Annotated in this window: 65 protein-coding genes, 28 tRNA genes and 1 other RNA gene (1 of these 94 only partly in view); 93 read left to right on the top strand and 1 reads right to left on the bottom strand. The window is 53.6% G+C overall.

The annotated features are described in order from the left end of the window. The first annotated feature begins 138 nt into the window (after positions 1-138). The 55 genes from K5880_RS14875 to K5880_RS14615 all read left to right on the top strand — a co-directional run bounded on the left by K5880_RS14875 (position 139) and on the right by K5880_RS14615 (position 24606). The gene (locus tag K5880_RS14875) at positions 139-270 is read left to right on the top strand and encodes a hypothetical protein (RefSeq protein WP_297653762.1); all 132 of its coding nucleotides are present in this window, start codon (positions 139-141) and stop codon (positions 268-270) included. A gap of 46 nt (positions 271-316) precedes the next feature. Next, complete coding sequence (locus K5880_RS14870) at positions 317-523, top strand: hypothetical protein (RefSeq protein ID WP_297653760.1); 207 nt, start codon at positions 317-319, stop codon at positions 521-523. Next, complete coding sequence (locus K5880_RS14865; protein ID WP_297653757.1) at positions 520-732, top strand: hypothetical protein; 213 nt, start codon at positions 520-522, stop codon at positions 730-732. Before K5880_RS14870 ends, K5880_RS14865 begins: the two co-directional genes overlap by 4 nt. Positions 733-794: 62 nt before the next feature. After that, positions 795-1034, top strand: coding sequence for a hypothetical protein (locus K5880_RS14860; RefSeq protein ID WP_297653754.1), 240 nt, complete (start codon positions 795-797; stop codon positions 1032-1034). A gap of 33 nt (positions 1035-1067) precedes the next feature. Continuing rightward, positions 1068-1580, top strand: a complete 513-nt coding sequence (locus tag K5880_RS14855) for a hypothetical protein (protein WP_297653751.1) — start codon at positions 1068-1070, stop codon at positions 1578-1580. Positions 1581-2101: 521 nt separating this feature from the next. Further along, positions 2102-2299 (top strand): hypothetical protein, encoded by a 198-nt coding sequence (locus tag K5880_RS14850; RefSeq protein ID WP_297653749.1) that lies wholly within the window; start codon positions 2102-2104, stop codon positions 2297-2299. Next, positions 2299-2505 (top strand): hypothetical protein, encoded by a 207-nt coding sequence (locus K5880_RS14845; RefSeq protein ID WP_297653746.1) that lies wholly within the window; start codon positions 2299-2301, stop codon positions 2503-2505. The genes K5880_RS14850 and K5880_RS14845 overlap by 1 nt, the downstream gene beginning before the upstream one ends. Positions 2506-2897: 392 nt before the next feature. Then, on the top strand, positions 2898-3254 hold the full coding sequence (locus K5880_RS14840; RefSeq protein WP_297653744.1) for a hypothetical protein: 357 nt from the start codon (positions 2898-2900) through the stop codon (positions 3252-3254). A 393-nt stretch (positions 3255-3647) separates the two neighbouring features. Next, entirely contained in the window at positions 3648-3857 is a 210-nt protein-coding gene (locus K5880_RS23175; protein ID WP_366883039.1) for an FmdB family zinc ribbon protein, read from the top strand. 22 nt (positions 3858-3879) lie between these two features. Then, complete coding sequence (locus K5880_RS14835) at positions 3880-4149, top strand: hypothetical protein (protein WP_297653741.1); 270 nt, start codon at positions 3880-3882, stop codon at positions 4147-4149. Next, on the top strand, positions 4146-4538 hold the full coding sequence (locus K5880_RS14830) for a response regulator (protein WP_297653737.1): 393 nt from the start codon (positions 4146-4148) through the stop codon (positions 4536-4538). Before K5880_RS14835 ends, K5880_RS14830 begins: the two co-directional genes overlap by 4 nt. A gap of 2 nt (positions 4539-4540) precedes the next feature. Continuing rightward, positions 4541-5269, top strand: a complete 729-nt coding sequence (locus K5880_RS14825; RefSeq protein ID WP_297653734.1) for a metallophosphoesterase — start codon at positions 4541-4543, stop codon at positions 5267-5269. Continuing rightward, complete coding sequence (locus K5880_RS14820) at positions 5262-5672, top strand: NUDIX hydrolase (protein ID WP_297653731.1); 411 nt, start codon at positions 5262-5264, stop codon at positions 5670-5672. The genes K5880_RS14825 and K5880_RS14820 overlap by 8 nt, the downstream gene beginning before the upstream one ends. 8 nt (positions 5673-5680) lie before the next feature. After that, positions 5681-5977, top strand: coding sequence for a hypothetical protein (locus K5880_RS14815; RefSeq protein ID WP_297653728.1), 297 nt, complete (start codon positions 5681-5683; stop codon positions 5975-5977). 1 nt (position 5978) lies between these two features. Further along, complete coding sequence (locus tag K5880_RS14810; protein ID WP_297653725.1) at positions 5979-7430, top strand: nicotinate phosphoribosyltransferase; 1452 nt, start codon at positions 5979-5981, stop codon at positions 7428-7430. A 164-nt stretch (positions 7431-7594) separates the two neighbouring features. Next, positions 7595-8593 carry a hypothetical protein gene (locus K5880_RS14805; protein ID WP_297653722.1) on the top strand — a complete coding sequence of 333 codons (999 nt, stop codon included), beginning with the start codon at positions 7595-7597 and terminating at the stop codon, positions 8591-8593. Continuing rightward, complete coding sequence (locus K5880_RS14800; protein WP_297653719.1) at positions 8571-9299, top strand: tRNA(His) guanylyltransferase Thg1 family protein; 729 nt, start codon at positions 8571-8573, stop codon at positions 9297-9299. The genes K5880_RS14805 and K5880_RS14800 overlap by 23 nt, the downstream gene beginning before the upstream one ends. Before the next feature lie 19 nt (positions 9300-9318). Next, positions 9319-9600 (top strand): hypothetical protein, encoded by a 282-nt coding sequence (locus tag K5880_RS14795; RefSeq protein WP_297653717.1) that lies wholly within the window; start codon positions 9319-9321, stop codon positions 9598-9600. A 20-nt stretch (positions 9601-9620) separates the two neighbouring features. Continuing rightward, positions 9621-10046 (top strand): hypothetical protein, encoded by a 426-nt coding sequence (locus K5880_RS14790; RefSeq protein ID WP_297653714.1) that lies wholly within the window; start codon positions 9621-9623, stop codon positions 10044-10046. A 100-nt stretch (positions 10047-10146) separates the two neighbouring features. Beyond that, positions 10147-12111 carry an ATP-binding protein gene (locus tag K5880_RS14785; protein ID WP_297653711.1) on the top strand — a complete coding sequence of 655 codons (1965 nt, stop codon included), beginning with the start codon at positions 10147-10149 and terminating at the stop codon, positions 12109-12111. Further along, positions 12111-13037 carry a hypothetical protein gene (locus K5880_RS14780; protein ID WP_297653708.1) on the top strand — a complete coding sequence of 309 codons (927 nt, stop codon included), beginning with the start codon at positions 12111-12113 and terminating at the stop codon, positions 13035-13037. The genes K5880_RS14785 and K5880_RS14780 overlap by 1 nt, the downstream gene beginning before the upstream one ends. A gap of 1489 nt (positions 13038-14526) precedes the next feature. Beyond that, positions 14527-14648, top strand: a tRNA-OTHER gene (locus K5880_RS14775). 4 nt (positions 14649-14652) lie between these two features. After that, a tRNA-Ile gene (locus K5880_RS14770) sits at positions 14653-14769 on the top strand. Between the two features lie 48 nt (positions 14770-14817). Beyond that, a tRNA-Gly gene (locus K5880_RS14765) sits at positions 14818-14894 on the top strand. A 434-nt stretch (positions 14895-15328) separates the two neighbouring features. Beyond that, a tRNA-Gly gene (locus K5880_RS14760) sits at positions 15329-15403 on the top strand. Between the two features lie 487 nt (positions 15404-15890). Further along, positions 15891-15967, top strand: a tRNA-Ala gene (locus tag K5880_RS14755). Positions 15968-15972: 5 nt separating this feature from the next. Next, positions 15973-16055: a transfer-messenger RNA gene (gene ssrA, locus K5880_RS14750) on the top strand. Between the two features lies 1 nt (position 16056). Next, positions 16057-16134: transfer RNA gene (locus K5880_RS14745), tRNA-Glu, on the top strand. 46 nt (positions 16135-16180) lie between these two features. After that, positions 16181-16768, top strand: a complete 588-nt coding sequence (locus K5880_RS14740; protein WP_297653705.1) for a hypothetical protein — start codon at positions 16181-16183, stop codon at positions 16766-16768. Between the two features lie 2 nt (positions 16769-16770). Next, positions 16771-17076, top strand: coding sequence for a peptidyl-tRNA hydrolase (locus tag K5880_RS14735; RefSeq protein WP_297653702.1), 306 nt, complete (start codon positions 16771-16773; stop codon positions 17074-17076). A gap of 5 nt (positions 17077-17081) precedes the next feature. Next, positions 17082-17157: transfer RNA gene (locus tag K5880_RS14730), tRNA-Thr, on the top strand. A gap of 14 nt (positions 17158-17171) precedes the next feature. Continuing rightward, complete coding sequence (locus K5880_RS23170) at positions 17172-17261, top strand: PCRF domain-containing protein (protein ID WP_366883034.1); 90 nt, start codon at positions 17172-17174, stop codon at positions 17259-17261. Next, on the top strand, positions 17254-17853 hold the full coding sequence (locus tag K5880_RS14725; RefSeq protein WP_366883044.1) for a peptide chain release factor-like protein: 600 nt from the start codon (positions 17254-17256) through the stop codon (positions 17851-17853). The genes K5880_RS23170 and K5880_RS14725 overlap by 8 nt, the downstream gene beginning before the upstream one ends. After that, positions 17854-17927: transfer RNA gene (locus tag K5880_RS14720), tRNA-Val, on the top strand. It begins immediately after the preceding gene. Positions 17928-17929: 2 nt separating this feature from the next. Continuing rightward, entirely contained in the window at positions 17930-18427 is a 498-nt protein-coding gene (locus K5880_RS14715; RefSeq protein ID WP_297653696.1) for an HD domain-containing protein, read from the top strand. Positions 18428-18491: 64 nt separating this feature from the next. Further along, positions 18492-19274, top strand: a complete 783-nt coding sequence (locus K5880_RS14710) for a hypothetical protein (protein ID WP_297653694.1) — start codon at positions 18492-18494, stop codon at positions 19272-19274. A gap of 10 nt (positions 19275-19284) precedes the next feature. Then, positions 19285-19358, top strand: a tRNA-Gln gene (locus tag K5880_RS14705). Positions 19359-19362: 4 nt separating this feature from the next. After that, positions 19363-19437, top strand: a tRNA-Asn gene (locus K5880_RS14700). Between the two features lie 6 nt (positions 19438-19443). Then, positions 19444-19532 (top strand) — tRNA-Asn (locus tag K5880_RS14695). Positions 19533-19537: 5 nt separating this feature from the next. After that, positions 19538-19613: transfer RNA gene (locus tag K5880_RS14690), tRNA-Pro, on the top strand. A 5-nt stretch (positions 19614-19618) separates the two neighbouring features. Further along, a tRNA-Leu gene (locus tag K5880_RS14685) sits at positions 19619-19697 on the top strand. A 156-nt stretch (positions 19698-19853) separates the two neighbouring features. Further along, on the top strand, positions 19854-20069 hold the full coding sequence (locus K5880_RS14680; RefSeq protein WP_297653691.1) for a hypothetical protein: 216 nt from the start codon (positions 19854-19856) through the stop codon (positions 20067-20069). Continuing rightward, a tRNA-Met gene (locus K5880_RS14675) sits at positions 20055-20129 on the top strand. Before K5880_RS14680 ends, K5880_RS14675 begins: the two co-directional genes overlap by 15 nt. Positions 20130-20174: 45 nt before the next feature. Then, positions 20175-20248, top strand: a tRNA-His gene (locus K5880_RS14670). Between the two features lie 10 nt (positions 20249-20258). After that, complete coding sequence (locus K5880_RS14665; RefSeq protein WP_297653689.1) at positions 20259-20507, top strand: hypothetical protein; 249 nt, start codon at positions 20259-20261, stop codon at positions 20505-20507. Next, a tRNA-Arg gene (locus K5880_RS14660) sits at positions 20498-20572 on the top strand. Before K5880_RS14665 ends, K5880_RS14660 begins: the two co-directional genes overlap by 10 nt. Before the next feature lie 90 nt (positions 20573-20662). Further along, a complete protein-coding gene (locus tag K5880_RS14655; RefSeq protein ID WP_297653686.1) occupies positions 20663-21781 on the top strand; it encodes a hypothetical protein in 1119 nt (372 codons plus the stop codon). A gap of 7 nt (positions 21782-21788) precedes the next feature. Further along, positions 21789-21861, top strand: a tRNA-Trp gene (locus tag K5880_RS14650). Positions 21862-21888: 27 nt separating this feature from the next. After that, complete coding sequence (locus K5880_RS14645) at positions 21889-22557, top strand: hypothetical protein (protein ID WP_297653683.1); 669 nt, start codon at positions 21889-21891, stop codon at positions 22555-22557. Positions 22558-22564: 7 nt separating this feature from the next. Then, positions 22565-22638 (top strand) — tRNA-Asp (locus tag K5880_RS14640). Continuing rightward, positions 22639-22714: transfer RNA gene (locus tag K5880_RS14635), tRNA-Glu, on the top strand. 120 nt (positions 22715-22834) lie between these two features. After that, on the top strand, positions 22835-23101 hold the full coding sequence (locus K5880_RS14630) for a hypothetical protein (RefSeq protein ID WP_297653680.1): 267 nt from the start codon (positions 22835-22837) through the stop codon (positions 23099-23101). Continuing rightward, a complete protein-coding gene (locus K5880_RS14625) occupies positions 23101-23568 on the top strand; it encodes an MSMEG_6728 family protein (protein WP_297653677.1) in 468 nt (155 codons plus the stop codon). The genes K5880_RS14630 and K5880_RS14625 overlap by 1 nt, the downstream gene beginning before the upstream one ends. Positions 23569-23958: 390 nt before the next feature. After that, entirely contained in the window at positions 23959-24531 is a 573-nt protein-coding gene (locus K5880_RS14620; RefSeq protein ID WP_297653673.1) for a TrmH family RNA methyltransferase, read from the top strand. Between the two features lies 1 nt (position 24532). Next, positions 24533-24606, top strand: a tRNA-Cys gene (locus tag K5880_RS14615). A gap of 71 nt (positions 24607-24677) precedes the next feature. Here the strand turns inward: K5880_RS14615 and K5880_RS14610 are convergent. Further along, positions 24678-25100, bottom strand: a complete 423-nt coding sequence (locus tag K5880_RS14610) for a hypothetical protein (protein ID WP_297653670.1) — start codon at positions 25098-25100, stop codon at positions 24678-24680. 75 nt (positions 25101-25175) lie between these two features. Here K5880_RS14610 and K5880_RS14605 point away from each other — a divergent pair. The 38 genes from K5880_RS14605 to K5880_RS14425 form a co-directional block, all read left to right on the top strand. Beyond that, positions 25176-25265, top strand: a tRNA-Ser gene (locus tag K5880_RS14605). 45 nt (positions 25266-25310) lie between these two features. After that, the gene (locus K5880_RS14600; protein ID WP_297653667.1) at positions 25311-25826 is read left to right on the top strand and encodes a hypothetical protein; all 516 of its coding nucleotides are present in this window, start codon (positions 25311-25313) and stop codon (positions 25824-25826) included. Beyond that, positions 25819-26028, top strand: coding sequence for a hypothetical protein (locus tag K5880_RS14595; protein WP_297653663.1), 210 nt, complete (start codon positions 25819-25821; stop codon positions 26026-26028). Before K5880_RS14600 ends, K5880_RS14595 begins: the two co-directional genes overlap by 8 nt. After that, positions 26025-26246, top strand: coding sequence for a hypothetical protein (locus tag K5880_RS14590; RefSeq protein ID WP_297653661.1), 222 nt, complete (start codon positions 26025-26027; stop codon positions 26244-26246). Before K5880_RS14595 ends, K5880_RS14590 begins: the two co-directional genes overlap by 4 nt. Positions 26247-26349: 103 nt before the next feature. Next, positions 26350-26754: an HNH endonuclease gene (locus K5880_RS23165; RefSeq protein ID WP_366883029.1), complete on the top strand. Its 405-nt coding sequence runs from the start codon at positions 26350-26352 to the stop codon at positions 26752-26754. Next, positions 26720-26795, top strand: a tRNA-Ile gene (locus tag K5880_RS14585). The genes K5880_RS23165 and K5880_RS14585 overlap by 35 nt, the downstream gene beginning before the upstream one ends. A gap of 1 nt (position 26796) precedes the next feature. Next, a tRNA-Pro gene (locus tag K5880_RS14580) sits at positions 26797-26872 on the top strand. 5 nt (positions 26873-26877) lie between these two features. After that, positions 26878-26953: transfer RNA gene (locus tag K5880_RS14575), tRNA-Lys, on the top strand. Between the two features lie 99 nt (positions 26954-27052). Continuing rightward, positions 27053-27128, top strand: a tRNA-Lys gene (locus K5880_RS14570). A 374-nt stretch (positions 27129-27502) separates the two neighbouring features. Further along, positions 27503-27580 (top strand) — tRNA-Leu (locus K5880_RS14565). A 51-nt stretch (positions 27581-27631) separates the two neighbouring features. After that, positions 27632-28117 (top strand): HAD domain-containing protein, encoded by a 486-nt coding sequence (locus tag K5880_RS14560; protein ID WP_297653659.1) that lies wholly within the window; start codon positions 27632-27634, stop codon positions 28115-28117. After that, the gene (locus K5880_RS14555) at positions 28117-28833 is read left to right on the top strand and encodes a hypothetical protein (RefSeq protein ID WP_297653655.1); all 717 of its coding nucleotides are present in this window, start codon (positions 28117-28119) and stop codon (positions 28831-28833) included. The genes K5880_RS14560 and K5880_RS14555 overlap by 1 nt, the downstream gene beginning before the upstream one ends. After that, a tRNA-Leu gene (locus K5880_RS14550) sits at positions 28834-28910 on the top strand. A 69-nt stretch (positions 28911-28979) separates the two neighbouring features. Further along, a complete protein-coding gene (locus tag K5880_RS14545) occupies positions 28980-29390 on the top strand; it encodes a hypothetical protein (protein ID WP_297653652.1) in 411 nt (136 codons plus the stop codon). Then, on the top strand, positions 29390-29788 hold the full coding sequence (locus tag K5880_RS14540; protein WP_297653649.1) for a hypothetical protein: 399 nt from the start codon (positions 29390-29392) through the stop codon (positions 29786-29788). The genes K5880_RS14545 and K5880_RS14540 overlap by 1 nt, the downstream gene beginning before the upstream one ends. A gap of 20 nt (positions 29789-29808) precedes the next feature. Continuing rightward, positions 29809-29885: transfer RNA gene (locus K5880_RS14535), tRNA-Leu, on the top strand. A gap of 19 nt (positions 29886-29904) precedes the next feature. Next, positions 29905-31044, top strand: coding sequence for an RNA ligase family protein (locus tag K5880_RS14530; protein ID WP_297653646.1), 1140 nt, complete (start codon positions 29905-29907; stop codon positions 31042-31044). A gap of 409 nt (positions 31045-31453) precedes the next feature. Further along, positions 31454-31894 (top strand): hypothetical protein, encoded by a 441-nt coding sequence (locus K5880_RS14525; RefSeq protein WP_297653643.1) that lies wholly within the window; start codon positions 31454-31456, stop codon positions 31892-31894. Continuing rightward, positions 31887-32309: a single-stranded DNA-binding protein gene (locus tag K5880_RS14520; RefSeq protein ID WP_297653640.1), complete on the top strand. Its 423-nt coding sequence runs from the start codon at positions 31887-31889 to the stop codon at positions 32307-32309. Before K5880_RS14525 ends, K5880_RS14520 begins: the two co-directional genes overlap by 8 nt. Positions 32310-32380: 71 nt before the next feature. Continuing rightward, the gene (locus tag K5880_RS14515; RefSeq protein WP_297653638.1) at positions 32381-32857 is read left to right on the top strand and encodes an AAA family ATPase; all 477 of its coding nucleotides are present in this window, start codon (positions 32381-32383) and stop codon (positions 32855-32857) included. Beyond that, positions 32854-33225: a hypothetical protein gene (locus K5880_RS14510; protein ID WP_297653635.1), complete on the top strand. Its 372-nt coding sequence runs from the start codon at positions 32854-32856 to the stop codon at positions 33223-33225. The genes K5880_RS14515 and K5880_RS14510 overlap by 4 nt, the downstream gene beginning before the upstream one ends. Before the next feature lie 38 nt (positions 33226-33263). Next, on the top strand, positions 33264-34523 hold the full coding sequence (locus K5880_RS14505) for an HD domain-containing protein (RefSeq protein WP_297653632.1): 1260 nt from the start codon (positions 33264-33266) through the stop codon (positions 34521-34523). Positions 34524-34808: 285 nt separating this feature from the next. Then, positions 34809-35057: a hypothetical protein gene (locus tag K5880_RS14500; protein ID WP_297653629.1), complete on the top strand. Its 249-nt coding sequence runs from the start codon at positions 34809-34811 to the stop codon at positions 35055-35057. Positions 35058-35292: 235 nt separating this feature from the next. Next, on the top strand, positions 35293-36474 hold the full coding sequence (locus tag K5880_RS14495) for an RNA ligase (protein ID WP_297653627.1): 1182 nt from the start codon (positions 35293-35295) through the stop codon (positions 36472-36474). Then, positions 36474-36959 (top strand): nucleoside 2-deoxyribosyltransferase, encoded by a 486-nt coding sequence (locus tag K5880_RS14490; RefSeq protein ID WP_297653625.1) that lies wholly within the window; start codon positions 36474-36476, stop codon positions 36957-36959. The genes K5880_RS14495 and K5880_RS14490 overlap by 1 nt, the downstream gene beginning before the upstream one ends. Positions 36960-37075: 116 nt before the next feature. Then, the gene (locus K5880_RS14485) at positions 37076-37723 is read left to right on the top strand and encodes a hypothetical protein (RefSeq protein WP_297653622.1); all 648 of its coding nucleotides are present in this window, start codon (positions 37076-37078) and stop codon (positions 37721-37723) included. Positions 37724-37893: 170 nt separating this feature from the next. Next, positions 37894-38346, top strand: a complete 453-nt coding sequence (locus tag K5880_RS14480; RefSeq protein ID WP_297653618.1) for a hypothetical protein — start codon at positions 37894-37896, stop codon at positions 38344-38346. Beyond that, entirely contained in the window at positions 38339-38929 is a 591-nt protein-coding gene (locus tag K5880_RS14475) for a 3'-5' exonuclease (RefSeq protein WP_297653615.1), read from the top strand. Before K5880_RS14480 ends, K5880_RS14475 begins: the two co-directional genes overlap by 8 nt. Beyond that, positions 38922-39119 carry a hypothetical protein gene (locus tag K5880_RS14470; protein ID WP_297653613.1) on the top strand — a complete coding sequence of 66 codons (198 nt, stop codon included), beginning with the start codon at positions 38922-38924 and terminating at the stop codon, positions 39117-39119. The genes K5880_RS14475 and K5880_RS14470 overlap by 8 nt, the downstream gene beginning before the upstream one ends. Before the next feature lie 48 nt (positions 39120-39167). Next, positions 39168-39659, top strand: a complete 492-nt coding sequence (locus tag K5880_RS14465) for a hypothetical protein (protein WP_297653610.1) — start codon at positions 39168-39170, stop codon at positions 39657-39659. 59 nt (positions 39660-39718) lie between these two features. Next, a complete protein-coding gene (locus tag K5880_RS14460) occupies positions 39719-40306 on the top strand; it encodes a glycosyltransferase family A protein (protein WP_297653608.1) in 588 nt (195 codons plus the stop codon). Continuing rightward, positions 40303-41559 carry an AAA family ATPase gene (locus K5880_RS14455; protein ID WP_297653605.1) on the top strand — a complete coding sequence of 419 codons (1257 nt, stop codon included), beginning with the start codon at positions 40303-40305 and terminating at the stop codon, positions 41557-41559. Before K5880_RS14460 ends, K5880_RS14455 begins: the two co-directional genes overlap by 4 nt. 24 nt (positions 41560-41583) lie before the next feature. Further along, positions 41584-41970 carry a hypothetical protein gene (locus tag K5880_RS14450; RefSeq protein ID WP_297653602.1) on the top strand — a complete coding sequence of 129 codons (387 nt, stop codon included), beginning with the start codon at positions 41584-41586 and terminating at the stop codon, positions 41968-41970. Further along, a complete protein-coding gene (locus K5880_RS14445) occupies positions 41960-42478 on the top strand; it encodes a sigma-70 family RNA polymerase sigma factor (RefSeq protein WP_297653599.1) in 519 nt (172 codons plus the stop codon). Before K5880_RS14450 ends, K5880_RS14445 begins: the two co-directional genes overlap by 11 nt. Further along, positions 42471-42677, top strand: coding sequence for a hypothetical protein (locus K5880_RS14440; RefSeq protein ID WP_297653596.1), 207 nt, complete (start codon positions 42471-42473; stop codon positions 42675-42677). The genes K5880_RS14445 and K5880_RS14440 overlap by 8 nt, the downstream gene beginning before the upstream one ends. Further along, a complete protein-coding gene (locus tag K5880_RS14435; RefSeq protein WP_297653593.1) occupies positions 42667-43608 on the top strand; it encodes a hypothetical protein in 942 nt (313 codons plus the stop codon). The genes K5880_RS14440 and K5880_RS14435 overlap by 11 nt, the downstream gene beginning before the upstream one ends. Before the next feature lie 146 nt (positions 43609-43754). After that, entirely contained in the window at positions 43755-44363 is a 609-nt protein-coding gene (locus K5880_RS14430; protein WP_366883021.1) for a uracil-DNA glycosylase, read from the top strand. A gap of 1 nt (position 44364) precedes the next feature. Then, a protein-coding gene (locus tag K5880_RS14425; protein WP_297653768.1) for a M24 family metallopeptidase crosses the window boundary here: on the top strand, positions 44365-44666 show its start. The gene runs 475 nt beyond the window's last position; only the first 302 of its 777 coding nucleotides appear in the window; its start codon is at positions 44365-44367; the stop codon falls past the right edge of the window.

Here is a 44666-nt window from a genome sequence, read left to right as displayed (position 1 = left end):
TGTGATGCTGTTGGAACAGATGTGGTCCTTCATGATTCGGTAGTTTCTACTTGACACCCCGGTAAGATAGGGTATACTGACCCTAGTGAGTGTGTGTGCGGCGGTACTACCAGACCCACACCCAGGAGATACGAAGCGATGGACAAAGAACTGATCTTAGACGTTATCGAACAACACGAAGACGACCGCACAACCGTTACGGTTTACCTGTGGCTGGGTGCTATCTCTCTTCTCTTTCTCTCTGTTGTTCCTTACTTGGCGTTCGCTTGAAAACATGAGCTTGCCCCTTATCAGTCTGCTCGCCCGAATGGAGCGAATGCTTGAATCACAGGTCGAGGAGTGGTATTCTCTCTTCATAAAGCCTAAGGTTGAGGCCGCTACCTCGATGGAAGAACTGAACGAAATCTGGAGCGAAATCTCACGGGCCTGCCGTGACGACGACGGCCAGATTCAAGACTTGCCCGGCCTCCTCAACGTCGAGCGGGCCTTCTCTTACGATGCTATGAGGCAAAAGCTCCTATGAGTTACAAGCTAACCCTTGAGTTCGATTCTGAGGAAGCCCGTGATGCTGTCCTTGGATTCTTTTCTGACGGTGGTGGTGAGGATGGTGCTCACACCACGCTCGAAATGTGCGGTTTGGATGCACAATTCTGCTACAAAAATGCCTTCCCTGCATGGGGATGGGACGGTCAGGGCGACCCAACCATCGTTGTGAAGACTGAGGAATCGTAATGTATCCTGGTACCAGAGAAGCCCTAGCGGGCGAGCGTTAGGAATAAACAATGTCTGATCTCATGGACGAACTAGGCGGACAGCTTCCCACAAAAGGAACGAAGTTCCGCACCAAGGCCGAACTCGAAACTGACACCGATGGCTTTCTCGTAAAGTCTACCTACACCGCAGACCGTACGCCCAACATTGAGGTTACGTACTACGGCTGGGTTCCTGGTGCTGGTGGCGACATCTGGTGGATGGAGCACGAGGATGGTACGATTCAAGCTTACTGTTACACGGAGCTTGAAAAAGCCACTTGACTTAGACGGTAACGACGCTATACTGGAGGCACTATGCCGAATCACGTAACCAACCGACTCAGTATCGAAGGCACCCGCGAACGTCTGGATGCCGTCAAGGCCCAGGTGGCTGGCGACGAACAACCCTTCGACCTCGATCAGATTGTGCCTATGCCTGCGGATACCCTTAGGGGTAATCTCTCGCTGGACGATCAACGCCGCAACCCGAACAACTGGTATGACTGGTCTTGTGCCAATTGGGGCACGAAATGGAACTGCTACGACGTATCAGTCGATGTAGACGACGAGGGGCTACTCGTTTACCGTTTCGATACGGCCTGGAGCCCGCCGCTCCCGGTGCTTGGGAAGCTGTCTGCAATGTTCCCCGACCTGCATTTCCGCGTCGAATACTTCGATGAGGGCTGGGGATTTGCTGGCTCGACCTCACTCGTCAATGGCGAGGCCGTGGACGAAACAGAATTGGAGTGTGATACCGAGAACCCCGAATTCCGGGAAATGTGTGTCACCCTCAAGGGATACGATCCCGCCGACGAAAACGAAGAATAGCTTGACATAGCCACTAACGAGAGTATACTGAGTCATGGAATGGGAACAACAGTTTGCACGTAAGTTGTGCAACAACCACACCGGACCCGATTGTGCTGAATGTCAGCAGTACATTCAGATTCTACAAAAACACAGAGCCCAACTATGCCGAACCACGTACAGGAAGCTCTGATTAGACTGCACGCTTACGAGCCGTGCATCATCACTACCGACGAGTACGAAGCTATCCGTCGTGATCTTGAAACACGTCTCTTGGTAGACGACCCGCAACCCGGTGACCGCATTCTTGCTAAGCTGCTACTTGAGCACGAAAGCCGTTACCACGAGTGCAAGCTGCGAAACGAACAATGAACTACCACGTCCTTTATGTCAAAAGTGGCATCCTGCAAACCAGGAGTTTCGTGTCAATGACCGAGGCTCGCAATTTTGCTGACCATGAATGTCCTGGTCAGTTCTCAATCGTGAGTGGATCAATCGTGAAAAGTGCTTGACAAACCACAACACGAGGATATACTGTAACTATGAGACGACAACTTCAACGACTGTCCGCCGACGACAGCTTCGACCGCAACTTCGACCGCATTGGTCGTCAGGTCGATTCCACCTTCCGGTTCGCCAAGTTCTTCGCTGTTGGGGCCATCCTCATCAACTTGGCACTTGCGGGCGGCCTCATCTACCTTCTGTACGCCGCTGCTCAGTGGCTCATGGCAAACGCATAATGGAAGACCTCGAATACGAAAGCAACGACGGTATCAGCATTGGTACTGCTGTCACCCTGCCCGATGGGCGGTTCGCCAAGGTCACTGATCTCTACTTCAAGGGACCGGCTGACGACGACCACTACTTCGCCCAAGTCCTAACCACGGACGAAGAAAGTATCCAGGGGATCCTGGTCTCAGACCTACGGGTGGGACTACAGCGGTGACTTCGCCTCCGGACATGGACCTGGAGCCCGTTGGGGATCTACCCTCTCCGTGGCAACGTCGGCTTGAAAAGACAGCCGAGCACGCCTATAGGGTTGGCCTGTGGCGAGGGTTCAAGGTAGGCATCTGGTTCTGCGTCTTCGCATGGTTCGTTACGTTTGGATTGTGGTGGCTCTACACCACACTGACACAAGGATAAGCAAATGGCTAGAGGAGCTTGGTATCGACTGCAACGCCTGACCGAAACGCCGCGAGCGGTGACTTACGATGCTGTCCGCAGCGTCCCGCGTGCTGGCTGGTTCCTGTTCGGCTTCCTGTTCCCGTTCTTCTTGTGGCAGATCACGAAATGACCAGGATAGTCGTAACAAAACGTAGTCACGATTACCACGCTTGCGTGGATGGCATCCCCGGTGTCTGGGATTGTGGCAAGACGAAGGACGCAGCGATTGGTGCTCTGCTACGTACGCATCCCGAGTATTTCGATATCGAGATTGCGGGCCAGCATACTCCAGCCAAGACTGGAGGCATGACGCTACAGGAATGTGTCGATGCTCTGGAAACGTACGGAAGCGACCAAGATCCGATTACCTATAAAGGTAAGGAAACCACTCCGCGTGATCTTGTGTACGAGCTAGATACACACACGCCCGCCAAGAATGTCCGTATCGATTACTACAGGACTGATCGCTGGGTTCTCAATGGTACGATTACGGGAATGCTTACTGACCGAATGAAGATATGCAGCGAGTAGCCAATTTCATTCCCTGTCTCATATTTGCGGCGGGGACTTTCTTCCTTATCCATAAGGGCGGCCACAATGCCCTTATCTTTTTCGGCGGCGTTGCCACGTTTCTGACTGGCTGTGCTGCAATGGACAACGGAGACGAATCATAATGCAAGTACAAGCTGAATGCTCTGCCTGTAGTGGCACCGGACTCTACTGTGGCTTCGCTGAACCGAAAGGTACTGCCGTTATCTGTAGTCGGTGTAGAGGTACGGGGTGTCAGACCATCGACTACAAGCCGTTCACTCAACGTAAGCGTAAAGCTGGAGTGCAGCGTGTCATGGGCGACGGTGGACTGTGGATGACTCGCACTGGAAACGAACAGACAATCTCTGTGGACGAGTTTTACTCGAAAGGCTAATGCCCACTTACGAATACGAGTGCCGTGAGTGCGGAGCACGAACAGAGTTCTTCCAGAACATCACGGAGGGAGCTAAGCGTAAATGCCCTGATTGTGGCCGACTCAGGCTGAAACGCTTGATAGGAAAGGGAAGCGGTATCATCTTTCGCGGATCGGGGTTTTACGAGACTGACTACAAACGGAAGAAAGATCCCGGCAACGGGGCTTGACATACACGGAGACGACGGTATAATGAAAGCGACTGACGAGAAGGCGATCTTCCGTCAGTTGGAGAGTGATCTCATGAGGGCTGAGGCGGTCGTACAGGCCGCATCGGGCTCGCGTAAGCTGCACGAGCCAACTGTCGATATCCATAGAGGACAAGCCATCGCCCTCAAGAAAGCACTCTACCTGCTTGAAACCAACCCGCCGAGACCAATCGAGATCATCAAGGACCACACGGTCACCGTATCTTGGCGAGTCTTCTTCCTAATCGTGACCGTCGCAGCAATCATCCTATGAAAATCCTGATCCTCGAAGACGACGAGAATCGCATTGCGACCTTCATGGAGAAGCTGCCGACGTGGCAGGACGTTACGTGCGTCACCACGGCAGAGGCGGCCATCGAGAAGCTGTCCACCGAGGAGTTCGCTGTCGTTTTCCTTGACCACGATCTCGGCGGCGAGGTCTACGTCGATCCCTCCAACCCGAACACCGGCAGCGGTGTGGTGCGGTGGATGCTGCAAAACGTCGAGACTGTTCAGGATCCTGATATCGTGATCCACTCGATGAACACTCCTGCCGCTTTGGCAATGGAGCAAGACCTAAAGGGTAAGTACGGATTCGTTTGGCGGATCCCCTTTCCTACGCTTGTGACCAACTACCTGAACGATCCCTCTTTTCTGCGTTAGTAATGAAGTTCCTGATTCTAGGAGATACCCACGCCTTTTGGCACGAGACCAACGTGACCATTGCTAAGGCTATTCGTCAACACCCGGACATTACTCATATTGTCCAGGTAGGCGACTTCGGCTATGGTGATTGGACTGGTGGCAAGCCGTTCAAGCCAAGCAAGGGATTCTTCTCTGACGAGGAATTGGCTATCTACAATGCCGCTGAAAAGATGTGGATTGATGGCAACCACGAAGGCTTCGATCAACTAGAGGCTGATGGTGGTGCTTGGCAACCGGGCTGGACCCACATGCCTCGCGGCAGCGTTCTCGAAGTGGACGGCATTCGCATGATGTTTTTCGGTGGGGCAAGCTCCATTGATAAGCATATGCGTACCGAAGGCAAGTCGTGGTGGCACCAAGAGGATATCACCATGCGACAGATTCAAGAGACACTTGATACTGTCGAGGGACCTATCGATGCTCTCTTCACTCATGAGCACGCGGGCTGTATTCCTTACTCGGATGATCGTTACAAGCACGATCACCTTCCTAGTAAGGGAAACAGGCAGCTACTAGACGTGCTGGTTGACCGTTACCAGCCTGACTACTGCTTCTTTGGACACCATCACCACGCCGACCAGGGCACGGTGGGCACGATGGAATGGTATTGCTGCCCGATCATCGAGACGTACTGGTACACGATTTGGACCGGCTACTCGGTGCAAACTCACTGGAGAGAAAATGGGTAAACCGATTACTCCTATGGTAGTGGTGGACACCATCATCGAAGTCGATGGCGGCATCGTTCTGATCAAACGTAAGAACTTTCCCCACGGCTGGGCACTACCGGGTGGCTGCGTGGACGTAGGAGAAACCTGCGAAGCCGCAGCCATCCGTGAAGCCGAGGAAGAGACCGGCCTCAAGGTCGAGAACGTCGAATTCCTTGGTATCTACGATGATCCTGACCGTGACCCTCGCGGCCATGCCGTGAGTGCTGCCTACATCTGCACGGCGAATGGTACACCAGTCGCGGCTGACGATGCGGTGGACTCGAAAGTGGTCAACCCGCACGACGTTGGCGACCTCTGCTTTGACCACAACGTTATCATCCGTCACTATCTCGTATGGAAAACGTGTGAGGAATCACTATGAGAAAATACATGGCACGCAGGCTGTCTAGTGCAGGCATCCTCACCTTCAAAGAAAAGCATGGGGACCGCTATTTCGTCTGTAATACACCTGAGGATTATTGCAAGGCAGCAATGAAGATCCTCAAGGAACGTGCCAGCGAGAAGTTCTGCTGGTATTACGACGATCCCAAAGATCCCGACACCGGACTGACGCGGGCCAAAGAGATTATCGAAACGAACGACCTCGAAGCAGCCTTCGAGTTTTTGGACCTTCGCTCCGATTGGGAGTATGAAGGAATGGACATCGAGTACCCTGAAACATACTGATATGCTGAATCCTAACATCAATCTGCTCGCCTTTGGCACCGACTCGTACAAGGTCAGCCATTGGGCATTCTATCCCGAGGGCACGACCCTCGTGTATTCCTACGGCGAACCCCGCAGCGGCGGCATGTTCCCGACTGTGACCTTTTTTGGTTTGCAGTATGTCCTCTCGCATCTTGAGGGTGAGTTCGTGACGACCGAACGCATCGATGAGGCCGAGGAGATTGCCAACGCCCACATGGGTCCTGGCGTCTTCAACCGTGCGGGCTGGGAGTTCATTCGGGATAACTTCAATGGACGCCTGCCTCTGCGAGTGCAAGCCATCCCCGAGGGTCTGACCGTCAACGAGAGCAACTGCCTCTACACGATCCAGAACCTTGGTGGCGAAGAGACCAAGTGGTTGACCAACTGGTTCGAAACCATTATCTCTATGGCGTGGTATCCCACGACCGTCATGACTGCCAGCCGCGAGGTTCGCAAGATCATCGCCAACTACCTTGACCTTACGGGTGATCCGGCTGGTCTGCCGTTCAAGCTGCACGACTTCGGCTACCGTGGCGTGACGTGCATCGAGCAAGCTGCCATCGGTGGCGGTGCTCACTTGGCTACGGGTGCGATGGGCACGGACACGATGATCGCCCTCGACTTCCTGCGACGGTACTACGATGCCTACATGCCGGGATTCAGCATTCGTGCGACCGAGCACTCGATCATGACCGCTCGTGGCGTCGAAGGCGAGGCCGACGTTGTGCGTCAAGTCCTGGACAATACTCCTAACGACCAGATGGTCGCTATGGTGGGTGACTCCTACGACATGATTGCCTTTATCGAGGAGATCCTGGCTCTCCCTGACATCAAGGCTCGCATCGAAGCTCGCACGGCTCCGGTTATCATCCGGCCTGACTCTGGCACGCTGCCGAAGATCGACGTGGATGTCTTCCGTGCTCTCGAAAGAGTGTTCGGCTCGTCCTTCAACGATAAGGGCTTTGCTGTCCTTCCCGACTACGTTCGCATGATCCAAGGCGACGGTATCAAGTGGACGCCCGTGAAGTGCGTCTCTGGTACTGCCTGGGTCCACACGGTTGAGCTTATCCTTCAAGCTTTCCTTGAGGAGCGTATCTCTGCCGACAACATCGCTTTCGGTAGTGGCGGCGGACTGCTCCAGCAATTCGACCGCGACAGCCAGCGATTCGCTATCAAGTGCTCGTACGCGGAACGCGATGGCGTCGGCTACGAAATCTTCAAGCGTCCTGCTACTGATCCGACGAAGAACTCGAAGCGTGGACGCCTGGGTGTCATGCCCGATGTTGATGGTGAACTCATTACGGTTTCCGAAGAGGAAGCTGGCGAGTTCAACCTACTACGCGACGTGTTCTACAATGGCATTCGCATGAACCTCATGACTCTTGAAGAGGTCCGCAGTAACGCGGCTCTGCCGCAAGCCGAAACGGTCTGATGGAAGCCTTCTGTGATAGACTAAACCAATCTTCGTGGCGTGGTAACGTCACGGAGGTTGGTATCGGGTTGGAGTTTAGCTCACGGTATCTCAGGGTACCTGGAGCCTCCAGAACGATCCTTAGTGTCGATTGCCCTTACGATGATCTATCACGCCCTCATGATATGCGGGCTATCTCGCTGGACAACGCTCGTCGTCTAGCACAAAAAGCCTTAGGCCATACTCATATCCAAGAGGGGCAAAATCCTGAGACCCTGTTCGGTCTCGCTATCACGGGGGCACACTACCAGAATCGTGAGTCGCACGCCTTCATCTACATTGCTACTCCCAAGTGGGATGCCTACATGCACATTTCGATTGCCGCCAACAGCAATAGAGAGTGGGTGGGCCGCATCGTCAGCGAGCGAGTGCAATGGCTTATGGAAGGTGCTTTGCTTGGTGTGTCAAGTTGGCAACAGCATATCGAAGACATTGGTGATTCGCTTGAAACACACAATATCGATATCTTGTATGCTCCCGGCGTGTCGGACGTGGAACGGCTCATGCTGTTGCGACCCGGCAACCCGCTTGCATTCCACAATGGAGAGTTCCGTCGCGTAACTGACGTGGTGCGTACGTTCCCGATGGTCTACCCCGGTGCATTCAACCCGCCGACCAAGGAACATCTAAAAGCCACAGCACTATTCGAGATATCTCAGCAGCATTACTACAAGGGTGGGCTGTCGATTGAAGACGTGCTCCATCGTATGCGTATGCTGGACCTGGAAGGTAAGCCGGTCCTACTAACGCAGGCTCCTCGCTTCATCGACAAGTACAGAGTGCTCAAGCGGTACAGTCCCGATGAGCAATTCATCTTCCTGGTGGGGATGGACGCTTGGAACATGACGATTCCGCATCACCAATATCCCAGCGAGCGATGGCTACATGAACAGATGCCCGACGTTGAGTTCTGGATCAAGCCTCGCGTGGGCGTTGAGCTTTACGAAAACGGTGTCTCGAAACACCTAACGTATAAGGTGCTGGAGGGCGAGGGCTCAGAGATCAACTCAACGGCAGTACGTGAGGACGACGCCTCACACAATCACGAATACCTGACGCCCCTGGTGGCAGAGTACATCCTTAGACAAGGACTATACAGCAATGGACAAGTCAAGCTTGGGTGATCGCATGAAAGGGTACGAGCACGCTGCTCGTGCCGTCCTGACTCGACGTACGCCTGTTATCCTACGGGTGGATGGTCGAGCGTTCCATACGTTCACTCGTGGATTCAATGAGCCCTTTGATGCCATCTTGCACAACGCGATGGTCGCCACCGCCAACGCTCTAGTAAAAGAAATCCAGGGGGCTAAGGTGGCGTACGGGCAGAGTGATGAGATCTCCGTACTCATTACTGATTATGACACTCTGACCACAGACGCTTGGTTTGGCTACGGTATTCAAAAGATGGTGTCCATCGCGGCGTCGGTAGCTACGATTGTCTTCAACGATGCTATCGGTGAGTATGGACAGCCGCACGGCTCTGTCCGTCGCAAGGCTGCTGCACAGTTTGATGCTCGCGTCTTCAATCTACCTAAGGAAGATGTCGTAAACTATTTCGTGTGGCGACAGCAAGACGCTACTCGTAACTCAATTCAGATGGTGGCTCGCTGCTACTTCTCTCATGGTCAATGCCATAAGAAAAACACGGATGAGCTACAAGAAATGCTTATGTCTGAGTGTAGAGTAAACTGGAACGACACTCCGACGCACTTCAAGCGTGGCTTTTGTGTTGTGGGGCCGGATACTCCGGATCGGGAAATCCCCATCTTCACTCAGGATCGGGAGTATCTCGAAAGATTTGTGCATCCCGACTTGCCTATCCTGCGATAGAGGCTATACTGTCAGTGTCATGGACGAACGCATCGAACAGATCCTCCGGAACTTCAATTTCCGGGCCTGCCACGAGCACATGCTACACGTCAACTGGACATGGGGCATGGGGACAAACGCCCACGTACCTTCTGTGCGTCGGCTCATGCAGGAGGCCAAGAGCCTCCTGGAGCAAGCGGCAGCCAATGAACGTCCGAACACTAGTGTTTCTTGCGGTGGCTTTCACGCTCATAAGTGGACGTGGGACGACGGCGAAGAACTCGAACTCATCTTTTCTGTAGAATCTTGGGACGCAGCCTAATGGGACAATACTACTACGTCGTGAACGTTGACAAGAAGCAGTACCTTCACCCGCACCGCATGGGCGATGGCCTCAAGCTTATGGAATTCGGTTCCTCTGCTGACGGCACCATGATGGGGCTGGCCGTACTCCTGGCGGACGGCAATGGTCGAGGCGGCGGCGATCTTCACTCCGACCATCCGATCATCGGTTCCTGGGCGGGTGACCGTATCGTCATTGCTGGCGATTATGCTGACGACGGCAACCATGTTGATCCTGAAATGATCACCGTGGAACTCATTGCAAAAGCCAGAAAAGACAGGATGCTGGAAGACGACGAGGAGACCGGCGACTTCAACTTGTACCAAGTTGCCATGTACTCTTTCGAGGATGTCTCAGCACGAGTGCGAGACGCACTGGCTGGCGACTATTGTGGCGAGCAGATGAGGCCCAGCATCGGCGGCTGAAAAATCCGAAATCAGCTTGACATCTGGCCTTGTGGAGCTATAATGTAACTACACAAGGCGGGGACGCCACACACGTCCCCACAACACACAACGGAGAAACATGAAGATTACCGAAGACCAACGGGTTGCCGAACGATCCGGCACGTTCCAGGAGCAGGGATTCCGCATTGCGGCCAACGCTGGTGCGTTCGAGATCCTGTCGTCCAAGCTCTACACCGATGTCATTACTGCCATCATTCGTGAGCTTTCGACCAACGCAGCGGACGCTCACACGATGGCTGGCCGCGAGGACATGCCGTTCGACGTTCATCTGCCGAACTCGATGAACCCCTACTTCTCGATTCGGGACTACGGCGTTAGCCTTAGCGAAGAACAGATCATCAACGTCTACACTGTCTACTTCGAGTCGCTGAACCGCGAATCCGAAGTCACGACGGGCGGTTTCGGTCTTGGCTCGAAATCTCCTTTCGCTTACACAGATATGTTTGCGGTAACTGCTTACCTGAATGGCAGAGCCCGCACTTACTCTGCTTTCAAGGAAAACGGAGAGCCCCGCATCGCCCTTCTCACCGACGAGCCCACCGAAGAGGCCGATGGCATCGAGGTCCGCATGGACATCAAGCCCGGTGACGAGTGGGAATTCAAAACGAAGGCCGAAAAGGTTTATCGTTTCTTCCGCGTCAAGCCGAACCTGACCGGAGCGGTGATCGAATTCCCCGACCCCAAGCCCGCCATGACTGGCGACGGCTGGGAGATCTACAACGGGGACGCCCAAGCCGCTGGCAAGGTCAGCGTGGTTATGGGTAACGTTTGCTACCGAGCCGACCGTGGCAAGTTCACGCACAAGCTGGGACGTGAGGGTGAGCTTGTTCTCCACGTTCCCGTTGGCGAGTGTCAGCCCGCCATCAGCCGTGAGGAGTTGCAGTACAATGACGTTACTGTTGCTTACCTCCAGGCTCGTATCAACGACGCCCAAGATGCTGCGATCAAGGAAATCCAGGATTCCCTGGGCCACTGTGATACGCTGCTCGAAAAGCTGATCGCTCTCAAGCAATTCACTAACCTCTTGGAGATCCCGGTGGTCGGCAAGGCGGTTCCTGCCGAACGCAAGGACACCTACAAGCTGCTCAAGCTGGAGCTTCGTCGCGGCGACAAGCTGTTCGTCGGCTATGATCGCTTCAACGACAGTCTGCGTCCTAGTGCGACTACTCGTTACGTCTTTGTCGAGGCGGACGTGGAAGACACCGGCAAGATTCGTCAGAAGCTCAAGAACAACCTGCGTCACTGGATCCGCACGCAGCGGGACGCTGATCGTCAGGCTGGTCGCCAATCGGCTGTCTACTACCTTGCGGTTATCGAAAAGCCCCAGCGTTTCGCCAAGATCCTCGGCAAGCCCGCGATCAAGCTTACGGAAATCCCGGACGCTCCTCGCAATCACAATGGCGGCGGTGCTGGCGGCACTCGCACTTTCGTCAAGGAACTCAACTGTGGGTACCGCGACCGACTGAGCGAGAAGTGGAAGAGTATCGACTCTGACGACGTGGTTACCGATAAGGCAATCGCTGTCAAGCGTAAGGGGTACAAGGTTGTCTGGAACGGCTACGAGCAAGATCCCTCCCAAGTGGAGCGTATCGCCAACAGCCTTGGCTACGACACGGTGTACGGTCTGCCCTGCAACCGTTACGAAAAACTCCGCGAGGAGCTTGACCTTCCGGACCTGGAGACGCAAGCCCGCTCGCACATGGAAACCTTCGTGAAAACCGCAGATGATTTCACGCGAGCCGTCATGGAGCACGGCAACCACCGGGGCGACTACGACGGTGCTTTCCTCCAGGCAATCGATGGTCTTTCCGATACCTGCTCGAACTTGGTGCGGTTCCTCAACACTGAGAACCCGCCGCGAGAGTGGAGCCAACTTATTTCACAGTTTGGGCTTGACATGCCCGCTTCCGTGAACTATACTGACGTGTTCAAGACCACCTATCCGTTGGTGGCAAGTATCAACCTTCGCTACGCAGAACTTGACGATGTTCTGGAATACATCGTCCTCAAGGAGACCAAGTAATGAATTTTCGCAACCTCTTCCGTCGCGGTGGCTCTGATGAGCAACCGCAACCGCAAACCGACACCGTGGCTGAGAAGCCGCCGATGATCATTAGCCCGGACATGAACATCACCATCGTCCTGGATGGTCAGGCTCGCTCTGTCGCTGCGAACCATCCGAACCACAACCTTGTCCTGGAAGCGATCCGCGAGGAACGCTGGGGCGACCTGGAGAACCTTGTCGAGATCCCGAAGGCGATCCAGACGTACTCCGAAGGCAACGTCACCGTCAACGAGAACGGCGATGTCTTCTTCGGCGGCGAGCAGGTTCACTCGACCATCGCTGAGAGGATCACGATGTTCTTCCAGCAAGGTCTGGACTTCCGCCCCCTGGTTGCCTTTATGGAAAACCTGATGGCGAACCCCAGCCGCCGTGCTGTCGAGGAGCTTTATGGCTTTCTCGAAAACGAGGGCATGGCCCTGACCGACGACGGCTGTTTCGTGGGCTACAAGGGAGTCAACGCCGACTTCACCGACCGTCACTCTGGGCAGTTCGACAACTCGCCCGGTACGGTACTGGAAATGGCCCGCAACCTTGTGGACGACGATGCTCGTCGCTCCTGCTCCAACGGCTTCCACGTCGGCTCGCAGCGATACGCTGCCTCCTGGGCCACGTCCAGCGGTCGTCTCCTGCTCGTCAAGGTCAACCCGGCAGATGCCGTGAGCGTGCCCTACGACGGAGCCGAGAAGCTGCGGGTATGCCGCTACGAGGTCATCCGTGAGGTCGAAAGGACTGACATTCTCCAGGCTCCTCTGTTCGCAGCGGACCCGCTGAGTCAGGCCGAGGCCGAGGCTGCCGAGGAAGAGGATCCCTTCGACAACTGGCTCGATGAGGACGAAGAGGAAGACCTCTACGACGACTACGAGGACGACGACACGCCGTTCTAAACCGTAAGCTGATCTCCTTGTGTGGGCAGGGCGGCATCCTCGGGTGTCGTCCTGCTTTTTTCGTGATTTCAAAGAAATCACGATTTTGTGGTTGCCGCACACCGAAACTTGTGTATAATGTAGTACCTGAAAAGGTGAACGGCCCGGCAGCTTGCTGGTGGGTCGCTCTTTTTTTCGGGAATCCACTTGACCTTTCCACCTGGGAGGGTATAATGGAACCATCACCGCAGAGCGGCGATGTAAGCCCGGTCGATAAGTCAGCGACCATTGGGGGGCGAAACCCTGGCTAGGCCGCGAGGCTGATGCGACAACTCGGGATCACCTTCAACTCGGCGGCCCTGCTGCCGAGGAGTGGTATCGGACTGCCACCCGGCTCCGCATTCCGTCGAGGATTCCTCGATGGTCTAACGTTGCACCGGGTTAGCGAACAGCGGCAGCCGCCTAGCTAACGGCACGAAACCACAAAGGAATATGTCCGCGTTCTCCGGACATTGAAAACCCCATGCTTTCTTTTCGACTAGCTGGGCTGGGGCGGTAAGTCGGTCACCTTCGGGTGGGCCGCACGATAGAGAAAAGCTCGTTGATTCTCGGGCCAGTGTCTACTGGAGCGGGGATCGCTAGGCGGGTGAGTGTAGGGAAGGACAGTGACGTGTCCGAAGTACACGATTGGGTCAAGGCAAGAGGCCGTAAGTCACTACGGGAGTTCTGCTTAGGCTAGAGCGGTTTTGTTCATTTACCGGAACAACAGCGAATGGTAACATTGTTGAAAATGGATCTTAGGAAAGCAGCGTCGTGCTGTAAAATGGAAATGTGTAGGGCAGAAGCGTCTCTAGCCAATCCTGAAAGGGAGCGGCAGTCCCGCGAGGGGTAGTACGGAGAATGTCCTAAGCATTCGAAGTGCTACGTGTAACTGCGGAGGGGTTGATCGCTCATTCCAAAGGATCACAGATTGAACTACACATTATGTCTTGCTGTTGAGAGTCGAGAGGCAACAACAGAGACGAAGCCCGTGAGGTAGCTAATCCCTACATTCACAGACGCCTAATCACGTATATGACACGTACATATCGGCGGTCACGGGTGCTCCCCTTCGGGGGAAAGTGGGTGAGAGCTTGTGATAGCCCCAATTCGTACAACGTCGTAGTATACCGTTATGGAGACGGCCCTGGCTGTAACCCAGGCGGCCTTCGGGCCTCGCTGTGTTCGATCCACAGATGCGGCACCAAACATCCATCTTCCGACAGATGAAAAACCGCCCTGCACGGGGAAGGCTGGCGTAGACGTGCGTGAGCCGCCGTGTTGTGTAGAGCTAGGCGGGAGGAAGTTTAGAACACTCGGAGAGCATAGCTGAAAAGCCCAATCTCTCTGGGTCTGCCACGGGGTTCCTGGGTATCAACCAGGACAGGGTAGCACCCTGCGGACGCGAGCGGAGATCATGCCTGCACCGTCCTATTATCGGTAACCAATCCGGTCTGCTGGCTCCGAACATGGGGGCGTCGTCCAATGGGCAGGACGTTCTTAGCTTAGGGGAAGTAATTGCTCTCCGACGCAACCTTGTCGTCCGGACGGCATTGAATAAGGAAAACGGAGGTTCGAACCCTTCCGCCCTCTCTTCCGTTTTGTAGTGTAGCGGTGACTAAGGACGATTGGGTCCTGGTCAAAACCTCCCAATCGAGGTTGAGCACGCCGGGTCGATAGCCCGGAAGGGTGGGTTCGACTCCTGCCGAAACGACCCTTATGCAAAATGCTGACACTCGTAGCATTTTTCAGAAACACGAAAGCCCCGTTGGTGTTCAACGGATAGCATTTCTGGCTTCCAACCAGACGGTGCCGGTTCGAATCCGGCACGGGGCTCCAAAAAATACCCCCGGTCTTCCTTGACATCGAGCGAAGCGAGGGTATAATGAGAGCAGGTAGACGGCGGACCAGCCTAGACAAACCAGCCGTGACTGTAGGAAAGACTGCCGGGGATAGGCTTCAACTTCTTTTTGAAGCAGCCCCCAATTTTATGATAAGACTAATAAAATGATTGCGTGGAATTCGGCCTTGTAAGAGGCCACGGCGTTTCCCACCTTCAAGCATAACGCCCAAGGGGCGGGCAACAGTGCCCGCCTCATACCTCCCAACTCAAAATGAAGTAACAAAAACGAACAGGGACTCGTGAGCCGAACAGTCACCGCTTGCCGCAATTGCCGTGGGCACAGACAATAAAGAGGCCAATCCACGAGCCCTTCTCAACTGGATCGTGCTAAAAGCTCAATGCCCGGTATGTAGGGGAGCGATCCAGGTAAGTCTTGTTGGTGTTAGCGGTAGCATACCAGCGTGCCATGCTGGGGGCGAGGGTTCGAATCCCTCACGAGACTCCAATCCAACGTAGGACTAAGACGTGGTGTAATATGGTAACACGCCTAGCTGAGTAGGGTTCGATTCCCTAAGCTTGCCTATATGACAAGAAGTGGTCTAAGCCGGGAAATGTTGGTTCGATTCCAACCGTGCCTGCGTTCAGTAAAGGGCATCAGTCGCAGAGAGTTGATGTATCACTAGGCTAGTTGTGATCAACACCGTGGTAAACCCAGCCGTGAGGCAGGTACGAGGAATCCTAGTGCGACGACTGGTGCTATCAGGTCATACGAAAGTAGTGAGTGTGCGTACGGCATTCGTGCTTTCTACTGGTGGCCGCAAAACACAAACGATGCGACACTTGGCGTAAATGAAACAGTAATGACTCCGGAGAGTGCCAAGAACAGTAGCGTTTGCTAGGATGATAGTGTAACGGTAACACTCGGGCACCCAGACTGGCCAGTCTTTTTGAAGCCCGCAATCCAGGTTCGAATCCTGGTCATTCGCATACACGGGGAGGCATGTACCGAGGTAGGCGACAGAGCTTTGCAAGCTCCGTGAGGAGGGTTCGACTCCCTCTCTTTCCACCAAACATGGGGCCGTCAATGGTTTCGACGTGTTCAAAGGCCCTCCGGGGAATGCTCACGGACGGGGATTCGATTTCCCCCGGCTCCACCAACCTCCGGTCGTCTACTGGCGTATAGGATGCCACCCTTTCAAGGTGGAGAACCGGGATCGATACCCGGTCGGAGGACCAACCAACCATCGGAGTGTTTCCGATGGTATTATCAACAGGAATTGACATGGACTTTAGTAATACTCCCCCGCTTGACGCGGGCCACATTGCCTTGTTCGACATGGATGAAACCCTTGTCGATTTTCAAGGCCCCTTGCGTGATCGCCTCCTGCTCACGCAGGGACCGGAGGAAGTCTTCCCGTCGAACCTGTGGGACATGCCGGATCATTGGTACCAGAGGGCTCAAGCTATCAAGCGTGAGCCTGGATTCTGGCGAAATCTACCCCGATTGCAATGGGGTTGGGACGTGCTCAATATCTGTCAGGAAATAGGTTACGATATTCACATCCTGACCAAAGGCCCTACGACCGGCCCCCAAGCGTGGGCAGAGAAGGTCGAGTGGGTCCGCGAGCACTTGCCCTCCGCGACTCTACATATCACCGACGATAAGCGTATTGCTTATGGCCGCGTATTCGTTGACGACTATTGGCCCTTTATGGAGCTATGGTTACGTCATCGTCCGCGTGGTCTCGGGATTGTCAACTATGAGTCAAGCAAGCATGAGAATCTTGTGAGCATCCATGATGGTATGGATGTTGTGCGAGAAAGATTGCAAGAAGCGTTTGACATGCCGCTTCGTGACGCTATACTGTAGCCATGAAGATGTATATTCTGGTCCGAGAGTCGGTGGCTCTCGGGTATGCCATGAATGCGGTCGGACACGCCTCGCTGGCGTGCTTCCTGAAATACGCATCCCACCGCGACATGCAGAACTGGCTTGCCAACTCCTACAAAAAGGTCACTTGTAAGGTGACTGACGAGGAACTGACGGCAGCCATGCACGCAGCAGATAATCACGTTGTCATCACTGAGAGCGTGCTCGGACACGAGACCGTTGCGGTCGCGTTTTGTCCTCGAAAGGAATGGCCTGAGTCCTTCGGTGAACTCAAGCTGTACCGATAACAGCCGCCCCTTTAGTATAACGGCTATTATTCCTGTTTTGTAATCAGGGGATGGGGGTTCGATTCCACCCAGGGGGCTCCAAATAGGAGAATGTCATGAATGACCTTATGATTGAAGTTCAGGCCGGTGAAGGCGGCACTGATTCCAAGCTTTTCGTGGACGACTTGTTCCGGGCGTATCTTTAGCCTGTGTGACGAGCACAACCTCAAGGCAACAACGATCCATCAAGCTAAGGGTAAAGTAGGCTTCCAGGTTTCTGGCAAGGGTGCTGCCAAACTCTTCTCGCGTGAAGCGGGCAAGCATGTGGTTCAACGTTGTCCACCTACGGAAAACAAAGGTCGTAGACATACTTCAACCGTTACTGTTTCTGTCCTGGCCCTAGTGCCTGAACGAGAGTTCGCTCTAAATAAACGAGACATCGAGACAAAGACCCAACGGGGACACGGGCCGGGAGGCCAGCATCAGAACAAGACAGATTCCGCTGTCAGAATGGTGCATGTCCCTACGGGAACCACGGTGTTCGTCAACGGCAGGGATCAACATGCGAATCGCCGCGAGGCACGCAGAATCCTCGAAAGCCGTGTTGCGAACATTCACGACTCTGTTCAACGTTCTCAAAGAGCAAAGGCTAAACGGGAACAGGTAGATGGTGGTGGACGCGGCAACAAGATCCGCACCTACAACTTCATCGACGGCAGGGCCGTAGACCACAGGAGCGGCAAGAAAACAAGTAAACTGAAACAAGTCATGAAAGGTCGATTCGACCTCTTGACGTAAGGGCGATTGGTGAAATGGTATCACATCTGTTTTACAAGCAGAGGTCGGGGGTCCGATTCCCTCATTGCCTACCAGAATGATGAAGAAAGAAAAACTACATGAGGCCCTGTGGTTTGCCGTTTCGGCACACGCAGGACAATTCGATAAGGCGGGTTTCCCGTACGTACTACATCCAATCCGCGTGTCGGAAGCTGTCGAAAGCGACGAAGAGAAGATTGTTGCCCTACTGCACGACGTAGTAGAGGACACCGATGTCACTTTGGCACAGGTTTATGATCGCTTCGGTGGTCAGATTGCACAGGCAGTCTTGGCAATCACTAAACAGGAAAAATCTGGCGGCTCTGAGACCTACCGCGAGTATCTTGATCGGATTCGAGAGGAACCGATTGCTGTTGCGGTGAAGCTCGCAGACATGGCCGACAACTCACGTCCGGAACGGATCGCCGGGTTGTCTGTCCAAAAGCAAGTGCGACTGGTCGCCAAGTACGCGAGAGGCCGACACTACCTCCTAACGGGCGAGTGGTACGACAGCAATAACCTCGATCAAGTGATCAAGGACGGATATCGCAGGTAGTGTATTTTTATGCTGAGTCACGCCAACGTGACCACTGTTGTAAGTTCTAACAGAAGGACATAAAATGAAACTGCTTGCAGCAACGCTACTCGTTCTCTTCTCCTCTTTTGCAGACGCTCAGGTCGGTCGGTTTGCCGTAACGCATGACGGCAACTTCCACGACAAGGATGACATCGGAGCTATCGCAATGGTCGAAGCTCTTGTCTGGAAAGCAGGAGCACAAGACTCTCTCGTTTACCTCAATCACAGTAATCACATTGGGGCAAACGATCCTGAAATGCACTTCGACATGCGTTTGAGTGCGAACCGTGCGGCTTGGTTGTACGGCATTGACCGAAACAAAATCTTCGATGGCTTCCTGGACCTCCGAAATTCAGTTCTGGATCTCGCGGCACAGATCGACGCCTCGACGGCAGCCGATAGGCTGACAATTATTCAAGCTGGTCCGTGGGAACTCATGGCACTGGCCTTCGACTGGTCCGATCCGGCGAAGCATCAGTATGTCGATATCCTGTCGCATAGTAACTGGAACGACAACCATCAGCACTTCCCCAGCCACAGAAACAAAGATAGCTTTTTCGATCAGTATGATCCGGGTGGAAAGTGGGATGGCGTGACGCCTCCTGGCTACACGAAGATCGATGATCAAAACGGTTATGCTTTCAAGTCCAGCCTTGGTGCTTGGTCTTGGATGAGTGCTTCGCTCGAAACTTGGTTCGTGCTGCAACGCACAGCCGACTCTGGCTTTGCACAGGGCGATATGTCGGACGCTGGTATGGTATTCTACTACCTGACTGGCGAAGAACACCCGACCATGCAAGACATCCGAGATTTCTTCGAGCTATAAGGGGGCAAGTAGCGGAATAATGTAATGGTAACATGCGACGTTCTGAGCGTCGTCTTCTGGGTTCAAGTCCTAGTTCCGCTACCAACATTGGGATGTAGTGTCAATGGTAACACGTCTGACTGTTAATCAGAAATTGCAGGTTCGAGTCCTGCCGTCCCAGCCAGTACATTCATGGATGGCCGAGTGGTCGAAGGCGAGGGGCTGTTAACCCCTTAGGAGTAATCCTCACCCTAGGTTCGAATCCTAGTCCATGAGCCAAACAACAGGGAGTACGTCAGTGGTCAGACTGCCTACTTTGGAAGTAGGAGGACGCAGGTTCGAATCCTGCCTCCCTGACCAATCATGGGGAAGTAGCAGAATAGGCATATGCCGGGGGCCTAAACCCCCTGTGTCCTGTGGGTTCGAATCCCACCTTCCCTACCACAGCAAGGAAGCGAATGCAAATTAGGGTAATCGGAAGAGGCCCCAAAAAGGCCGAAGTCATTGTGATCGAAGAAACCACGTACGGTAAGACGTACACGACCCGACATCTACTGCTCAAGAATGGTCAGTGGAAAGACAACTACGGTAACTACTACGATGAATCGCTATCTCATATACGATCCTGAACGAGACTCCTACGTCAAGATGACCAACGGCGGCTGGATGTCGGGGTTTGAGGCGGAAGCAGTAAACAGTTACGGATCACTCGAAGAAGCACGAGAAGACATCAGGCCGTTCGATAGCCTGAAACAATGCCAAATTGTAGAAGTCATCAAGACAATCGAAATCGTGAAACATTGGGAATTGGTGTAATCGGCAACACTCTGGCCTCATAAGCCAGCACTCCGGGTTCGAGTCCCGGATTCCCGACCAAAATTCCTCGGAACAAACTTGACAAGTCAGGGTTTCGAGAGTATGGTGTCTATGGTGTAATGGTAGCACACTTGCTTGTGACGCAAGCGGCCTGGGGTCAGTACCCAGTAGTCACCCCAAAACAATCCTATGGAAAAGCAATGTAGGGAATGCGGCAGCTTTGCTGTCTACGAGGATCAAGACCTCTGCGATACCTGTTGGGATCGTGTTGTAGACGAAGCTGCACCGCCGACGCTCTGTGCCATTTGTGGTGTAGAGATCCAAACCTGTGAAATCTGTGAAGACTGTGCTGAGCAGATCGACACAGAAGGCATCGATCCGTATGAGGAATACGGTTACGACCATCCGTGGGAAATTGAAAAAGACATGGGCCTGTAGTATAACAGAGAGTACGTGGGGCTACGAACCTCAAGATGAGGGTGCAATTCCTTCCGGGCCTACCAAAACATGCCGCTCTGGTGTAGAAGTCTGCACGCCTGTTTGAAAAGCAGGGGGGCTAGGAGCGTTACCTAGGGGCGGCACCAAACAACACAATGAATCTACCTACTCTATATCACAAAGCCAAGGGCGGCGATCTCCGTCAGTGGCGGGTCTGGTCCGAAGGCGACACCATCTACACTGAATACGGTCAGGTTGGTGGCAAACTCCAAACGAGTGAGAAAATCGCTGAGCCCAAAAACATCGGGCGAAGCAACGAGACCACTCCGGAGGAGCAAGCTCTGTCAGAGGCACAAAGCCTCTGGCAGTACAAGGTTGACCGAAAGTACAGTGAGACGCCGGAAGGTGCCGAGGAAACGCTACCGCTTCCTATGCTTGCTCACGGTTACAAGGGCACGAAAGCCAAGAAATTCGTATGGCCTGGACATACGCAACCAAAGCTCGATGGCGTGCGGTGCTTGGCCGAACGAGACGACACGGATAACGTTGTCCTGACCTCGCGGCAAGGCAAGCCCTGGAACATTCCGCATGTGGCCGAACAGTTGGCTCTGTGGCTTCCTCCCGGCACTACGCTTGACGGTGAGCTTTACGTACATGGCGAGTCCTGCCAGCGGATTACCTCTTGGGCAAAATCGGCTGACCCCAGCGGCAAGTCGTACAAGCCCGAAAGCCTCCAGCTTGTCTATCACGTCTATGATATCCCTAAGGTGAAGGGCGACGACGCTCTCCCCTGGAGCCAACGTGGCGGGATGCTGATGCACTACCTCCAGGAAAGCGAGAACGTGGTGCGTGTTGAAAGCACGCTCGCTGGATCCGAAGATGAACTGTGGACAATCCACGGTAGCTATATCGGTGAGGGATATGAAGGTGCCATCCTCCGAGGGATGGACGGACTCTACCTGTGGGGCTATCGTTCTGCTGATCTCTTGAAAGTCAAACAGTTCCAGGACGCAGAGTTCCGCGTGATCGAAGCACGAGACGGCAAAGGCAAAATGTCTGGCTGCGTCGTGTGGACGTGCATGAACGACGAGACCGAAGGCACGTTTGAATGCACAATGAAGGTTCCGATGGCTGAGCGTCGTCGCATGTACGAGGAGAGGGACCGCTACATGGGCCAGCTTCTAACTGTCCGCTTCTTTGATAGGACGGACGACAACATTCCGCGATTCCCCGTAGGGATCGTGTTCCGGGACGAGATTGATCTGCCCGGATAACCAAAATAGGTCGCTGGTGTATTGGAGCATGACGGATTCCAAACCCGTTGGACAGGGTTCGATTCCTTGGCGGCCTGCCAACAACAACTTAGAAGAAACCCTAGTATATGAAAATTGCAATTCTGGCAAGTAGCATCCTTGCCTCCCTTGGTCTGTACGCGGCTCAGCCGTGCCATACGTGTCTCACGCCCGAACAAGAGGCTATTTTGAACACGATGGAACTGACCTCAATTCATGACGGTCTCGGTAACCGCGTGCCCACCCTCAGGATTGAAGGCGTGAACCTTCAAATCGTGAACGGCACTGGATCAACCTCGACGGTCAACTCGACCGGCAACCTGATTATTGGCTACAACGAAGAAAGCGGACAAGCCGGTCAGATCCACGAACGCACTGGATCACACAACCTCATCATGGGCCAAGTCATTGATTACTTCAATGGTACCTATGGCTCTATCGGTACCGGCCACTGGAACACACTGGCTGCACCAAACTCTTCGATCATCGCGTCGGAGTTTTCACAGTGCGATGGTCCTTTCTCGACCATCAACGGAGCCGACAATGGTATCGTGCTCACGCCCGGCATTTTCTGTAATGTGCTTGGCGGTGAGAGCAACGCCGCTGTCGCACACCACAGTACAATCACGGGCGGCTTGGGCAATTGGATCAATGTCAATGGTCCGCACGGCACCGTGAGTGGCGGCTGGATTCGCACAGTCTTCACGCCGCGAGATTGGGCTGCCGGTTCTCTTTACGAGTTCGAGCCCGACTTCTAAGATCGCTGGGGCGGTCGTTCAATGGTAGGATACCGGCCTGTCACGTCGGAGACCGGGGATCGATACCCCGTCGCCCCGCCACGCCCGTTCGTCTAACGGCCTAGGACGCCACCCTCTCAAGGTGGAAATGAGAGTTCGATTCTCTCACGGGTGACCAACCACAATCGGGAGGAGGATTTCTCCTCCTCCCGGTTGACAAACTCTAAGACGGCGGTATAGTATGGTCAGTGGATGCTTCATCCGAACACAAAGTCCGAAAGAACCCGAAAGAAACAAAATGTCTAACGAACAAGTCGTAGTCCGCCAAGGCGGCATTGGATTCGGTGGCCTGCTGGCCGTCCTTTTCATCGGCCTCAAGCTTGGTGGAATCATTGACTGGTCGTGGCTATGGGTCCTGAGTCCGCTCTGGATTCCGCTTGCCATCGTCCTCGGCATCTTCCTGGTGATCGCCGTGATCGCAGGTATTGTTGCGTGCGTCGGTGCCATCGGCTCGAAAAAGACCGGCATTCGTCAAAGGACCGGCATTCGTCGTCGCAATCGATAATGCAAACCTTTCTACCTTATCCCGGCTTCCGCAAGTCATTCAAGTGCCTGGATTACCGCCGACTCGGCAAACAACGGGTCGAGGCATTCCAGCTACTCGTCGCCAATGGTGACCCGTGGGCGTTGGAGGTCCGTGCGAGACGCACGGGCAAGACTGACACGCCGAAGGGCTGGGTAAACCATCCTGCGGCTGTCATGTGGCGTGGCTACAACGACTGCCTCCGCAACTACTACAATCTGTGCATCGAAGAGTGGGTCGAACGCGGCTACAATTCCACTATGGAAATGGCCCCCGTGCCTGACGCTATCGAGATTCCTACGTGGATAGGTAATGACGCTTTTCATGCTTCGCACCGTTCCAATCTTCTTCGTAAGGATGCAGAATACTATGGTCAATTCGGCTGGACTGAGCCCGACGACCTGGAGTACATCTGGCCTCCTGAGGAGAGCACAATAGGACAACTGTAATCCGGGGTAGCCTAGCGGCCCAAGGCAGGGGACTTTGAATCCCCGATTCGTGGGTTCGAATCCCACCCCCGGTGCCAATCAATATGAGTATCAAAACTACGTGGCGAAGCCTAATCTGCTTCGAACTCCAGCGTGACGACCGTTGGTACGTGTGCAACCCTTCGTGGGGACTACACGCACTCATCGGCATCAAGGTAGACGAGATCCCGGATTTCGTTCTGGAAAAAGCTGAACCCGGTATGCGGTGCTATGCTTACTGCAATCTGAGTGAAGCAGACCCCATGAATCTCTTTTTCGAGAAGTGGGAACTCGGCCCTGAATGCAAGTGTGGTGGAGTGGTATTCAGTTGCCGTCCACCGGAATACGACCAACTAGTTTGTGACAAATGCGATGACCCACTCCCAAAAGTTACGAGACAAAATCATTAGGGATATGGAGGGGTTCGACCCCGGTAAGAAGCAGTTTGGCGTACCGCCTGCTGTTGGCCTTATCAATCCCAAGCACGCTCGCAACGTGGGTGCTGCTCTCCGAGCCTGTTCGTGCTTCGACGTACGCCAACTATGGTATACTGGAAATCGCGTTCAGATGAACCGCAAGCATCGTCTTCCGCGTGAAGAACGCATGAAAGGCTACGCGGACGTTGAAGTACGACAATACGATAGGGTCTTCGATCAATTCGCTGACGTTACGCCAGTGGCTATCGAGATCATGCCTGGGTCTGAGCCGTTGACCGAGTTCGAGCACCCTGAGAATGCACTATACATTTTCGGCCCGGAGGATGGAGGCTTGGAGCGTGTAACGCTCCAGCATTGTCATCGTTTCATCACGATTCCAGCGAGACACTGTACGAATCTGGCGGCAGCAGTTTACATTACGCTGTACGACAGGATGCTCAAGCTAAATCAAAAAATCGAACTAGCCGAGAGCCGTGGCTTCGACAAGATCGATTTTGAGATTGGCTAACGCCCGGATGGCCGAGTGGCTAGGCAGCGGATTGCAAATCCGCGTACGGGGGTTCGAATCCCTCTCCGGGCTCCACTAACCCCGCCGCAACCCTCCTGGTACGCCCGAAGGAAACACCGGATGGCTTAGTAAAAAGCGGCGAGGTATTACGTTCCCTGCCCCGTGACTCTCCGTAAAGTCAGGGTACAACGATTAGGGCTAGTACGAATCGACGGAGCACCAGACTCGTCTTCGTCGTCAACATGAACACGAATCTCGATCAAGTCACCGACATTCAATTGACGTAGCTCGCCAGTGTTGCTGACAAAACCCTTCATGCCGGTATCAAGCTCAACGAAACTACGAGTATGGATTTCCTGCTGCCCATTGACCGCAAGAACAGCAGTAACCTTGCTGGGGCCAACCTCACCACTAGGCTTGACCAAGTTCAAGTGATAGCTAAAAGTGTGGTTGCCACCCTGTACGAGTGGATTGTTGCCCGGTACAACCACCTGATCAAAATTGACCACCGTGAATTTACCTGAGCCCAATCCAAGAAATTGTGCAGTAGAATTAGACCAACTAGACACGATAACCTCCCAATTGTGTTCTAGGGGGATCTCAACACAAGAAGAATACACTACGTCCCTCCGGGCCGTAGGCACGGAAGGTTGGCAGAGTGGCCTATTGCACTTGCTTGCTAAGCAAGAGGGTCCTTCGGGGCTCCGTGGGTTCGAATCCCACACCTTCCTCCAAAAATAACTTGACATCGGCAGCTTAGACGCTATACTCTCAGTGCCATGAACGAAATGAGCAAGCAACAAGCCGAGGTCATCACCGATCTGGCTTCCTACAAGGAAGTCACCGGGGCCAAGCGGTTCAAACGCACGAAAGACGAAATGGAGAGACGGCTTACGCCTGAGGAAGCTCTCCAGGAACGTCTCGCAATGTTCAGGCGTGGGCCGAAAAGTGAAAAAAGAGACGAGAGCGAGCAGCAAGTTCAACCTCGTAGACAAATACAAAGCAAAGGCCCACGCCGACCTTCAACCTCCCGAAAAGGAGACATCGTTATCAGGATTCGCCCGAAGGCGGGAGTCGATCCGGAATACTTCGAGCAACTCGGCGGCCAAGATGTCGAGGTCGTCATGGACGAAAAATGGTATTCTTGGGTTGACACTAAGCTGAACTGCCCCTATAATGGGGATGTCAGACGCATCCTGAGCCACATCGTCCAGCTTGGTCTGGGTGAAGTGATTACCACATTCAATTTCGAGGAAGACTTCCAAGATCATACCGTGAGGTTCCTAGATGAGTGATATCCTGCAAGGCGGCAAGCTCCGCGAACGTGTCAAGTCCGGTGCGGTGTCTGCAAAAGACGCCCGCCAAGCCCTTCTCGCACGTCAGCGTGCAGGAGAGTTCGTCAGCGAGTCCGTCCTGCGATGGCTCGCCAACTTCCGGCCCAAGGCTGAGCCTAAGCCGCAAAACAAGAAGCGTCGTAAGAGGAAGCGTCAGTCATGATGAGTCGTCTGGAAAAGATTGGCCTGCTGTCTCTCTTGGATGCCAAGGCCCAGCATCACGCGGAAGCTCACGCAAAACACCGTGAGAACTCTCAGATGCAAGAGCAGTCGGCTGCTTACCGCGATTCACAGTCTCACGATTCGAGATACCATGAGGGCATTGCCCTCGGTCTCGAAAAAGCCATACAGGAAGTCAAGAAGATTCCGACTGGTGCATAGAACAACGGAGGGTACCGTACAAGGTACAAACAGGGTTTGAACCCCTGGGTGGTTTGTTAGTAGCAGGCCAGGGGAGCGTTACCTCTACCCTCCTCCAGAACATATGAATAGATCCAAACACACTAAGAGATACGAACGCCGTGGTCGCATGGTCTCGCCCCAAACTTTCTTCGCAGCCCTCAGGGCGGGAGAGCCTATTCAGGGGGTTTGGCTAAACAGCAGACGCTACCATGTCTTCTGCGAAAGTGGAGCGACCTGTGTAGAGTGCGGCCTAGAAGGACTGTATTTCGCCAGAGAACGGAGCCCCGGTCAAAAAGGTAAGTTCCACTTCAATCTCTACGGAATACAAAATGGCACAGAAGTCCTTTTCACGCGAGATCACATTCAACCCTTGTCGAAAGGCGGAAGCAACAAGCTGGAAAACCAACAAACCATGTGTGCATTCTGCAACCAACGCAAGGGAAACAAAACACCGGAGAGTAGCCAAGTGGTGAAGGCACCGTCCTGATAAGGCGGGATACGAAGGTTCGACCCCTTCCTCTCCGACCAACAGGGAGTACGGTAGTGGTCAACCGGCCTACCTCGGACGTAGGAAATCGCTGGTTCGAATCCAGCCTCCCTGACCAAACAACGGTTCTTGGTGTAATTGGTAACATAGCGGACTCTTAATCCGTCAGATCTGGGTTCAAGTCCCAGGGAACCGACCAAACACATGCTCCCCTTTCCCGATACCGGGCTTCTAACCCGGACCATAAAGAATTGGGTGGACGGCAGGGGGTTCGATTCCTCGGGGGAGTACCAATCAACCGGGCGTGGTGTCAACAGCAGCATAGCAGACTTTTAATCTGACAGGTGTGGGTGCAACTCCTACCGCCCGGACCAATATGAATCGAGAATGTACCAGATGCTTGGAAACGAAGCCGCTGACTGACTTCTACAAACGAAGCGGTAAGCGGTCGAATGAGCATTACACGTATTGCAAGGTGTGTTTCAATCGGTACGTTTCCGAACGATATCTGCGAATCAAAAAAGAAGCCATCGTATACAAGGGTGGCAAGTGCCACGACTGCGACGAAGAATTCCACTATGCAGTTTTCCAGTTCCATCACCGAGATCCATCAACCAAGGTGGCTAACTGGAAAGAGATCAGAACGTGGAAAGAGCCCAAACGCTTAGCTGAACTAGACAAGTGCGACATGGTTTGTGCTAATTGTCATGTGATGCGGCATGTCGCGGAAGGCGACACCTTAGAATAACCGACTGTATCCCAATTGGCAGAGGAGGCTGGTCGAGAGCCAGCTAACGTGTAGGTTCGAGTCCTACCAGTCGGACCAATCCAACTTTTCTCTTGACAGCCTGCCGTTAGGCAGTATAATGACAGTGACATGCACAAGATCATCTTCCTAGACGTTGACGGGGTTCTCAACTGTCAGCGAACGTGGCAAGGGGAACACGAAGACGGCTTCGCTACCCTCTGTCCCGATATGTGCGACCGCTTGCAGCGAGTCGTGCAGGAAACAGATGCAATCGTGGTGCTATCCTCCACCTGGAGACTGTTCGAGGGCAAGGGTCTCACGAAGCTGCGAGCATGGCTCGCGGAACGCGGAATCACTATCCATTCTCATACCAAAGACCTGAGCATGGAGATTGGCTGGGGCAACGTGCGAGCGTGCCGTGGTGACGAGATCGCCCTCTGGCTTGAGGAGCACGCGAGCGAGTTTCCTCCGCTGGAGCGAGAGTTCGTTATCCTGGACGACGATTCGGATATGCTGCCTTCGCAGAAACCCAATTTTGTCCATACGTCTTTCAAAGACGGACTGACCGAAGCACACGCCAAAAAAGCCATCAGGCTGCTGAACGAAAACGACTAATGCACATCATCTACACATCTAACGAGAAACCGGCCATCAAAAAGCTGGAGTTGCCGGAAGGCACCACACTCGTCCAGTGTCGCAACAACGAGCACCAAACGCCCATGTATCAGTTCGTCGTAGAAGGCGGCGAGTTGAAGATGCAGCACAATCACGTCGAAAACGACCGTGCCTGGAAAAAGGGCGAGGAAGAGGATTTTCGTAAGGGTATTACCCGCGAGAGCATCATCGACTTCTTCTTAGGTAACGAAGATCGTAGGCCGTACCGCGAATATCAGGTTATGTCAAACGTTGAGCACGAACACTTCAAGTTCGTCACTCACGGCGGCACGTATCAGCCTGACGAAGAATCGGGCGAACGTCGCAACATCTTCAAGATTAGCCTGAACACCGACAGCGACATCGACGCTGCGGCAAAGGAAGCTGTCGAGGTCTTCACCAAGGTCGCAAAAGCTTACCCGAAGTGGAATCCGCTCTACATCGACATTTTCGAGCACACTCTCTCAGAGGGTGGCATCTACTACGCTCTCTGGAACCGCCGCAAGGGCTTCAAAATGATGAAGTGTACTTACGGACGCGAAGAGGAGCTTGCCAAGTTCACTAGCTGGCGAAGCCTGCTAGAGTACGTTTCGCAAAACCACTACTACGAAGATCCGATTGATAAGTACAAGTCGCTACGCGACGAAGACTATTATCCGTACGGGGACGAATACTAAGGGACAGTAGGCCAATTGGCAGAGTCGTCGGTTTCAAACGCCGAATGTTGTGGGTTCGAGTCCCACCTGTCCCACCAAACACTAACCAAAACCTATCTACCACAATGACTAACACTTTTGCAAGCCTGATCCAACTCCAGAAGGAATTGGACGAGAAACTCAAGACCTTCGGCCAGGACGCCTTTACGGAAGCTCTCGCTCCGTTCTTCGAGGCCAATCCTCGCATCGACGGTATCGTCTGGTCGCAGTACACGCCTTACTTCAACGATGGCGATGCCTGCACCTTTGGCGTCCACGAGCCGTATCTCGTGTCGGCCTCTCTGAAAGAGGAATTCCCGGACTACGCCGAAGAGTACATGCACGAAAACGCTCTCTGGATTTCGAGCTACCGTGCGAAGGACGAGGATCCGAACGACGCCACCCGAGCGATGGAAGGCTTCGGCCCCATCTGGGCCGATATTCCGGAATCCGTCTTCCTGGCGGTCTTCGGGGACCACGTTCAAGTGCTGATCGAACGCGATGGCACCGTCACGGTTGACGAAGCCGACCACGACTGATGAATACTCTCTACCACGCTAAGTCCAGCGTCCACAAGTGGGGCGGCACGGTCGATGACTATTTCCCTATCCATGACTTTTTGGATAGCTCGAAAGCGACCATGCCCGACGTACGGCACCGAGCCCTACTCCACAACTCGTTCGGGATTTTCCTGGTAGAAAAGGTATTCGGTCACTATATCACAAACTCGGACGGGAAGGACGTGCCCGTCCGAGAGATTGCTGAACGACACGTCATTGAGGATTTGGGTTTCATCCCCACCCCTCAGGATTGGCTCAAATGTATCTCGCTCAAAGCGATTCCTTGGGCCGGTGGACACGCTAAGTCGTTGCAGCGTAAAGGAACACAGATCAACCCGAAGATTCTTGAGAAAATCGAGTTGACAGACAAGCCCTAGGGGGCTACCATAGTACACATGGGGGTGTAGGCCAACTGGCAGAGTCGCCTGCCTTAGAAGCAGGATGTTGGAGGTTCGAATCCTCTCACCCCCACCAATCAATCCCGAGTTGTAACATGAGCGAACTTGTAGTCCAGCCGGTCGTCGTAGAGGCGATCAAGCCGCACCCCAACGCCGATAAGCTAGAGCTTGCGGTTGTGGGCGGTTGGGAAATTGTCACTGGTAAGGGCAACTACGTTGAAGGCGACGTTGTGGTGCATATCCAGCCCGACGCTATGGTGCCGCAAGAATGGGCCGATACGTGGGACGTGACCAAATACCTTAGCTGGAAAAAGAACGCTACGAGTGGTCGTGTGCGTGCTGCCCGGCTTCGGAGCGTCACGAGCTATGGTTTCCTGGTCCCGAACGAAAGCGGGGCTTCGTTGGGGACGGACCTCGCAGAACACTACGGAATCACCAAGTATGATCCGCCGCAAACGCTGGGTGCGGGTCAGATGCGGAAGGAACACCCGCTATTCCAAAGATACACGGATATTCAAAACCTCCGCAACTTCAAGGACAAGCTCGCGTACGGGGAACCGCTGGTAGTCACTGAAAAGCTCCACGGCACGAATAGTCGAGTCGGCTGGGTCCGTCGTGTCGGCATTGAGCCCGTTGAAGAGGGCCGCGACAGCGAACACGGCATCCACTACCGAGGTTGGCGTGACGCCAACTACGAATTCGTAGTTGGAACGCACCGTACGCAGCGTGATCCCGAGGAGTGCGGTATCTACGGTCTGCCCGCCCAGCTTCATTTCGATGCACTAGGCAGCGTATTCGCATGGCTCGAAAGTGTGTGGGACGAGGACGAAGATGGTCCTCTCCACTCTGTTCTCTTTTTCGGGGAGATCTACGGAGCCGGTGTTCAGGATTTGCATTACGGTGCAAAGCAAGAAAAGGGATATCGCGTATTCGACATTTCCGTAAATGGTCAATACCTACCCTGGTCTACTCTTGAGTACATTCAGGAGACTTTCGGGCTTCCGCTCGTTCCTGTCCTAACTCGCGGTGTCTTCGATTTCGAGCAATTGGTCGAAGAGGCCCAGGGCGACACCACCCTCGATGATGAGCACATTCGGGAAGGAGTCGTAGTTCGCCCCTGGCACCAAGAACTCACTTGGGGCAAAGGCACGAGAGACCCCAATCCTAAGAGAATGATCTTCAAGCTCATTTCTGATGCGTACCTGCTCAGGAAGGGCGGGAGTGAAATGCACTGATAGGCCCTATAGGCGATATGCACGCTTCTAGCCTTTTCAGAAAGTTGGACACTCAAGGCCGTGAGTAGGAGAAATCGAAAAACCACTACTCCTCCGGTTTCTCAAAATCGGGCCAATGCGGTTCAAGTCTACAAGACCCCCATCCTCTCCAAGAAGGACCTCATGAGGCTCATGGCCGCTCAGATCCTTTCTGGTATGGTGGCTAACACAAAAAAGGAGAAGTTCGATACTCAGGATCTAGCCAAACAAGCAGTCGCGTGTGCAAAAACCATCATCGACCTAACATGATGATTGACAAGCACTTACGCACCCCGAAAGCCACGATAAAACCCAAAATCTACCTTACAAGATACTCCGAAAAGGTCATAATGTATCTGTGTACCTGACCTAGTAGGAGGTAAAATCTAACATGAATGTATCCACAATGGACCTGACTATCGAAAACTTCACGGAGCGGACTGGATTCCGCTTCCGTATTTCCCGCGATCAGAAGGCCCTCATCGATGATGGGCAACTGACCCGCGAACAAGCGTTTGCAGAATTCCTGGCCGGTGGAGGTCTCGAAAGACTGCAAGGTCGTCGTCCCGAGATTCCGGACAGTCTCTATCTGGAAGACGGACTGACGCTGGAAAACTTCTCTGATCGTGTCGAGGCCGCAATCGGCGTGTCTCGACGTTTCCGAGTCTCCCGAGAGCAGCACGCCCGCATCAAGGATGGGCAACTGACTCGTGAGCAAGCCTTGGCCGAGGTTGTTTCGGCTAAACGTGCCGAAGCTACTGCTGCTACCGAAGCGACGGTCACCAACGAACCTGAGGTAGCTACTATTTTCGAGGATACCAACAATGAGTAATCTCAATCAGTTTATCGCCCAGGGGAACCTTACTGATGATCCCCGCGTCATGGGTGAGGAAAACAATGTCGTGCGATTTGCCATCGCTGTCAACAACGGCTTCGGTGATCGTCGTACTACGACGTTCGTGGACTGCGTTGGCTTCGGCAACCAAGCCGCTGTCATCGGCAAGCATCTGAGCAAGGGCAAGCAAGTCATCATCCGTGGTATGCTTATCCCGAACTCGTGGGAAGACAAGGAAGGCAACAAGCGTACCAAGCTCGAAGTTCGACTTGAAAACGTCAATGGCTTCTTCTTCGTCGGCAACGGTGGTGGCGGCGAAGCTGCTGCGGACGCCGAAGCCGCTTCGGGCGGTGGCAGCGAAGGCGAGCCGGTCGCGGCTGCCGAGGGTGGCGAGGGCGAGAAGCTCTTTTAGTCCCGATCCTGACAAAAGAAATCGAGGGCGGGGCTTGACTTGTCCCGCCCTCGTTGTATAATGGGAGTACCATGCGAAAACTTATCCTCATGAGGGGACCGAGTGGGACGGGCAAAAGCACGATCTCTGCTCATATGGTCCGCGAGGCTGCCGAAGGTCTCAACACGACGCTGACTCATGCGTTCCACGAAACCGATCAATTTTGGACCGATCTCCAGGGCAACTACCATTTTCAGTTGACGAAACTCAAGGACGCCCACAGGTGGAATCAGTTGCAGGCCGAGAGGAGTATGCTCCACGGCACCAACCTTGTGATCGTCGCCAACACCTTCATTGCCCAATGGGAAATGGAAGCCTACCTTGAACTCGCAGAGGTTTACGACTATGAAGTGGAGATCATCCGTACTCCTGGTCCTTGGGATGCTGATACTCTTTTTGAGCGTAACAAGCATAGTGTCCCTCTAGACGTTATCAGGCGTCACGTTAGACAGTATCAACCGACCGACCGTGAAACCGAATGGACTGACTTGTCAGTTTTCCAAGCATGAACGACGACAAACAAGACGAGAGCCTGAATGCAGAGTGTAGCCTCTGTTGGAAATGCAAGTTCGGGGTCTGCGTAAAAGAGTCCGAGACTGAACGCATCCAGCATATCAATATGCGTGGTATGGGAATGCCGCCAGGGATGATGCCGCCCCCGCAGCAGGGCGTCGAAGGCTTTGGTCTATTCGAAGACGCCCCCTTCACCGAAGGCGACGAAGTGGGTGGCGACGAAGATGGTCCCGAGTTGATTGAGCACACAGTTGAACACGAACGTATCAAAACCATCTGTTACTGGCGACCGGCTGGGATTGAGAACTCTCCCCCGATCCTGGTCTCGAAAGTAGACCAGTGTAACAGATTCGAAGAGAAGTAGCTTGACTAGCACCTAATGGGTGCTATACTATCGGCGTCATGAGACACCAAAGACACCTACCGTTGTGCCAGCGGATCAAGGACGCTGGCGGCCAGCCCTATGTTGTGGGCGGCTACGTGCGAGATCTACTCCTGGGGCGTCAGCCTAAGGACGTGGATATCGTGGTGGTCGGCTTGCCCATCAACAAGCTGGCGGTAGCCCTTGGAATGTCGTGGACCGATGCAGTTGGAAAGCAATTTCCTGTGCTGATTGTCGATGGCGTCGAGGTTGCCGTAGCACGGTCGGAAAGCAAGGTTGCTCTCGGACATAAGGGATTCGCCTGTGAAACCGAGGGTGTGACGCTTGAGCAAGACCTTGTGCGTCGTGACCTCACGATCAACGCGATGGCTCTCGATCCGTTCACGGATAAGATCATCGATCCGTACGGTGGTGCTAAGGACCTGGAAGCCCGTGTTCTGCGTCCTGTGGGACCGCACTTCGGGGAAGATCCGGTACGTATCTTGCGTGCCGCAAGGTTCTCTGCTCAATTGGATATGGATATCACGGACGAGCTTATCGCTGTGGCCGAACCGGCCCTAGCGGAGCTTGTCGATGAACCGGGGGAAAGACTGTGGGGCGAGCTTGAAAAGGCTCTCCGTACTCGTCAGCCATCAAGGTTCATCGACGGTCTGGATAGACTTGGTGCCCTGGAGATCGTTCTCCCGGAGATCGCGGCCCTCAAGGGTCGTATCCAACCTGAGAAGTACCACCCGGAAGGCGATGCCTACGTGCATACGCTGGAGGTCGTTGACCGTGCTGCCGAACTCGGTGGTGACGACGAGGCGATGTTCGCCGCGTTGACGCACGATTTGGGTAAGGCCGTAACGCCCGACGACAATCTGCCGCATCACTACAATCACGAAGCTCTCGGTGTGCCGCTGGTTCACGCAATGTGTGACCGACTGCACGTTCCGAACCCGCATCGTAAGGTAGCTGCTGCGACCTCAAAGGATCATCTGAACGTCCATAGATTCAACGATTTGAAGCCTGTCAAGAAGGTACGCCTGCTCATGAGGCTGGGTGCCGCTCAGGGAGACCTGCTGGCTCGTCGTGTTGTTCTCGCCTCCAAGGCAGACGCACGGGGGCGAGGCCCCCTTCATGCGGACGCCGCTTACGAACAGGGTGATGCACTTCTTGAAGCTGCTGCGGTTCTCCGCACGGTGAAGGGTCACCAATTCGCTAACCTAAAGGACGGTCGTGTGATCGCTCAAAAGATGGAGCAGGCCAGGGCCAGAGCCTTGAAGCTTGCCGGTATCTGATATGAATGCTACTCAACCTAGTATCAGACGCTTTCACTTTGTCCGTACCGAAGACGTTTCAGGCGTCAGCGGTACGGGCATCGTGGCCGAAGGCGTCGAATTTACTGACGGAAGTGTCGTTGTCCGGTGGCTCAGTCACACGGCCAGCTTCGGCACCTTTTCAAATCTCAAAACCTTTCTCGCTGTGCATGGCCATAGTGGAGCAGGTAGTATCGAGTGGGTGGACCCCGATCCGACTGAGGAGGAGCCAGAGGCTCCCCCGAAAAAGAGAAATACAAAGAAGTCATGAACGTTGCCGAACTGATTGCAGAGCTACAGAAGTTGCCGCAAGACTCCAAGGTGATCCTCAGCCGAGACCCCGAGGGAAACGGTTATCACTGGCTGGAGGGTGTTGAGACTGGCACCGTTGAGCCCGACGACATCGATAACTGGAACGTCGAGCAATACTACAGTGATGCTCACTCCGACGATGACTGTTGCTTGGAGCCCGGCGAACGAGAGAACTTCCCGAAGATCATTTGCCTATGGCCATGAGAAAATTCGCTTACGACATCGTTAGGGATCGTCCTAACAAAATCCTACTCACTGATCGGTGCGACGAGCACGGCTGCATGTCTATCACAAATGCAGCAGAGTTGGTGATCGAAGATTTGCGAGAAAAGGGTTTGCTTTCGCCCGAGAAGAGAGTATACTACGAAGATACAATGGGCCTAGTGGACGAACTCTGCCACGATGGCGAGAAGTTCACCGGCTTTGCCCCCGGTCCCCGATGAAAGATCCGATCCTACTAAACAAGCTCTGGAAAGAGGTAGAAGCTGGTCGCGTAACTGTGATGCAGTCGGGCTCCCTTTCTATCTTCAAGTACACGCAGGAAACCCACATCAAAGACCTATGGAATGACGTGAACCGTCAGGCCCGTGGGATCATCTTCGACGTGGACGGCACTGTCGTAGCTCGTCCGTTCTCCAAGTTCTTCAACCTGCATGAGCGTGCAGAGACGGAGCGGCAGAACCTACCGTGGGACGAGGGCGTAGAGATCTTCGAAAAGCTCGACGGATCCTGCGGCACGGGGTATTTCGGCACCAAGGGGCCGAGCGAAGACGTGGAGCTACCGATCCGTACTGATGCAACGTATCACCCACCGCTACCGATGTGGCGTCTTGCTACGCCGGGTAGTATGGAGTCAGAGCAGGCTCTTGAGGGTACTCGTATTCTCCATGAGCGTGAGGCAGAGGTTCCGTTCGCTGGCGACCATTACCGTCGTCCGCTGTACGAGCTAGAGCACTTGCCGACTGATTGTACTCCGGTATTTGAGATCATCTACCCGGAAAACCGTATCGTCGTGGACTACCACGGTGCGAGAGAGCTAGTGCTCCTGGCCATCTTCGAACACAATGGCGAAGAGTGGCACCCGCGTCGTGTGGACATGATCGCGGAACTATGCGGCTTCCGTCGTCCGGAGCGTTACGACATCGATATCCGTGGTGAGGTTCCGTTCGAGGACAACCACGAGGGATACGTATGTCGTTTCGGCAACGGATTCCGTGTCAAGGTCAAGAGCCCGGTGTATCTACGTATCCACCGTCTCCTCAATCACCTATCCCCGAAGGGGGTAGTGGAGCTTATCCGTGGCAAGGAATACGGCACGACCGTATCACAGCTACCGAAGGAAATCGCTAAGGACTTCGATGATGTTCGTGCTCACGTACAGGGCATCTACAACGACTTCCTTGGACGTGCTTACACCAACTACAACAACCTCTTGAAAGAGGTTGGAATCAACCAGCCGCGTAAGGCGTATGCCGAGTGGGTGATTGCCAACGTACCGAACATGGAGACTGGCTTCGTGTTCGCCCTCCTGGATGACAAAGACATCGAGGATAGGGTATGGAAACTCGTACTGGAAACCGTCCAGAGCGAAGCAGGACCACGTACCGTGGAGGTTGCATAATGGTTCACAAAACAGTCTATCTAGCAGGCCCGATTGACGGGCTTTCATTCCAGGAAGGTATCGAGTGGCGTCAGCTTGCTCAGCAAGAGCTTGCGGTCAAAGGTATCAAAGCCATGTCTCCACAGCGAGGCAAGGAATACATCCTGGCCAACGCAGAGATCGCTGGCGAAATGGATTTCTGTAAGCAAGAAGCCTACTTCAAAGACGATCCCATGAGTACGGCCCGTGGCATCCTGGCTCGTGACAAGTTCGATGCACTCAATTGTAGTGTGTTGCTTGTCAATTTCCTGGGTGCCAAGCGAGTGTCGATTGGCACCGTGATGGAAATTGCTTGGGCATATCTTCAAGGTAAACCAATTATCGTGGTGATCGAAGAAGACAACATCCATCGTAACCACCCGATGCTCCGTGAAACCTTTAGCTATATCACAGATGACCTAAGTGTTGGTCTGAATTTGGCTAAGGGTATCTTCGAGGGGTACTAGAATTTCACCCCTATGGGGACCACATACACTTCTAGCATTTTTGAGGGATGCAGATGAACGATTATTTGAAGCAGAGAATGGTTGACAGCGGGACGGATCCAGGGTATAATGAGGGTATGGCTGATGCTCCCCAGACTACCCCCGGTACCATCTACATCGCATGGTCGGGCAAGAAACAGGTTGGTAAGGATTCCGCTACTGGATTCGCCAAGGAAATGCTTGAGGCCCGTGGTCTGAGGGTTGGAGTCACCGCGTTCGCTGAGTCCTTGAAGGACATCGCAATCAACGTACTCGGTCTCGAACGAGACCTCGTGTATGGTAGCAACGACGACAAAGAAACGCCCACCCATATCCTATGGGACAACTTCACGGACGACATCCGTGACAAGTATGCCGTAGACACCATGTTGCGTACCGGCCCCATGACTGTGCGAGAAGTGCTACAAGTGATGGGAACGGATATCTTCCGCAGCATGTTCGAGAACGACGTATGGGCTAACGCCCCCTTCCGTCGTGACTGGTCTGAGTACGACGTGGTATTCCTTACGGACTGCCGCTTCCCGAATGAGAAACGTGTCACTGAGGAACGTGGCGGTACCGTGATTCGTCTTGAAAGAGATACAGGGTACGTGGACGATCATCCCAGCGAGACTGCACTGGATGATGTCGAGTTCGACATTCTCTTTTCCCAATCAAAAGAAACCACCCTGGACGAGCTTCGTGAGTTTGTCCGAGCAACACTGACTGATCTAGGACTACTGTAAATGGAACCGAACTTTACTCTAACGGGTGACGAAGCCCGTGCTCTTATGGTGGCTATTGCATCTTCGAATGCGTCGATGCCCGCCAATATGACCGTGAATCTCTGGACTCGACTCAACGAAATCAGCCAAGTCCAGCCGCCCACACAACCCGAAACCGAAGATCAAGACTAATGGATACAATCTTTACTCACCGCCCCATTGCGGGCGTTAGCGTCGGTGCCGTCAACGTTGGCACCCAACTGTTCGTGGCTTTTGCCATCGTCAACAGCGGCGACAGCCGTAACGGCAACTATTGGGAAGAAAACGAGGACACGTTCTCGCGTGCTACCGCTCGTGCGATCATCAATGGTCGTCTTACCGGAGCCCAGGCTTCGGGTAACGGTACCAGCATGTCGATGGTTCTCGAAACCGAAATGACTGCCCGCCAATTCATTGCTGGGTTCCGTCAGACCTTCAAGCCGGATCCGGAAGAACAGGACGACTTCCTTTCGAGCACATTCCAAATGGGATTGACCGAAGATGATCAGGTGGAGGTTCGTTTCCGTCCTACCGCCGAGGAAATCGTGGATCGTCTCCGCACCTTGACAGAGGAGGTTGTCGCTAATGCGAGTGCTAGTGTTTGATACTGAAACCGGCGGTCTGGATGCAGAGGTTCACTCTGTCTTCTCCGTTGGTGCCCTCATCGGGGATCTCGACACTGGAGAGATCCTCGATATGTTCGAGGCGTATCATCGACTGCCCTCGGTAGACGATTACGTCTACACTGACAAAGCCGTGGAGATCCACGGCATCACGCCGCAGGAAGCGTTTGAACAGGGTCTCTCTACTGAGGAGATCCAGGAAAAGTTCTCGGACCTGTGGTTCAATGGTGGTGCTGCCATTATGGGCGGCCACAATGTTGACTACGATTACCGCATGATGTCTCGTCAGATCTACAACGTCACCACTGGTGAGTTCGAGGCCAACTTCACGTATCGTAAGCTTGACAGCCTGCCTGTCATGCGTCTCTTCACGGGGCACGATAACGTCAAGTCGGGTGCTTCGTTGGGTCAGGCCGTCAAGGCACTGAGCATTGACATGACCGACTTCGGTAAGAACAAGTACCACGCGGCCCTCTTCGATTCGATTGCATGTTTCAGGGTACTGCATCGTTTCCGTCGCGTATTCGACAACCCGGAATTTGCAGAGGCATTGACCAATGGATAACAACAAAGGACATCGTGACTTCCAACGTCGCGTCCTCCAGCGTGCTGGTTGGGTGGCTGTTGCTGCCCTCAAGGACAATGGTTCCTTCCAGTGGAAGTGGATTCACGCCACTCGCAAGAAAGCATACTCGCGTGAGCGTGCTTTCGTCATGGCTGCACGCGACTTGCAACGCCAAGGGATCGCTGTGTGATGGAGGGGGCGTAAGCCCCCGAACGCTTTACTAACCACACAGGATCTTATGGGTAAGAACTACAGATTTGATGAACGTAGCAAAGAAGAATTCGAAGAAGACATCAAGAAGCATACGATGGAGGAACGGGCTCTGTTCCTCCTATGGTTAGACTTGATTGAAAAGGACACTGGATCACGACCCAAGTTTGAGGACACGGGTTGCGGTAAAGACGGTGCCTTCCTTGAAGACAAAGAGGTCAACACTGATCCTGATTTCAAGGTAGAGGGGTACGGCGAGATTGAAGTGAAGTTCGCCAAGCCCATGTTGAATCGCACGTTTCATCTAAAGACAAACCAAGTGAAGTCATACCTCAACAAAGGTGCGACGATCCTCATGGTCAATGGGGCGGGGGAGGATGTACCTACATTCACCATGCTCAAGCCCGCAGCGTTGCAGGCTATCATGGACGACTGTGAGGTAGTCAACTGGAAAGGGTTTGGATGGAAGCCAGCGTATCGTATCCCTATCAAGAGGTTCCTATGGAGAGACCTCAAGTGAAACACCTAAGGGATTGAGTAGGAAGATTTCCAACACCTACCTACCTCCAATTTTCAGAAATGCACTTCGACATCATTCTACCGACCATCGCTAGGGGCTCACTGTTCACGGCCATCAACAGTGTATGTGAACAGACATACCAAGACTGGAACCTCTGGGTAGTGCAAGACAGTACGGTAGTATCTAGTATGCTGGTGCAGGCATTCCCTGATCCGCGTGTTCGCTGGTTGAAAGTGCAAACTACAAACGATGATTACGGTGCGGTCGCACGCAACTTCGGCATTGAACATGGCGACGGCGATTGGATCGCATACATCGATGATGACGACGAATGGATGCCGCATCACTTGGCTACCATAGTGAATATTGCTCAGGCACACCCCGAAGCTGACATGATTCGAACGGCTGGTCAGTCATTCATGATGAAGCATAAGCATCCTCGTTCTAGTAAGCTAGTGAGAAAGCTTGGCCCCGTGAATAGCACAGACTTTCTTACGGTTGGCATGGCACACACAAGAGAATTGTTTGGCAACACGGATGGATGGCAGCCGTGTGACAACCACGACCACATGCTCTGGCGACAAATGCTCACCGAGGGCGGAACCCCCGCAGAAGTCGATACCACAACCTTCCTATTCCAACGATGAGAATTATCCAACTACACTCCGAGAACGTCAAGCGTGTCAAGGCGGTTGACATCACGCCCGAGAGCAACGTCATTGTCATTAGTGGCAAGAACGGCGAAGGGAAGACTTCCGTTATCGATTCCATCTGGCTCGCCCTCGAATACAAGGCGGCCAAGAAGGGTAACCCCGATCCGCTGCGAGCAGGCCAGAAAAATGGCATGGTCGAACTGGACCTGGGGGACTACATCGTCAAACGCAAGTTCACCCCCTCCGGGTCAACGCTAGAGATTCGTACGCCCGATGGCAGCACGATCAAGTCTCCGCAGAAGCTCCTGGACGGCATGATTGGAGACCTGAGCTTTGACCCGTGGGAATTCTCAAGGAAATCCGAGAAAGACCAGCGGGAAATGCTGGCTGATGTACTATACACCATTACCGAGGGTGAGCTAGACCTAGCAGACTTCGACGTGCGGCACAAAACCGCGTTCGATGCAAGGTCTGAGATCAATCGGGAGAAAAAACGACTGGCTTCATTGGTTACACAAATGGCACCGCCGACAGCAGAGGATCCCACGGAGGAAATCTCCGTGGAGGACTTGACCAAAGCTATCACGGAAGCCGTGACCACGCAGGCAAAGACAACCGAGCTTACAGGGAAAGAAAAAGCTCTGAATGCTACCATCGAACGTCTCCAGCGTGAGCTTGCCGAAGCTCAGCGTGAAAAAGAGACAGTGGTGCGTCAGCTAGAAGACCTCCCGGAAACTCCCGACGTGGAATTCCTCAAGGGAGAACTCGCCAACATCGAGAAGACGAACAAGAGAGCCCGCGAGGTTATCGCGTACAAGAAAACCCGCGAAGGTCTTGATCTCGTGGAAGCAGAGATCGGGAAACTCAACGACGAAATGGAGCTTATCAAGATCAACAAGGCGGAAGCCCTGGAATCTTCGCCGCTCCCCGTTGACAACCTGCGGATCACCGAAGACGGAATTCGTGTAGTGAATGAAGAAGGGCAAGAGGTTCCTTTCTGCCAAGCATCTGCCGCTCAACAGCTTAGGATCTCTCTCGCAATCGCAATGTCCGCCAACCCGACGCTCCGTGTGATTCGGATTGCGGACGGCTCTCTACTTGACGACACCAGTATGGCTATCGTTGAAGAAATGGCTAACGATGAGGACTTTCAGGTGTGGATCGAATACGCATCGCGAAATGAGGACGACAGAATGGGAGTATACATCGAAGACGGTACCGTCGTGGAAATCAACCCTGACGCTTAGTGTAGTGTTAGAAGGAGGTTATCCATGATGAGCATCAAACTGGATTGGGACAAACTCCGCAAGGTTCATAAAAACCTAACGGAATGGCCGACGCTGACGGACGAAACAAATATCATCTTCGTGATGATTATGGCTGATCAAAAAGCCAGGAAGTCTCTCGTAAAGTTTAAGGACTTTATGAACTTTCTGTGGAGTCTTTCCGAGAATCCGGACTATCAAGTGCTCACGCTCGTCGTACAAGACGAGGAGGGACGAATCCTGTACCGCCACAAAACACTAACTGCTGGGAACGAAGAGATCCCGGTTGGCGGCAACGGAAATGTCATCGCCCATTGGGGTGCTCTTACACAACCCGAGAAAGACACATACATTCGACTGCTAGAAGCACAGATCCAAGGACATGACAGATAACCCGCTAGATTCTATCCCGCAAAACGAATGGGATGCGATCATCCTGAGCATCATCAAGCCGCTGCTACCGCTTTGTGCCAGGGATACGCTCATCACCGTTCAAGACCTCCAGCAAGAAGCCTGGATTGGTCTCCTGCGGGCGTGCGATAAGTACGATCCGAACCGTGCCAAGTTCACGACGTTCGCGTACAGCTATATCCGTGGCCACGTCATGAGGTACATTGCGAAGTCCACTCGCAACAAGCCCAACCAGATTGACGAGGACGCCGTGCTGCTGGACGACCGCGAGGTAAACGATACCGCTGCGGAGAGAAACGACCTCGTGGCCACGGTGTTTGATTTGGTGTCCGATCAAGAGCACGCCAATCTCCTGACGGAACACTTCATCAATGGTAAGTCCTTCCGCCAGATTGCTAAAGAGACCGACGTGTCTCATGTGGCTGTGGCCAATCGCGTCAACAAGATGCTCGACCTACTCGAAACGAGGCTCAGCCATGAGAATGCCTAAGACCATCGACATCATCGAGTGTCGAAAGTGTGGCGGCTCCTACTATTCAGGGAAGCAGCGGGTGACGCTGATTCCTGGGAACGAAGACGAACTACCCGACGAACTCTACGTCATCGTCCGCAAGGTGGCCGCTTGTACGTCCTGCAAACAACGAGAGGACCGCACGAAGGGCGGCAGGAGAAAACGCTTTGAGCGTTGAATCGTATATCTCAATCAGTGGTCTAGAACATGGCAAGACGTACGAGCAGGTATTCCTGGTCGCTGCCATCCAATCCAACTCGAAGATGAAGACCGCCCAGGGCAAGGCTTTTGCTCGTGTTACCCTCAAGGATGTAACGGGCGAGATCAATGGTGTTGTCTGGGGATACGGCGGCGAACTAGAAGAAGGCAGCTACGTTGCTATGAAGCTAGAGACCAAGCTGTATCGTGGAGAGCTAGAGTTTTCCACACAGTCAGAAGACGTGGCGGTGGTGGAAGCACCGATCAACCAGTTTGATTACGTCAAAGGTGTGAACGCCAACATCCTTTCGTCCTACGCTGGCGAGGTACAGGATGCGATCATGTCTATTGCCGATCCTATCTACCGCGACATCATGGGTAATGCCATCGAGCGACTAGATCTCATGATGGCTCTCAAGAACTCGCCCTATGGGATCACTGGACCGATGGCATATCGCGGCGGACTCCTGGTTCACGTCGCCCACTCCCTGCGTCTCTCGCAGGTAGCCATCAGACAGTCCACAGAATTGGAAATCCCTTTCAGTCCGTCTCTCGTTGTGGCTGGCTGTGCCCTACGCAACATTGGATGGAATACTACTACTCGTTTTCAAGGCGATCACCTACGTCCGCGTGACGCATACCACATGACTGGTATCCACCGTGCGAGTGCTCGTTACATCGATCACCTAATGATGACCTGTGAGAGTGATCTTCAAATCACCATTCCAGAGGGCAAGCGTCAGGCATTAGAGAATATGTGCAACAAGCGTCCCGAAATCCTAACGCTTGAAGGCAAAATTGTGTCATGTGCCGACAACATGGCAGATGTACTGGATTTCAGCGTTGCTTCTCTACAGCGGAAGCAGAATGGCAGTTGGAACGATGAACTCTTCACCGGACATCTCTCGTGACGAAGAAAGACTCTTGGACCTCGAAGAACTATGGCACACCAGCGATAGTGAAATCCCTTTGACAGAATTCCTCCGCTTGAGCAATGAAGAATATGCTGCTTATGTTGAGGGGAGAATGTCAGCCGAAGACGTAATGGTAAGATACGATGCAAGGACTGGATGAACTAAGGCGTCAAATGGAAGGGTGCGGATCCTGTGATCTGTGCCACGACCGCACTAAGGTAGTGTTTGGAGAAGGTGCTACCAACCCCCTCGTGATGGTGGTAGGTGAAGCCCCAGGAGAAGACGAGGACACCCAAGGCATTCCCTTCGTGGGGAAGGCCGGTGAAAAACTGAACAGTATTCTAGAGTACGTCGGCGTGACTCGCGAAGAGATCTACATTACCAACTCAGTGCTGTGTCGTCCACCCAATAACCGTAACCCTCGTGCCGAAGAACTAGAAGCGTGCAAGTGGCGATTGGATCTACAGATTCAACTACTGAAACCCAAGCTGGTCATTCTACTTGGTAAGATCGCTACCCAGAGTATGCAGGAACAACCCGTAAAGGGAGCCCTGAGTCAGTTCTTCCCTGAGAACTTGAAAGAACAAAAGGATGGTTGGCTACGCTACAGTGTCGGCGGACACGAGGCGAAGGTACTCATCACATATCATCCGAGCTACCATCTGCGTTCGCCCGAGCGGGCTTACAGGACGACGCTCCCGCATTGGACCAGAGTGAAAAAGTGGGTAGAGAGTGAGCGACAAGCTATCTAGTATGCGATACGCTGGCAAGGTGAACCTTGCGGCAATTGAGGCTGGCTTTGCTATTGCTCAGCCGGGAATACGACTACACATGATTGACAAGACTATAGAGTCTTGCATTCGAGGGGCAGGCTGCATTCCCGCCTTCAAAAACTACAGGCCAGACGGAATGCCGTTGCCATTTCCGGCGACTGCGTGTATTAGTCCTAATGAGGTCGTGGTTCATGGCATTCCTGGTGATTATGTTTTACAGCCTGGAGACCTCCTGACGATTGACGTGGGTACAGAGTACGAAGGATGGTATGTTGATGCAGC

It is taken from the genome of Hydrogenophaga sp., from assembly GCF_025699295.1.
Taxonomy (GTDB): domain Bacteria; phylum Pseudomonadota; class Gammaproteobacteria; order Burkholderiales; family Burkholderiaceae_C; genus Hydrogenophaga.
Note: the sequence above shows the minus strand (reverse complement) of the source record. Positions and strands in the feature narration are given on the sequence as shown.

Coding starts and splice junctions, on each gene's coding strand:
- K5880_RS14815 (WP_297653728.1), top strand. CDS start 5,681: ATGGCACGCAGGCTGTCTAGTGCAGGCATCCTCACCTTCAAAGAAAAG.
- K5880_RS14800 (WP_297653719.1), top strand. CDS start 8,571: ATGGACAAGTCAAGCTTGGGTGATCGCATGAAAGGGTACGAGCACGCT.
- K5880_RS14845 (WP_297653746.1), top strand. CDS start 2,299: ATGGAAGACCTCGAATACGAAAGCAACGACGGTATCAGCATTGGTACT.
- K5880_RS14515 (WP_297653638.1), top strand. CDS start 32,381: ATGCGAAAACTTATCCTCATGAGGGGACCGAGTGGGACGGGCAAAAGC.
- K5880_RS14655 (WP_297653686.1), top strand. CDS start 20,663: ATGAATCTACCTACTCTATATCACAAAGCCAAGGGCGGCGATCTCCGT.
- K5880_RS14520 (WP_297653640.1), top strand. CDS start 31,887: ATGAGTAATCTCAATCAGTTTATCGCCCAGGGGAACCTTACTGATGAT.
- K5880_RS14500 (WP_297653629.1), top strand. CDS start 34,809: ATGAACGTTGCCGAACTGATTGCAGAGCTACAGAAGTTGCCGCAAGAC.
- K5880_RS14795 (WP_297653717.1), top strand. CDS start 9,319: ATGGACGAACGCATCGAACAGATCCTCCGGAACTTCAATTTCCGGGCC.
- K5880_RS14870 (WP_297653760.1), top strand. CDS start 317: ATGCTTGAATCACAGGTCGAGGAGTGGTATTCTCTCTTCATAAAGCCT.
- K5880_RS14875 (WP_297653762.1), top strand. CDS start 139: ATGGACAAAGAACTGATCTTAGACGTTATCGAACAACACGAAGACGAC.
- K5880_RS14495 (WP_297653627.1), top strand. CDS start 35,293: ATGAAAGATCCGATCCTACTAAACAAGCTCTGGAAAGAGGTAGAAGCT.
- K5880_RS14450 (WP_297653602.1), top strand. CDS start 41,584: ATGATGAGCATCAAACTGGATTGGGACAAACTCCGCAAGGTTCATAAA.
- K5880_RS14820 (WP_297653731.1), top strand. CDS start 5,262: ATGGGTAAACCGATTACTCCTATGGTAGTGGTGGACACCATCATCGAA.
- K5880_RS14865 (WP_297653757.1), top strand. CDS start 520: ATGAGTTACAAGCTAACCCTTGAGTTCGATTCTGAGGAAGCCCGTGAT.
- K5880_RS14505 (WP_297653632.1), top strand. CDS start 33,264: ATGAGACACCAAAGACACCTACCGTTGTGCCAGCGGATCAAGGACGCT.
- K5880_RS14860 (WP_297653754.1), top strand. CDS start 795: ATGGACGAACTAGGCGGACAGCTTCCCACAAAAGGAACGAAGTTCCGC.
- K5880_RS14630 (WP_297653680.1), top strand. CDS start 22,835: ATGTCTAACGAACAAGTCGTAGTCCGCCAAGGCGGCATTGGATTCGGT.
- K5880_RS23165 (WP_366883029.1), top strand. CDS start 26,350: ATGAATAGATCCAAACACACTAAGAGATACGAACGCCGTGGTCGCATG.
- K5880_RS14530 (WP_297653646.1), top strand. CDS start 29,905: ATGAGCGAACTTGTAGTCCAGCCGGTCGTCGTAGAGGCGATCAAGCCG.
- K5880_RS14460 (WP_297653608.1), top strand. CDS start 39,719: ATGCACTTCGACATCATTCTACCGACCATCGCTAGGGGCTCACTGTTC.
- K5880_RS14830 (WP_297653737.1), top strand. CDS start 4,146: ATGAAAATCCTGATCCTCGAAGACGACGAGAATCGCATTGCGACCTTC.
- K5880_RS23170 (WP_366883034.1), top strand. CDS start 17,172: ATGAATGACCTTATGATTGAAGTTCAGGCCGGTGAAGGCGGCACTGAT.
- K5880_RS14510 (WP_297653635.1), top strand. CDS start 32,854: ATGAACGACGACAAACAAGACGAGAGCCTGAATGCAGAGTGTAGCCTC.
- K5880_RS14710 (WP_297653694.1), top strand. CDS start 18,492: ATGAAACTGCTTGCAGCAACGCTACTCGTTCTCTTCTCCTCTTTTGCA.
- K5880_RS14665 (WP_297653689.1), top strand. CDS start 20,259: ATGGAAAAGCAATGTAGGGAATGCGGCAGCTTTGCTGTCTACGAGGAT.
- K5880_RS14805 (WP_297653722.1), top strand. CDS start 7,595: ATGCGGGCTATCTCGCTGGACAACGCTCGTCGTCTAGCACAAAAAGCC.
- K5880_RS14620 (WP_297653673.1), top strand. CDS start 23,959: ATGACCCACTCCCAAAAGTTACGAGACAAAATCATTAGGGATATGGAG.
- K5880_RS23175 (WP_366883039.1), top strand. CDS start 3,648: ATGCCCACTTACGAATACGAGTGCCGTGAGTGCGGAGCACGAACAGAG.
- K5880_RS14560 (WP_297653659.1), top strand. CDS start 27,632: ATGCACAAGATCATCTTCCTAGACGTTGACGGGGTTCTCAACTGTCAG.
- K5880_RS14645 (WP_297653683.1), top strand. CDS start 21,889: ATGAAAATTGCAATTCTGGCAAGTAGCATCCTTGCCTCCCTTGGTCTG.
- K5880_RS14825 (WP_297653734.1), top strand. CDS start 4,541: ATGAAGTTCCTGATTCTAGGAGATACCCACGCCTTTTGGCACGAGACC.
- K5880_RS14600 (WP_297653667.1), top strand. CDS start 25,311: ATGAACGAAATGAGCAAGCAACAAGCCGAGGTCATCACCGATCTGGCT.
- K5880_RS14810 (WP_297653725.1), top strand. CDS start 5,979: ATGCTGAATCCTAACATCAATCTGCTCGCCTTTGGCACCGACTCGTAC.
- K5880_RS14465 (WP_297653610.1), top strand. CDS start 39,168: ATGGGTAAGAACTACAGATTTGATGAACGTAGCAAAGAAGAATTCGAA.
- K5880_RS14430 (WP_366883021.1), top strand. CDS start 43,755: ATGCAAGGACTGGATGAACTAAGGCGTCAAATGGAAGGGTGCGGATCC.
- K5880_RS14855 (WP_297653751.1), top strand. CDS start 1,068: ATGCCGAATCACGTAACCAACCGACTCAGTATCGAAGGCACCCGCGAA.
- K5880_RS14735 (WP_297653702.1), top strand. CDS start 16,771: ATGAAGATGTATATTCTGGTCCGAGAGTCGGTGGCTCTCGGGTATGCC.
- K5880_RS14785 (WP_297653711.1), top strand. CDS start 10,147: ATGAAGATTACCGAAGACCAACGGGTTGCCGAACGATCCGGCACGTTC.
- K5880_RS14440 (WP_297653596.1), top strand. CDS start 42,471: ATGCCTAAGACCATCGACATCATCGAGTGTCGAAAGTGTGGCGGCTCC.
- K5880_RS14780 (WP_297653708.1), top strand. CDS start 12,111: ATGAATTTTCGCAACCTCTTCCGTCGCGGTGGCTCTGATGAGCAACCG.
- K5880_RS14485 (WP_297653622.1), top strand. CDS start 37,076: ATGGCTGATGCTCCCCAGACTACCCCCGGTACCATCTACATCGCATGG.
- K5880_RS14555 (WP_297653655.1), top strand. CDS start 28,117: ATGCACATCATCTACACATCTAACGAGAAACCGGCCATCAAAAAGCTG.
- K5880_RS14835 (WP_297653741.1), top strand. CDS start 3,880: ATGAAAGCGACTGACGAGAAGGCGATCTTCCGTCAGTTGGAGAGTGAT.
- K5880_RS14680 (WP_297653691.1), top strand. CDS start 19,854: ATGAATCGCTATCTCATATACGATCCTGAACGAGACTCCTACGTCAAG.
- K5880_RS14590 (WP_297653661.1), top strand. CDS start 26,025: ATGATGAGTCGTCTGGAAAAGATTGGCCTGCTGTCTCTCTTGGATGCC.
- K5880_RS14715 (WP_297653696.1), top strand. CDS start 17,930: ATGATGAAGAAAGAAAAACTACATGAGGCCCTGTGGTTTGCCGTTTCG.
- K5880_RS14490 (WP_297653625.1), top strand. CDS start 36,474: ATGGTTCACAAAACAGTCTATCTAGCAGGCCCGATTGACGGGCTTTCA.
- K5880_RS14595 (WP_297653663.1), top strand. CDS start 25,819: ATGAGTGATATCCTGCAAGGCGGCAAGCTCCGCGAACGTGTCAAGTCC.
- K5880_RS14470 (WP_297653613.1), top strand. CDS start 38,922: ATGGATAACAACAAAGGACATCGTGACTTCCAACGTCGCGTCCTCCAG.
- K5880_RS14525 (WP_297653643.1), top strand. CDS start 31,454: ATGAATGTATCCACAATGGACCTGACTATCGAAAACTTCACGGAGCGG.
- K5880_RS14445 (WP_297653599.1), top strand. CDS start 41,960: ATGACAGATAACCCGCTAGATTCTATCCCGCAAAACGAATGGGATGCG.
- K5880_RS14540 (WP_297653649.1), top strand. CDS start 29,390: ATGAATACTCTCTACCACGCTAAGTCCAGCGTCCACAAGTGGGGCGGC.
- K5880_RS14625 (WP_297653677.1), top strand. CDS start 23,101: ATGCAAACCTTTCTACCTTATCCCGGCTTCCGCAAGTCATTCAAGTGC.
- K5880_RS14740 (WP_297653705.1), top strand. CDS start 16,181: ATGGACTTTAGTAATACTCCCCCGCTTGACGCGGGCCACATTGCCTTG.
- K5880_RS14850 (WP_297653749.1), top strand. CDS start 2,102: ATGAGACGACAACTTCAACGACTGTCCGCCGACGACAGCTTCGACCGC.
- K5880_RS14455 (WP_297653605.1), top strand. CDS start 40,303: ATGAGAATTATCCAACTACACTCCGAGAACGTCAAGCGTGTCAAGGCG.
- K5880_RS14480 (WP_297653618.1), top strand. CDS start 37,894: ATGGATACAATCTTTACTCACCGCCCCATTGCGGGCGTTAGCGTCGGT.